The sequence below is a fragment of the Mesorhizobium sp. WSM4983 genome, from assembly GCF_029625765.1.
Taxonomy (GTDB): domain Bacteria; phylum Pseudomonadota; class Alphaproteobacteria; order Rhizobiales; family Rhizobiaceae; genus Mesorhizobium.
Map to the genome: position 1 here is coordinate 113771 of NZ_JARTVM010000007.1, position 56210 is coordinate 169980.

A 56210-nucleotide genomic window follows, 5' to 3' on the forward strand; every position below is an offset into this window, starting at 1 on the left:
AACGGCGAAGCGGTGGAGACGCTGACCGCAAGCCAGCTGATCGGCCACCGCGTGAGCGAGGATTATACGCGCAACCTGCTTCGGGCGAGCGAGGGGTTTGTGAGGGTGTAGTTTTCTCTCGCAGGTTCGCGACGGGGTGCGACCTGGCTTTTAACTCTCCGCAGCAACGATCACGTCTGCTTTGGCGCCATCCCGCACCCGACATGCAGGGCGGAGCGGCAAGGACGGCAAGGCGGACGATGTCGCGTTCCTGCTCATGGTTCCCTCGGCCCGCGGGAAGCCGCTCCCGGCAGCGGCACGTCGCGGCTGCAGCGAGGATAATCGATCGGCCGGAAAAGGAAACTGTTTCTGCCTGACGATCGACTGGCTGGTCGAGATCGATTTCGGCCTTGCGGCAGGTCCAATCGACTGGGCCAATGTGCCGACTTGAGGAAAACCTGAAATAAGGTCAGAAGAGGCTTTGACGGCATCAAAACGGAGCGGGCGCCGGCCCGATGAGGTGTGAGATGAAGAATTCAGCCATTTCCGAACGCAAGAACCAGTCGATCTCGCGCGGCGTCGGCATGACCACGCAGATCTACGCCGATCGTGCCGAGAATTCGGAAATCTGGGACGTCGAGGGCCGCCGCTACATCGACTTCTCGTCGGGCATTGCGGTGGTCAACACGGGTCACCGCCATCCGAAAGTGATCGAGGCGGTCAAGGCGCAGCTCGACCGCTTCACCCACACTTGCCATCAGGTCGTTCCTTACGAGAGCTATGTGCGCCTCGCCGAGCGCCTGAACGGCATGCTGCCCGGCAAGTTCGACAAGAGGACCGTCTTCGTCACCACTGGCGCCGAGGCGGTCGAGAACGCCATCAAGATCGCGCGCAACGCCACCGGTCGCCAGGCGGTCATCGCCTTTTCCGGCGGCTTCCACGGCCGCACCTTCATGGGCATGGCGCTGACCGGCAAGGTCGTGCCTTACAAGGTTGGCTTCGGCGCCATGCCGGCCGATGTCTTCCATGCGCCGTTCCCGGTCGCGCTGCACGGCGTGTCGGTCGCGGATTCGCTTGCAGCGCTCGACAAGCTGTTCAAGGCCGATGTCGATCCGGCCAGGGTCGCGGCCATCATCGTCGAGCCGGTGCAGGGCGAGGGCGGCTTCTACGAGGCGCCGCGCGATTTCATGACGGCACTGCGCAAGACCTGCGACCAGCACGGCATCCTTCTTGTCGCCGACGAGGTGCAGACCGGCTTTGCCCGCACCGGCAAGATGTTCGCGATGGAGCACCATGACGTGGCGCCGGATCTCACCACCATGGCCAAGAGCCTCGCCGGCGGGTTCCCGCTGTCGGCCGTCACCGGCCGCGCCGAGATCATGGACGCGCCTGGACCGGGCGGGCTCGGCGGCACCTATGGCGGCAGCCCGATCGGCGTCGCCGCGGCGCATGCCGTGCTCGACGTCATCGAGGAAGAAAAGCTGTGCGAGCGCGCCAACGCGCTCGGCGCCAGGCTGAAGCAGCGGCTGGCGTCGATCCGCGAGGACGTGCCGGAGATCGTCGACATCCGCGGCCCGGGCTTCATGAACGCCGTCGAGTTCAATGATGTGAAGAAGGGCCTGCCCTCGGCGGAATTAGCCAATGCGGTGCGGCTGAAGGCGCTCGACAAGGGCCTCATCCTGCTCACCTGCGGCGTCTACGGCAACGTCATCCGCTTCCTGTCGCCAATCACCATCCAGGACGGCGTCATGACGGAGGCGCTGGATATATTGGAGACCTCGATCCGCGAGGCGCGCGCGGCCTAAGGGGCGGACGGTGCGAATGATTCTCCTGGCGGCCCAGGCCGGTGCGGCAACTCGCCGTCAGGAGTTCGGATTCTGTAACCAGGCTGGAATATCCATTTTGGCGTGCAGGACCCGCCACACATCGATATGATCGGCCTGTTCGACATAGAAAATCAGGTACGGATAGCGCTTCAATTGCACACTGCGCAGACCGGGTAGTCCAATCGCATAGCTATATCTCAGCGAGCCCGATGCAGGATGGTTGGCTATCACTTTGTAGGCAGTTTGAAGATCCTCGACATAGGCTAGCGCCACGTGCGAACCAGCTTCGCGTGCATAATAATCGACAGTGTCTTCGATATCCCGCAAGGCAAGGGCACGAGGAATAATTGCCTTTACGGCAACCAATTATTGGCCCAGCGCTCGCTTGCGCAGCGCCGCGAAATAGTCGTCACCGACAGGAGCGCCTGGCGCGGACGAAGCGCCTTCAAGAAGCAGACCGCGCAAACGCTGACGATCCTGATCGTGGCGAATCAATTCACGCACATATTCGCTGCTCGTGCCGTAGCCGCGCTCCGTCACCTGCTGATCGACAAAATGCTTCAAGCTGTCGGGCAGTGAGATATTCATCGTGCTCATTCAACCAATGTAAGGCTGATGGCAAAAATTGGCAATCTCTACGCGCTGGCCCTTGCCGGCTCGTCTTGGCTGAAGGCGGCAAGCGCTGCCTTCAGCGCGTCGGGCCCGGCCGCAACGGTCTGCGGCGTCGGCGAGAAACCGGCGCCGAGCATCTTGCGGCCGAGCATGTGGTCGGCCGGGCGGTTGACGGATTCGATGCCCAGCAGCCGGTTGCCGGCATAGTGGTAGATCGAGAACCTGTTCTCGGCCGGCTCGCCCAGCACGACATGGCTGTCGCCGCCTTGCGTCAGGCCGACCATCTGCAGCTTCATGTCGCAGATATCCGACCAGAACCAAGGCACGGCCGCGAAGGGTTCGGCGTGGCCGACGATGGTGCGCGCGGCAAGCCGCGCCTGGTCGGTGGCGTTCTGCACCGATTCCAGCCGCACGTCGCCGCCGGTGAACCAGTGCCGGTAGGAGGCGGCATCGCCGACGGCGAGGATTTCCGGGATCGAGCTCTGCATATGCTGGTCGACGCGGATGCCGTTGGCGATCGCGATGCCGGCGGCTTCGGCCAGCTCGACATTGGGCACGACGCCGATGCCGATGATCACCAGTTGCGCCGGCAGGCGCTCGCCGCTTGACGTGATCGCGGCCGAAACGCGGCCGCCTTCGCCTTCCAGACGGGCAACCGTGGTGCCGGTGAGCAGGCGCACGCCCATAGCCTCCAGGCGCTGGCGCACATGCGCCGCGATTGCCGGCGCCACGGCGCGGCCGAGAAGCCTGTCGAGCGCCTCGACGACGGTGACCCCGCGGCCGGCGGCCCTCAGCGTCGCTGCGATTTCGAGGCCGATGAAGCCGCCGCCGAGGATGACGACCTCCTCGCTCTGCGCGCTCAACTCGCGGATCAGCCGCGCATCGGCCAGCGAGCGCAGCGACATCACGCCGGCGAGCTCCGCGCCATCGAGCTTGAGGAGGCGCGGCCGCGAGCCGGTGGCCAGCACCAGCCGGTCGAAGGCAATTGTGCCGCCGCCGGAAACGTCCAGCCTGCGCTCGCCACCATCGATCCTGTCGATCCAAACGCCCGGCCGGTAGTCGATGGCATTGCCGGAATAGAAGGCCTCGCCGCGCAAGGGCTGCGGCTTGGCGTCGGCATCCTTGATGAAGGTCTTGGACAGCGGCGGCTTGTGATAGGGCGGCTCGTTCTCGTCGCCGATCAGGATGACAGGCCCGTCATAGCCTTCCTCACGCAGGCTAGCGGCCGCCTGCACGCCCGCATGACCCGCACCGACAATGACCACCCCGTTCTTCATCGCAGCCCTTTTTGCCTTCAAATCTAGGATCTTCCGCCAAGTGGCGATTGTCTGCCGCCGCCGCAAGAGCCGTGGTCCGGGTCGCACCCAGGATGGCCGCCTGTCAATCCGGATATCCGCCGCATGCGCCGCCTTAAAGTTGATAATTCCAGTTTAGAATAATTCTAAACTGTTGTTTCAATTGAATTTTCTCTGTACCGCCAGTTGACTTCCAGCCGCTCCGCCGCTTTATGGAGGGCTGCGCCGCTGGCGCATTCCTTTGATGTCTGGGCCTTGAACCCTTTCGATTGGAGGCATTTCGGTGTCTTTTGCTGATTGGCCGCGCCATTGCGCGGCAACTTTGCCTTTCCGGGCATTCGTGCTTGCGCTGGCGCCGCGCGCCGGCGGCCGCATGCCTATGTCATTGAATTTCTGAGGAGATGGGATTGATGAAAGCGATAATCACGCCGCGAACTATTGCGCTACGTTGGGGCACCAGGCTTGCCGCGATCGGCGCCACCGCGGCGCTGACGGCGGCCGTGTTCGTGCTGCCGGCGAAGGCCGAAACCGATGCGAAGGCGGTGATCAAGACCTATGCCGACATCGCGCTCGCCAAATACGAGGATTCGCTGATCACGGCTGAGGCGCTCGACAAGGCCGTCGACGCGCTTCTCGCCAAGCCCTCGGCAGAGACGCTCAACGCTGCACGCGACGCCTGGAAGGCGGCGCGCGTGCCTTACCAGCAGACCGAGGTCTACCGCTTCGGCAACAAGATCGTGGACGACTGGGAAGGCAAGGTGAATTCCTGGCCGCTGGACGAAGGCCTGATCGACTATGTCGCCAAGAGCTACGGCACCGAGTCGGACGAGAACTCGCTCTATACGGCGAACGTCATTGCGAACAAGGAGATCGAGATCAACGGCAAGAAGGTCGACGCCTCGAAGCTGACGCCGGAGTTCCTGTCAGGCACGCTGCAGGAAGCCGGCGGCGTCGAGGCCAATGTCGCGACCGGCTATCACGCCATCGAATTCCTGCTTTGGGGCCAGGATTTGCACGGCACCGGTCCAGGCGCCGGCGAGCGCCCGTACACCGACTACGATCTCAAGAACTGCACTGGCGGCAATTGCGACCGCCGCGCGGAATATCTGAAGTCGGCAAGCGACCTTCTGGTCTCCGACCTGCAGGAGATGGTCAACAACTGGAAGGAAGACGGCGCCGCGCGCAAGACCCTCGTCGATGGCGAGCCGAATTCCGGCATCTCCACCATCCTCACCGGCATGGGATCGCTCTCCTATGGCGAACTGGCCGGCGAGCGCATGAAGCTCGGCCTTTTGCTGCACGATCCGGAGGAGGAGCAGGACTGCTTCTCCGACAACACCTACAACTCGCATCTCTATGATGCGATCGGCATCCGCGCCGCCTATCACGCCAACTATACGCGCCTCGACGGCACCGTGGTTTCCGGCCCGTCGGTGTCGGACATGGTGAAGGTGGCCGATCCGGCGATCGACAAGGAACTGTCGGACAAGCTCGATACTTCGGTCGCCAAGATGGAAGCGATCAAGGCGCGGGCGCTGGCCGGCGAGGCCTATGACCAGCAGATCGCCGAAGGCAATGCGGAAGGCAACGCCACTGTGCAGGCGGCGATCGACGCGCTGATCGACCAGACCAAGTCGATCGAACGCGCGGTCGGCTCGCTCAAGCTCAATGCCATCGCCTTCGAGGGCTCCGACAGCCTCGATGCTCCCGACAAGGTGTTCAAGTAGCACCCGAGCATGATCCCAAAAAGTGGAAGCCGGTTTTTGGACAAGATCATGCTCAATTGAGAAACAAGCCAAACGGCGCCGGAACAGCGCCGCTAGCCAGAGCAAGTGAATGCTGATCTGCCATTGCAACATCATCACCGAGAAGGAGATCGAGCAGACGATCATCGGTCTGCTGGATGAAGATCCCTGGCAGCTTATCGTGCCGGCCAAGGTCTATCATGCCATGCGCAAGCGCGGCCGCTGTTGCGGCTGCTTTCCAAATGTGGTGGAAACGATCATTCGGGTCACCGAGAACTACCACGCCCGTTCAGAGGGGAGCGGCGCGGATATCGTTTCACACCTGGACCGCGTCAGAGGACTGCGCGGCCAATTCGGGAGCAGAACCCATGAAAGGCGAACCGCAGGTCATCGAGCGGCTTAACGAAGCCCTGTTTCTGGAGCTTGGTGCCGTCAATCAGTACTGGGTCCATTATCGTCTGCTCGAAGACTGGGGCTACACCAAGCTGGCAAAGAAGGAGCGGGCGGAATCGATCGAAGAAATGCATCACGCCGACCGGCTGGTTGCCCGCATCATCTTCCTCGAAGGCCATCCGAACCTGCAGTCGGTCGCGCCGTTGCGTATCGGCCAGAATGTGAAGGAAGTGCTCGAATCCGATCTCGCCGGCGAATATGACGCGCGCACCTCCTACAAGCGCTCGCGCGAGATTTGCCAGGATGCGGGCGACTACGTGTCGATGAAACTGTTCGAGGATCTGCTGACGGACGAGGAAGGCCACATCGACTTCCTGGAGAGTCAGCTCGACCTGCTCGCCTCGATCGGCGAGGAAAAGTACGGCCAGCTCAACGCCGACTCGGCCAACGAGGCGGAGTAAGGACATGCGGGAATGCGGCGCCCGATAGATTTTTCGCGCCGCTCATGGCGGGCCGAGATAGCCGGCCTGCTGCTCCCGAGGAACCCGCGATACCGGATCTGGCGCGGTGCCACGCTCCTGCTGGCAATCACGCTTTCTGCTCCCGCCATGGCGGGCGAGCCGGCGGGTCTGCCGACGAGCCGCACAGATCTGACGCCGGAGGATCAGGCGCGGGTGTTGGCGGTCACCAAGCCTACGACCGACTTTACAAAGCCCGAACCGTTCGAGCTGATGCAGGGCGGCGCCGGCACGTCGAGGAAGGACGTCAACCGCGAGGCCTTCTCGCAGCCTTCCGCCAACATCACCTTCGAGGAGGAAGGGACCTTCAAGCTCGGCAATGCGCTGTTTCGCAAGAACTGGGTGTCGTCGCCGTCATCGACCCAAGCGTCCGACGGGCTCGGGCCGCTGTTCAACGAACGCGCATGCCAGAACTGCCATCTGAAGGATGGTCGCGGCCGTCCGCCGGGAAGCGGCACAGGCTCGACCTCGATGTTCTTGCGGCTGGCGCGCGATGCAAGCAATGCCGAGGAGAGAGCCGAACTTGCCGACCACAAGCTGCCAAATTTCCCCGATCCTGTCTATGGCTCGCAATTGCAGGATCTGGCCGTTCCCGCCCTCAAGGGTGAAGGCCACATGCGCATCGACTATTCGGAAGAGAAGGTCACGCTGGGCGACGGTGCCGTCGTTTTGCTGCGCAAGCCCCGCTACTCGGTCGAGAATCTGGGCTATGGCCCGCTCGACCCGCGCACGACGTTGTCGCCGCGCCTGACGCCGCCAATGATCGGGCTCGGACTGATCGAGGAGATCGCCCCGGCCGACATCCTCGCCCTTGCCGATCCGCATGACCGCGACAGCGACGGCATCTCCGGCCGGCCGAACATAGTTCGCGAGGAGTTGAGCGGCGCGATAACTTTGGGCCGCTTCGGCTGGAAAGCTCAGGCCGCATCGATCCGGCAGCAGGCCGCCGATGCCTTTGCCGGCGATATCGGCATCTCGACGCCTGAAGTGCCGAAGCATTGGGGCGATTGCACCGAGGGTGAGAAGGCGTGCCTTACCCTGCCGAATGGCGTCCAAGAGCGCCTGGGCGCGGCGGAAGCGCCGCCCCCGGTCATGGACCTCGTCACCTTCTATTCGCAGAACCTCGCTGTGCCGGCGCGGCGCGACCTCGACAAGCCGGAGGTTCTTTCCGGCAAGAAGCAGTTCTACGAGATGGGCTGCATTTCCTGCCACACGCCGAAATTCGTCACCATGCGCGGCACGCCCAACAAGGCGCAAGCCTTCCAACTGATCTGGCCCTATTCCGATTTCCTGCTGCACGACATGGGCGAGGGTCTCGCCGACGGGCAGCGCGTGGGGGAAGCGAGCGGCAGCGCATGGCGCACGCCGCCGCTCTGGGGCATCGGCCTGACCGCCACGGTCAATGGCAACAGCTTCTATCTGCATGACGGCCGCGCGCGGACGCTCGAAGAGGCGATCCTGTGGCATGGCGGCGAGGGCCAGAAGGCGCGCGACCGCTTCGCCGGCGCAGCTGCGGCCGACCGCGATGCGCTGATCAAATTCCTGGAGTCGCTCTGATGTTTAACCGTCGCGCCGCCGCGCTTGCCCTTCCTTTCTTGCTGGCCGTGGCCTTGCCGACCCAGGCCGCGGTCAAAGCTTCCGATCTTATCGGACGCGCGATCGACGGCTTCGTCCGCCCGGCCTACGCCAGCCTCGACGATCATGCCGGGACCCTGACCCAGGCGATGCGCCAGCTCTGCAATGCGCCGTCCCAGCAAAATCTCGACGCGGCGCGTACCGAGTTTTCCGCCACAGTCGAAGCCTGGTCGGTGGCCGAGATCATCGCCTTCGGGCCCATCAAGGAAAACAACCGGCTGGAGCGCATGCTGTACTGGCCGGACCGCAAGAGCATCGGATTGAGGCAGGTGAAGTCGACCCTCGTTGCCAAGGATCCATCCGCCGCCGATCCGGCGCAACTCGCGCGAAAGAGCGTTGCCATGCAGGGCCTCGGTGCGTTGGAATATGTGCTGTTCGGCGATGGTGCCGAAACGCTTGCCAGTAAGGACGATCCCTATCGCTGCGCCTACGGGGCGGCGGTGGCCAGCAACATGCAGGCGATCGCCGGCGAGGTCCGCGAAGCATGGAGCAAGCCCGATGGTTTTGCCTCGCTCTGGGCCAATCCGGGGCCGAAGAACCCGCTCTATCGTGATGGCACCGAAGCGGTCACGGAACTGGTCGGCGTTTTCATCAATGAGCTGGAAATGATCCGCGACGTGCGGCTCAAGGGTTTTCTTGGCGCGAAGCCCGATGCTGACAAGCCGAAGCAGGCGATCTACTGGCGCTCGCAGAACACGCTGAATTCGCTGGCCGGAAATCTGTCCGGCATCGACAAGCTGTTCCAGGCCTCTAAGCTTGGCGATGCGCTGCCCGCCGATGCGCGGTGGATGGCCGAATCCATCCACATCCAGCTGACCAACGGCGTGGCGACGGCGAAGTCCGTTAGCGGCCCGATCGACAAGGCGCTCGCCGATCCGGCGCTGCGCGACAAGCTCGAGCATCTCGCGCTGATCACCTCCAGCCTCTCGACCCTGATCGGCACCAGGATGACCGCCGAGTTTGGCCTGACCGCCGGCTTTTCGTCGCTGGATGGTGATTGACGCCGTGACGACGCCGCTCATCGATCGCCGCGACTTTCTGCGTGCCGCCGGCGCCGGCTTCGCCGCGGCGATGGCGCCGCGCGCCTGGGCGGAGACGCTTGCAACGGACGCCGTCTTCGCCACGGCCTTCGTCAGGCGCGACGGCAGCTTCGGCGCCGCCGTGCTCTCCGAGGCCGGCAAGATCCTGCACACGCTCGATCTGCCCGACCGTGGCCACGACGTCGCCTTCGATCCGGTGTCGAAACGCTCGATCGTCTTCGCCCGCCAGCCCGGCATCTTCGCGATGGTCTTCGACCACACCGGCCGCGAGAAGCCTTTGACCATCGCCAGCATCGCCGGCCGGCACTTCTTCGGTCACGGCGTGTTCTCGCCCGACGGCGCGCTGCTCTATGCAACGGAAAATGATTTCGACAACGCCACCGGCGTCGTCGGCGTCTATGACGCACGGGCGAAGTTCAGCCGCGTCGGCGAGTTCCCGACCTACGGCATGGGTCCGCACGAACTGCTGCTGCTCGCCGACGGCAGGACGCTCGCCATCGCCAATGGCGGCATCGAAACGCATCCGGATTTCGGCCGCGCCGAGCTCAACATCGCAACGATGAAGCCTTCCTACACGCTGGTCGACCGCATCACTGGCGACCTGATCGAAAAGCACGAATTGCCGCCGGCGCTGCATCAGCTGTCGATCCGTCACATGGACCGCGACCGGACGGGCACCGTCTGGTTCGGCTGTCAATATCGCGGGCCGGCGATCGACCGGCCGGCGCTGGTCGGCCGCGCCGCGCGCGGCAAGGAGCTCCAGCTTTTGGAAATGCCGCAGGACGTGCTGTCGGGCTTCCGCAACTATATCGGCTCGGTTGCCGCCAATCCCGATGCCGGCACCGTCGCCGTGACCTCGCCGGAGGGTAATTCGCTGGCCGTCATCGATGCCGCCAGCGGACGCGTTGTCGCGACGAAGTCGCTGGTCGAAGTTTGCGGTCTCGCGCCGGACGGCGCCGACTTCATGGCAACGACCGGCGCTGGCGAGATCGTCGGCGGTGCGGGCGGGTCGCGCGCCGAACCTGACTATGTCTGGGACAACCACGTGCTGCGCATCGCGGCTGCGGGCTGATCGCTGTCAAGGCCAGCTTCGCTGATGTCGCGCTAAAGCCAAGCCGCATAACATTTATGCGGCGTGGCCCTTGCGGCGGCGGGCCATGCCGGGCACAGGGAATGTGTTTTGATCCAGTTGGTTAACCGGCCCTATGAAGCTGCTCGCCATCGACTGCGCCGCCAATCTCTGCGCCGCCTGCGTACACGACGCTGACGCTGGCATCGAGCTTGGCCGCCAGGTGCTCGACCTCGGCAAAGGGCATGCCGAGCATCTGATGGCCGTCATCGAGGCGGCATTGAAGGCCAGCGGGATCGGCTACCAAGGCTTGGACGCTGTGGCCGTCTCGATCGGCCCCGGTTCTTTCACTGGCCTGCGCGTCGGCGTCTCGACCGCGCGCGGCTTGGCCCTGGCGCTGAAGATCCCGGCCATCGGCGTGACGACGCTGGAAGCGTTGGCGGCGGAGGCCGCGAATGCCTTTCCCGGCCGCGCCGTGCTGGCGGCGCTCGACGCCGGCCGCGAGGAACTCCATGCGGCACTTTTCGATGAAGCGTTAGTTATGACTTACGGACCAACGGTGGCCACGCTTTCCCAAGCGACCGGAATGGCAGTCGATGCGAAAGCGGTCCTCACCGGCACCGCCGCGCCGCTGATTGCGGCAGCGGCCGGGCCGGACTTCGACACCGGGCCGGCCGTAGCCACAGCCGACATCGCGACCTATGCCCGACTGGCCGCCGCGAAAGGGCCAGGCGCAAAGCCGAAGCCGCTCTATCTGCGCGGCGCCGACGCCAAGCCGCAGGCCGGTTTCATTCTGCCAAGGCGGAACCATGAATCCGGGAAGCCGGGTTCTGGAGAAGATCATGCACCAAAGGGAAAAAAATCCTGATGCGCATCCCTTTCTTTCAGCCGCGCCGCAGGGATTATGCGCTGGAGCCGCTGACGGTGGCCGACAGCGCCGCCGTTGCGGTGCTGCATCGCGAGGATTTCGTTCGCCCCTGGACCGATGGCGAGTTCGCGGCACTGCTCGAACAGGACACCGTGTTCGGTTACGCCGCGCGCGAGACCGGGCAGGGTGCGAAGCCGCCGGTCGGTTTCGTGCTGGCGCGGCTCGCGGCAGGCGAGGGCGAGATCCTTACGGTCGCGGTGGCTCGCGCCCATCGGCGCCAGGGGCTTGGCTGGCAATTGATCGATGCGGTGCTGCGCGAATTGCATGCGCAGCGCGCCGAGGCGCTGTTCCTCGAGGTCGACGAGACCAATACGCCGGCCATCGCGCTCTATCGCCGACTCGGCTTCCGTCAGGTCGGCCAGCGTCCGAACTACTACCGGTCGACCGAGCACGGCCCGACCGGCGCGCTTGTCATGCGCCGCGATCTTCGCTAGCCAGACCGTGGGATAGGGCCGGAGCGAATGATCAAGAAATTGCGGATTTTCCTGGCGTTCGGCCTCGTCGCCGCCGGCACGCTGGTGCTGGCGCCGCTGCAGCTCCTGTCGATGAAGACGAGGCTTTGGCCGGAGACGGTGGTCCTCAAAATCTGGCACAGCATGATCCTCAAGGCGCTCGGCATGCGTGTGCACGTCAAAGGCGCGCTCTCGAAGGAGCGCCCCTTGCTCATCGCGGCCAACCACATCTCCTGGACCGACATCATGGTGCTCGGTTCCTTTGTCGATGTGAAGTTCATCGCCAGGGCCGACATGGAAGGCTGGCCGATGATCGGCATGCTGGCCAAGCTGCAGCGCACCGTCTTCATCGAGCGCGAGCGCAAACGCACCTCCGGCGACCAGGCGAGCGAGATCGCCAAACGCATGGCCAAGGGCGATGCGATGGTGCTGTTCGCCGAGGGTTCGACCGGCGACGGCAATCTGGTGCTGCCGTTCAAGAGCACCTTGTTCGGTGCCGCCTCGATGGCGATTTCGGAAGGGGCGGCGGACCAAGTGTTTATCCAGCCGGTGGCGATCGCCTATACGCGCCTGCATGGCGTGCCGATGGGCCGCCGTCACCGGCCGATCGCCGCCTGGATCGGCGACCAGGACCTGATGCCGCATTTGAAGGGTTTGCTTGCCGAAGGCTCGCTCGATGCCGAAGTGCATTTCGGTGATCCGGTGCCCTTCTCCAAGGGTTCAAACCGCAAGGAAACGGCAAGATTGATGGAAGCCAGGGTGCGCGAGATGATGCAGGCTGCGCTCGCCGAGCCGCGTCCCAGTCGTCAGCGCATAGCTTGAAAAACCGACGCGCGGCGCCGTAGCCTGCCGGAATCGGCTGTTTTTTGTCGCGGAAAGGCGCTAGAAGCCGCCCGATGGAATTGAACACGATTGAAAGTCACGACATCGGCACCGCGCCTGAGCGCGAGCCGGTGCATGCCGGGGCGGCGAAAAAGGTCTTCGTCAAGACTTATGGCTGCCAGATGAATGTCTATGATTCCCAGCGTATGACCGATGCGCTGGCAGCCGACGGCTATGTCGCCACCGACGCCGTCGAAGACGCCGATCTGGTGCTGCTCAACACCTGCCACATCCGCGAGAAGGCAGCCGAAAAAGTCTATTCGGAGCTTGGCCGCATCCGCGACATGAAGGCCGAGCGCGCCGAGGCCGGCCGTGAGCTGCTGATCGGCGTCGCCGGCTGCGTGGCGCAGGCCGAAGGGGCGGAAATCATACGCCGTGCGCCGGCCGTCGATCTCGTCATCGGCCCTCAGACCTATCACCGGCTGCCCGACGTGCTGGCGAGGGTACGCGGCGGCGAGAAGATCGTCGAGACCGACTACGCCATTGAGGACAAATTCGAGCATCTGCCGCAGCCGAAGCGCGCCGAGCTGGCAAAGCGCGGCGTCACCGCTTTCCTTACCGTTCAGGAGGGCTGCGACAAGTTCTGCACCTTCTGCGTCGTGCCCTATACGCGCGGCTCCGAAGTCTCGCGGCCGGTGGCCCAGATCGTCGCCGAGGCCGAGCGCCTCGCCGAGGCTGGCGTGCGCGAGGTGACGCTGCTCGGTCAGAACGTCAACGCCTGGCACGGCGAGGGCGAAAACGGCGAGGAATGGGGCCTCGGCCGCCTGCTCTTCCGCCTGGCGAAAATTCCCGGCCTGGCGCGGCTGCGCTACACCACCAGCCATCCGCGCGACATGGATGATGAATTGATCGCCGCGCACCGTGACCTGCCGGCCTTGATGCCCTATCTGCATTTACCAGTGCAGTCTGGCTCCGACCGGATACTGAAGGCGATGAACCGCAGGCATACGGCACGCGATTATCTGGCCCTCATCGATCGCATCCGCACCGCCCGCGGCGATATCGCCATGTCCGGCGACTTCATCGTCGGCTTCCCCGGCGAGACGGAAGCGGATTTCGAGGCAACGCTCGAACTGGTGCGCGAGGTGAATTACGCTTCGGCCTTCACGTTCAAATATTCGCCGCGTCCCGGCACGCCGGGCGCCGAGATGGACGGCCATGTGTCGGAAGCCGTGAAGGACGAGCGGCTGCAGCGCCTGCAGGCGCTGGTCAACGAGCAGCAGAAGGCATTCATCGCCAGCCTGGTCGGCAGCACCGTCAGCACGCTGATCGAGAAGCCCGGCCGCCATGCCGGTCAGATCGTCGGCCGCTCGCCCTGGCTGCAGCCTGTTATTGTTGACGACAAGGCCGGCGGAATCGGTGACATTATCGACGTACGAATCACGAAGACAGGTCCCAACAGCCTGTTCGCCGAGTTGGCCTGATGCATGTCGCCCAAAAAGTGCTGGCGGTTTCGGGACAACGACATGCATAGCCACAAGCCTCGGCAGATGAGGAGAGACGGTTGAGCGCTGCTGAACTGAAGAATCCGCCCCAGAACCAGGCATCCGGGGCCTCCGACATGGCGCACATCGTACTGACCTTCGACAACAACAAGCTTGCCAGCGCCCTATACGGCCAGTTCGACGAGAATCTGGCCCGTCTCGAGCAGAAGCTCGGCGTCGATATCCGTTCGCGCGGTAACCAGCTTGCGATCAAGGGCACAGCTTCGGCCGCCGAGCAGGCGCGCCGCGCGCTCGACACGCTCTACGGCATTCTGCAGAAGGGCGTCGATATCGGCCAGTCCGACGTCGACGGCGCCGTGCGCATGGCGATCGCCGCCGACGACCAGCTGACGCTGCCCACCATGGAGCGCAAGGGCAAGGTTTCGGCCGCCCAGATTGCCACGCGCAAGCGCACGATCTATGCCCGCTCGCTCAACCAGGACGCCTATATGCGCGCGCTGGAGCGCTCCGAAATGGTCTTCGGCATCGGCCCGGCCGGCACCGGCAAGACCTATCTGGCGGTGGCCCATGCGGCGATGCTGCTCGAGCGCGGCATGGTCGAGCGCATCGTGCTGTCGCGCCCGGCGGTCGAAGCCGGCGAGCGGCTCGGCTTCCTGCCCGGCGACATGAAGGAGAAGGTCGACCCTTATCTGCGGCCCCTCTACGACGCGCTATACGACATGATGCCGGCCGACAAGGTCGAGCGGGCGATCGCCGCCGAGGTCATCGAGATCGCGCCTTTAGCCTTCATGCGCGGCCGCACGCTGGCGCATGCCGCGGTGATCCTCGACGAGGCGCAGAACACCACGCCGATGCAGATGAAGATGTTCCTCACCCGTCTCGGCGAGAACTCGCGCATGATCGTCACCGGCGATCCGACCCAGATCGACCTGCCGCCCAACACCAAGTCGGGCCTGGTCGAGGCGCTGCGCATCCTCGACGGCGTGCCGGGCATAGTCACGGTCCGCTTCAACGAGGGCGATGTCGTGCGCCATCCACTGGTTGCCGAGATCGTCAAGGCCTATGACCGGGACGGCAAGTTCGCCAGGGGCCTCGGCGCCGAGAGCTGATCCAAGCCCCATGGCTGAAAATCCGGGATCCAGCGGCAAGACGCCGGTCGACATCGATATTTTCGTCGAGGCCGGCGACTGGCCCCCTGAGGCCGAGCTGGCGCACCTGGTCGATCAGGCCGTCGCTGCCGCCTTTGCCGAAACCGGCGCGAGCGGCGCTTCGGAGCTCAGCGTCGTTTTTTCCGACGACGCCCATATCCGCACTCTCAACGCCGAATGGCGCGGCAAGGACAAGCCGACCAACGTGCTGTCTTTCCCAGCTTTTTCCGTTCCGAAAGGCGCCGAGCTGCCGCCGATGTTGGGCGACATCGTGCTTGCTTCCGAGACCGTTGCGCGTGAGGCCGCACTGGAAGACAAGCCGCTGGCGAACCATATCACCCATCTCGTCATCCATGGCCTGCTGCATCTTCTGGGCCATGATCACGAGACCGACGCCGAGGCCGAGGAGATGGAAGCGATCGAGCGCGCGGCGCTTGCGAGGCTTGCCATTCCCGATCCCTACGCGTAACAAAAAAGACCAATTGACCTGATGGCGATGAACGATAAACCAGAAACTGCCGCCCGTCCGGACGCCGGCAGTGCGGCCAAGCCTTCCGAAAAATCGGAAGAGGGCTCCAGTCCGAGTATTCCGACCGGCAGCGTGGCCGCCGAGCCTCCGCATGCCGGTCCTTCTCTCTTCGATCGCGTGCTAGGCCTGTTCAGGCACCGCAACGGCACCAACCTGCGCGAGGAGATCGCCGACGCGCTGGCCGAGACGGCCACCGATGCCGAATCCTTCTCGCCCGGCGAACGTGCGATGCTCAACAACATCCTGCGGCTGCGCGAAGTGCGCGTCGAGGACGTCATGGTGCCGCGTGCCGATATCGAGGCAGTCGAGATCACCACCTCGCTTGGCGATCTGCTTGGCCTCTTCGAACAGTCCGGTCATTCCCGCATGCCGGTCTATTCCGAAACGCTCGACGATCCGCGCGGCATGGTCCACATACGCGACGTTCTTGCCCACATCACCAAGGTCGCCCGCGTCAAGAAGGGCCGCGCGAACAGGAAGGCCCAGGCGCCGACCATTCTCGATCTGGCCCAGGTCGATCTCGCCCGCACCATCGGCGATCTCGACCTGATCCGGCCGGTGCTGTTCGTGCCGCCATCGATGCTTGCTTCCGACCTGATGGGGCGCATGCAGACGACGCGCACCCAGATGGCGCTGGTCATCGACGAGTATGGCGGCACCGATGGCCTCGCCTCGCTCGAGGACATCGTCGAGATGGTGGTCGGCGACATCGAGGACGAGCACGACGACGACGAGCCGATGATCACCCGGATCGGAGAGGGCGTGTTCGTGGTCGACGGCAAGGCCGAGATCGACGAGGTCGCCAAGATGATCGGCGAGGATTTCGCCGCGGGCGAGCACGGTGAATATGTCGACACCATCGGCGGCATGATCTTCAACACGCTCGGCCGGGTTCCGGCCCGTGGCGAAGTGGTGCAGGCCATACCGGGCTTCGAATTCCACGTGCTCGACGCCGATCCGCGCCGCGTCAAGCGGGTGCGCATCGTGCAGAGCCCGAAGGGCGAACGGCAGCGCCGCCGCGCGGCGCGCACCGAGCAGGCCTGATATTCGCTCATGCGATCGATGACCACACAGACCGTGCGCATTGTGCCCAAAGAGGAGGCCGAGCGACTGAGCGGCCTCAGCATTGAAGGGTGGCACCGTTAGCGCGACCGTGAATTTGGTTGCGCTTACTGTGTTTGGAGCATCCGGCTCGGCCTGTTAAATCTCTGGCTGCCTGATTCGCGCGACTTGGAAAGTTGAATGCAGCGCTTTGCCGGCCGGATAATTCTGCTGTGGGGGTGGCGGCGGTCGCTGGTAGCGTTTGTCGCGGGAGCGCTCGCGGTTCTCGCCCAGGCGCCTTACGATTTCTTCGCCGTCTGTTTCGTCTCGTTTCCGGTGCTTGTCTGGCTGCTCGACGGCGCCACCGGTGAAGCCTCCGACGGCTGGCTGCGTCGCCTTCGCCCGGCTTTCGCCATCGGATGGTGGTTCGGCTTCGGCTATTTCCTCGCCGGCCTCTGGTGGATCGGCCAGGCCCTTCTTGTCGAGGCCGACAGCTTCGCCTGGGCGCTGCCCTTCGCCGTCGTCGGCATCCCCTTTGGGCTCGCCTTCTTCTATGGTTTTGCGACGCTCGTGGCGCGGCTTTGCTGGAGCAGTGATATCGGCCGCATCGCCGCACTTGCCTTCGGCTTCGGCCTTGCGGAATGGCTGCGCGATTTCCTGTTCACCGGCTTTCCCTGGAATGCCGTCGGCTATGCCGCAATGCCGGTGCCCCTCCTGATGCAAAGCGTGTCGGTGACGGGCATGATCGGCATGAACGCGCTCGCCGTTTTTGTCTTTTCCCTGCCGGCGCTTGTCGCGGCGCGCCGGCATCTCAGGCTGGGCTTGGCCTTGTTCGTCGCTCTCGTTGCCGCTCACGTCGGCTTCGGCTATTTCAGGCTTGCCGTCCCAGCCCCGCCGGCCACCCGCTCGATCGACGTGCGCATCGTTCAGCCCGCCGTCGACCTCACCGAGAAATGGGATGCCTCGGTGCGCGACCGCATCTTCGCCACGCTGATGGGGATTTCGGCGAAGGCACCGGAGCAAGGCCATGCCAAGCCGCAACTGATCCTGTGGCCGGAAACGTCCGTGCCGTTCCTGTTCACGGAGCGTCCGGACGCGCTGACGGCCTTGGGCGATATGCTGGGCGACGGCCAGATGCTGATCGCCGGCGTGGTGCGCGAGGAGGGTGGCGCAGGCAATGCCGGCAGCCGTTATTACAACTCCGTGGTGGCGATCAACGACAAGGGCGAGATCGTCGATGCTGTCGACAAGGTGCATCTGGTGCCGTTCGGCGAATATCTGCCTTTTGCCGGCCTGTTCGAGCGTTTCGGCATAGGCCAGCTCGTTGCCGGACCGATGAATTTCGCCGCCGGCAACGAACGCCATCCGATCGCGGTGCCGAACGGCCTGCGCGCGGTTCCGTTCATCTGTTACGAGGTCATCTTTCCTGACCTCGTTGCAATCGATGCAGCGTCATCCGAGCTTATTGTGAACGTCACCAACGACGCCTGGTTTGGCGACACGCCAGGCCCTTACCAGCACTTCAGGCAGGCGCAGATTCGTGCGGTGGAGAATGGAGTGCCTTTGTTGCGTGCGGCCAACAACGGCATCTCCGCCGTTGTCGATTCGCGTGGGCGCATCGTCGATGCCCTGGCAGTCGATGCGCGCGGCGCCATCGACGCCCATGTGCCGGTTTCCGCGCGCGCCCTGCTAACCGCCGATCAGCGGCGAATTAACGGATTGCTGATCATGTTGCTGTTTGCCCTCGCGGCCCTCACATTGAATGTAAGGCAGCGGCTACGGGTGAATTGACAGTCGGCACATTAGAAACTCATACTGTAACGCCTAAAATTTTCTCGAAGTCGGTTGGAGGGGTCTGTTGGGGCAGGTGGCTCCGGTTTCGTTTGGGCGGCAAAAATAGAAAAAGCCGGAAAAATTCGGCGAGGAAAAAATGACAGAAGAGAACAAGAAGAAGCCGAATCCGATCGACATTCATGTCGGCAGTCGTATTCGGCTGCGTCGCAATATGCTTGGAATGAGCCAGGAAAAGCTGGGTGAAAATCTCGGCATCACGTTTCAGCAGATACAGAAGTACGAAAAGGGGACCAACAGGGTCGGCGCCAGCCGCCTGCAGGCAATCGCCTCCATCCTGAGCGTCCCTGTCGCCTTCTTCTTCGAGGACGCCCCCGGTCAGGAGGCGGTCACCGGCAATCGGGGATTTGCCGAGGATGCCTCGATGACTTTCGCGATCGAATTCTGCGGCAGCCCGGAAGGGCTTCAGCTCAATCGTGCCTTCGTCAAGATTCCCGACGTCAAGGTGCGGCGCCGGATTATCGATCTTGTGAAGTCCCTTTCGCCGGACGACGCCGAGTGAATCCAGGCTCATGTCGCCGGCGGTACCCTGCCGCCGGTGGCACAAGTTGATTGTGCCGATAGTCATGCCAGATCTGTCGCGCCGCTTGACGAGCGGCGCCCGGCACCGCTAACACGTGGCGCGCCAAAATCGGCAGCCTTGCCGATCCTTTTCAAGAGGGGACACCCGTGACGCGGCAGAACTATCTCTTCACCTCGGAATCCGTCTCCGAAGGCCATCCCGACAAAGTCTGTGACCGTATCTCCGACGAGATCGTCGATCTCGTCTATCGCGAGGCCAGGAAGACGGGCATGGACCCGTGGAAGGTGCGCGTTGCCTGCGAGACGCTGGCCACCACCAACCGCGTCGTCATCGCCGGCGAGGTCAGGGTTCCCGAGACGCTGCTGAAGAAGGACAAGGCAGGCAACATCCTCAAGGATGCGGCGGGCCACCCGGTCGTCAATCCGACCAAGTTCAAATCGGTCGCCCGCAAGGCCATCCGTGAGATCGGCTACGAGCAAGCCGGTTTCCATTGGAGGACGGCCAAGATCGAGGTGCTGCTGCACGGCCAGTCGCCGGACATTGGCCAGGGCGTCGACAATGCCGCCGACCGCCAGGGCGAGGAAGGCGCGGGCGACCAGGGCATCATGTTCGGCTATGCTTGCCGCGAGACGCCGGACCTGATGCCGGCGCCGATCTACTACAGTCACAAGATCCTCGAATTGCTTGCCGCCGCGCGCCACGAAGGCAACGGCGAGGCCGCCAAGCTCGGCCCGGACGCCAAGAGCCAGGTCACCGTGCGCTATGCCAACGGCAAGGCGGCGGAAGTGACGCAGATCGTGCTTTCCACCCAGCACCTCGACTCGAGCTGGGATTCGAAGAAGGTCCGCAATGTCGTCGAGCCTTACGTCCGCGAGGCGCTTGGCGAACTCAAGGTCGCCGACGACTGCAACTGGTACATCAACCCGACCGGCAAGTTCGTGATCGGCGGGCCCGACGGCGATGCCGGCCTCACCGGCCGCAAGATCATCGTGGATACCTATGGCGGTGCTGCGCCCCATGGCGGCGGCGCCTTCTCCGGCAAGGATACCACCAAGGTCGACCGTTCGGCTGCTTATGCGGCGCGCTATCTCGCCAAGAACGTGGTAGCGGCCAAGCTCGCCGACCGCTGCACCATCCAGCTTTCCTACGCCATCGGCGTCGCCCAGCCCCTGTCGGTCTATGTTGACCTGCACGGCACCGGCAGGGTCGACGAGGCCAGGCTCGAGGAGGCGCTGCGCAAGGTGATGGACCTCTCGCCTTCCGGCATCCGCCGTCATCTCGACCTCAACAAGCCGATCTACGCGAAAACCTCGTCCTATGGCCATTTCGGCCGCAAGGCCGGCCGGGACGGTTCCTTCTCCTGGGAGAAGACGGACCTTGCCAAGGCGCTCAAGGACGCGGTTGCCGATGCGATTGCCGCCTGACGGCGTCGCCAGACCTGTTCATGGAGCCAACCGACAGGCCAAGCCGCGCGACCGAAGGATTTTTCGGCCGCCGGCACGGCAAGACCATTCGTCCGCAGCAGGCCGAGGCGCTTGAACGTGGCTTGCGCGCCTATCGCCTCGACCTGACGGCGGAGGCACCCGCGTACCTTGGAACGCTGTTCAAGGCGGACGTTTCAGCCTGTCGGCTCGAGATCGGCTTCGGCGGCGGCGAACATCTTCTGCATCGCGCGACGGAGGCTCCGGCGACCGGTTTCATCGGCGTCGAGCCCTTCGTCAACGGCATGGCCAAGATGATGACGGCGCTCGACAAGCGCCCGCTCGCCAATCTGAGAGTCTATGACGACGACGCCACGCGTCTGCTCGATTGGCTGCCGCCAGCCTCGCTCGACGGCATCGACCTGCTTTATCCCGATCCCTGGCCGAAGAAGAAGCACTGGAAGCGGCGCTTTGTCAGCCCGGCCAATCTCGACCGGTTGGCCCGGGTGCTGAAGCCGGGCGGGAGATTCCGCTTCGCCTCCGATATCGACAGCTATGTGAACTGGACGCTGCTCGCCTGCAGCGCCAATAGCAGTTTCGCCTGGCAGGCAAACGAGGCTGCCGACTGGCACACGCCCTATGAGGGCTGGCCCGGCACCCGCTACGAGGCAAAGGCCCTTCGCGCGGGAAGGCGGCCCGCCTATCTGACCTTTATCCGGAAGTAGGCCGGACGCTATCGAGCACTAACTTCCCAGGGACCGGTAACCAGCCGCTCAGCAGCGGGGGGACCTGCCAAAGCGGTCGTCCGGTCGCAGAGAACTCGGCTTGCGGCCGGCTTGGACGATTGATGTATTGCAGTTCGCGCTACATGCTGCCATATTAACGGCAGGGAGATTAACTATGGCCGCCACGGTGGAACGTAAGGAATACCCGATCTCGATGCGCCTGCCGGAGGCGGACGTGGCGATCATTGATCGTGCCGCCGCTCTCCGCGGCCGGTCCCGCACGGATTTCGTGCGCGATGCTGCCGTGCGCGCGGCCGAAGATGTGTTGATGGACAGCCGCCTTATCCGCATGAGCCCGGAAGGCTTCGCGGAGTTTATCGAGGTTCTGTCAGCCCCGGTCGCTCCGGTTCCCGACATGGTGGAATTGGCAAAGCGGCCCGCGCCCTGGGAAGCCGGTTACGCAGCAAAGCGCTAGGCCGTGGCCTTATCGGCTCCCGAACCGCTTGGCGCAGCTCACGACGTTTCCGGGTTTTCCTGCGGGAAACCTACACTTGATCACTGGCTGAAAACGCGCGCGCTCTCCAATCAGGAGAAAGGCTTCACGGCCGTTCTCGTTGTCCACGAGGCCGGCCGAGTGGTCGGATATTATGCCTTGGCGCCGACGGCTGTGGTGCCGTCGATCTTGCCCCGGTCGATTCGCAAAGGGCAACCGCCCGATCCGGTGCCCTGTCTTCTCCTTGGCCAGCTTGCGACCGATACAGAATGGGCTGGGCGCGGTGTCGGCACTGGCTTGCTGAAGCACGCGCTCCAGCGCTGCGTTCAGGCTGCAGATCTGATTGGAGGACGTGCGCTCATGGTCAATGCAATCGACGGGGAGGCGGCGCAATTCTGGCAAAGACGGGGATTTCTGCCGACGAAGGACGATCCGCTTGTCTTGTTCCGTTCGATTGCTGCAATCGCTGCGTCGCTCGTAGAAGCCCAGAAGTAGGGGCGAGGGCTGCCTCTCGAAGAAGCCGCGACCGCCAACGAATTCTGCGCCTCGAGGCTTAAGCTCGAACTCAGCTATTGTCCGTTTCTTCCGTGGGCGGCCTAAAAGCGGCCGAGCTTGTCGAAAGCGGCCAGGTCGATGCCGAGTTTCTTCAGGTCGCTGCGGCGCGGCTTGCGGTTCGCCTCGACGGCCCGCGATGCGGCAGCCGCGCTGCCGAACGTGCCAAGAAAATCGCCAATCACAAAAAACAATCCACGGTCCATGACAAATACCTTCGCGCGCCAGTGCGCCCGACCTTTCTTTCTGCACCGCAACATAGATGGTTGTCGGCAGGCGAAGGTTACAGAGGCGCCGGCGCATGGCTGCCATGCTCGGCACGCAACGCTGCTACCGTCGGGGCTTCCGATGCATCGTCAGGCTTGAAACGCCGGGCGGGATCGTTTATATCAGCCTCAAATTCTTGGTCGGTATGACGAAGAGTGGGTCCACCCGGTCCCGCTCTTTTTTGTTACCTGCCGGCCGGAGCGACAAGGCGACAGGAAACTTATGACCGCAGCGGCAAGCGAGGCCGACGACCGTATCATCCGCGAAAGCGGTATCGATGCGCGCATTGCGCTGATCATACAGCCGGTGCTGAAGGCCATCGGCTTCCGCCTCGTGCGGGTGCAACTGACCGGCCAGAACGGGCTGACGCTGCAAATCATGGCCGAGCGCGACGACGGCACCATGACCGTCGAGGATTGCGAAGAGGTCAGCCGCGCGGTTTCGCCCGCGCTCGATGTCGAAGATCCGATCGAAAAGGCGTATCATCTCGAAGTCTCGTCGCCGGGCATCGACCGGCCGCTGGTGCGCAAATCGGATTTCACCACCTGGACCGGCCATCTGGTCAAGATGGAGACGTCGGTCCTCATCGGCGACCGCAAGCGCTTCAAAGGCAAGATCGCCGAGGCGGACTCCGACGGCATCTTGCTGGAGCGCGACAAGGCGGCCTATGGCGAAGAGCCGACGGTGCGCGTGCCCTATGACGCGATTGCCGAGGCGCGTCTGGTGCTGACCGACGATCTTATCCGCGAGGCCCTGTCGAAGGACAACAGGGCCCGCAAGGAAGCAAAAAAACGCCGGGGCGAAGCGGAAGAAGATGCAATCGCCGGCGAAGAAAACGAAACCGAACACGAAAGTTGATCGAGCTTCAGGGCCGATGCCCGGAGCGAAGTCGGGAGAAAGACAATGGTTGTAAGCGCCAACAGGCTCGAACTGCTGCAGATCGCCGATGCGGTCGCGCGTGAAAAGTCGATCGATAAGCAGATCGTCATCGCCGCGATGGCCGATGCGATCCAGAAGGCGGCGCGTTCGCGTTATGGGCAGGAAACCAATATCCGTGCCGACATCAATCCCAATACGGGCGAGATGAAGCTGCAGCGGCTGATGGAAGTGGTCGAGAAGGTCGAGGATTACGCGACGCAGATCGCCCTTTCCACGGCGCGCGAGCGCAATCCCGACGCCCAGCTCGGCGACTTCATCGCCGAACAGCTGCCGCCGATGGATTTCGGCCGCATCGCCGCGCAGTCGGCCAAGCAGGTCATCGTCCAGAAGGTGCGCGAGGCCGAGCGCGATCGTCAGTATGACGAGTACAAGGACCGCATCGGCGAGATCGTCAACGGCACCGTCAAGCGCGTCGAATATGGCAACGTCATCGTCGACCTCGGCCGCGGCGAGGCGATCATCCGGCGCGACGAGCTGATCCCGCGCGAGAACTACAAATATGGCGACCGCGTCCGCGCCTATGTCTACGACGTGCGCCGCGAGCAGCGCGGCCCGCAAATCTTCCTGTCGCGCACGCATCCGCAGTTCATGGCCAAGCTCTTCACCATGGAAGTGCCGGAGATCTACGACGGCATCATCGAGATCAAGTCGGTCGCCCGCGATCCGGGCTCGCGCGCCAAGATCGCCGTCATCTCGCGGGATTCCTCCATCGATCCGGTCGGCGCCTGCGTCGGCATGCGCGGCAGCCGCGTCCAGGCGGTGGTCGGCGAATTGCAGGGCGAGAAGATCGATATCATTCCGTGGTCGCCTTCGGCCGCTTCCTTCATCGTCAATGCGCTGCAGCCGGCCGAAGTCGCCAAGGTGGTGCTCGACGAGGATGCGGAGCGCATCGAGGTGGTCGTGCCGGACGACCAGCTGTCGCTGGCCATCGGCCGCCGCGGCCAGAACGTGCGTCTTGCCTCGCAGCTCACCGGCTGGGACATCGACATCCTGACCGAGCAGGAAGAGAGCGAGCGCCGCCAGAAGGAATTCGTCGAGCGTTCGGCCCTCTTCATGGAAGCCCTCGATGTCGACGAGATGGTCGGCCAGGTGCTTGCCTCGGAAGGCTTCACCAGCGTCGAGGAAGTCGCCTATGTCGATTCTGGCGAAATCTCCTCGATCGACGGCTTCGACGAGGACACCGCTTCGGAAATCCAGTCGCGCGCCCGCGAATATCTGGAGAAGATCGAGGCCGAGCACGACGAGAAGCGCAAGGCGCTCGGCGTCGAGGACGAGCTGCGCGAGATCCCCGGCATCACCACGGCCATGATGGTGACCCTCGGCGAGGACGGCGTGAAGACGATCGAGGACTTCGCCGGCTATGCCGCCGACGACCTGATCGGCTGGAAGGAACGCAAGGACGGCGAGACCAAGGTCTATCCCGGTGTGCTCGCCGATCACGGCGTCTCGCGCGCCGATGCCGAGCAGATGGTGCTGACCGCTCGCAAGAAGGCCGGCTGGATTTCCGAGGAAGAACTGGCCGCTGAGGAAGCGGCCGGTGAAACCGTCGGTGCGTGAGGTGACCACCAATCGCAAAACCCGTGGACGACATGAACGATCGCACTTGCATCGTCACGCGCAGGCAGGCCGAAGCGGATGAACTGATCCGCTTCGTCGTCGGCCCGGATTCGGCCGTCGTTCCGGACATCAAGCGAAATCTGCCCGGCCGCGGTTGCTGGGTCACCGCCGATCGCCTACATATCGACAAGGCAGCGGCGAAGAACCTGTTTGCCCGCGCTTTCAAGGCGCAGGTCACCGTTCCAGCCGAACTCGGCGACATGGTCGACGGGCTGCTTTCCAGATCCGCCCTGGGCATGTTGGGTCTTGCTCGCAAGGCCGGAGCGGTCGTACTGGGCGCCGCCAAGGTAGAGGCTGCCGTGCGCGACGGGCAGGCGCTCTTCGTGCTGCACGCGAGGGAAGCCTCGGACGACGGCGTGCGCAAGATCAGTCAGGCGCGGCGGGCAACCGTTCATCTCGGCGGCCCCGCTACACCGGCCTACAAACTTTTCCCCGAAGCCGAGTTGAGCTTGGCATTGGGGGGTACAAATGTGATACATGCTGCCGTCCTCGCGCAGGATGCGGGTAAGGCGGTTGAGAAGCGCATGGTTGCGCTCGACCGTTATCGGGGCGGAACCCCGGACGATTTGGCAATGCTTGCGGCCGTTGCTGACGATGATGATGCCGCAGAGGATATGGAATGAGCGATACGAAATCGGGCGACGACAAGACGTTGAGCGTTACGCCGAAGAAGACCTTGACGCTGAAGCGCCCTGGCCTCGAGCAGGGCACCGTGCGCCAGAATTTCTCGCACGGACGCACCAAGTCGGTCGTGGTCGAGACCAAGAAGCGCAAGTTCTCGCTGCCCGGCGACAAGCCGGAGCCGGTGGCACCGTCCGTCTTCACCCCGAAGCCCGCAGCCGCGGCACCCGCGCCTGCCGTGCCGGAAGCGCCAAAGGCGCCGCCGCAGCCGGAACGCTCCGGCATGGTGCTGAACGAATTGTCGCGCGGCGAGATGGAAGCGCGCCGCAGGGCGCTCGAAGGCTCCAAGGCACGTGAGATCGAGGATCGTCAGCGCGCCCAGGAAGAGGCCAAGCGCCGCGCCGAGGAGGAAGAGCGCCGCAAGCGCGAGCGTGAGGAGTCCGCCCGCCGTCAGGCCGAGGAAGAGGCACGTCTGCAAACCGAGGCCGAGTCCCGCCGCCGCGCCGAGGAAGAAGCGCGCCGCCGCGCCCCGCAAGCCGCCGAACTGGCCACGGCCGACGAGGAAGAGGAGGTCAAGCCGCGGCGCCCTGGTGGTGCCGGCGCCGGAGCGCCTGTGCGCCGTCTGGTCACGCCGGAAGTCGCGCGGCCGGCCAAGCCGACCAAGGGCGAGGAAGACCGTCGCCGCGGCAAGCTGACGCTGAACACCGCGCTGTCGGATGAAGATGCGCGCGGCCGCTCGCTGTCGTCGATGCGCCGCCGCCAGGAAAAATTCAAGCGCGCGATGCACAACGAGCCGCGCGAGAAAGTCATGCGCGAAGTGATCCTGCCCGAAACCATCACCATCCAGGAACTGGCGCAGCGCATGTCCGAGCGCGCCGTGGACGTGGTCAAGTTCTTCATGAAGCAGGGCCAGATCTTGAAGCCGGGCGACGTCATCGACGCCGATACGGCCGAGCTGGTCGCTTCCGAGTTCGGCCATACGGTCCGCCGCGTCGCCGAGTCCGACATCGAGGAAGGCCTGTTCAACATCGCCGACCGCCCGGAAGACCTGGTGTCGCGTCCGCCCGTGGTGACCATCATGGGCCATGTCGACCACGGCAAGACCTCGCTGCTCGACGCCATCCGCAACGCCAATGTCGTCTCAGGCGAGGCCGGCGGCATCACCCAGCATATCGGCGCCTACCAGATCGAGAAGAACGGTCAGAAGATCACCTTCATCGACACGCCCGGCCACGCCGCCTTCACGGCGATGCGCGCTCGCGGCGCCCAGGTGACCGACATCGCCGTGCTGGTGGTGGCGGCCGACGACAGCGTCATGCCCCAGACGATCGAATCGATCAATCACGCCAAGGCGGCCGGCGTGCCGATCATCGTGGCGATCAACAAGATCGACAAGCGCGACGCCGACCCGCAGAAGGTGCGCACTGAACTGCTGCGCCACGAAGTGTTCGTGGAATCGATGGGCGGTGAGGTGCTGGACGTCGAGGTTTCGGCGACCAAGGGCACCAATCTCGACAAGCTGCTGGAAGCGATTCTGCTGCAAGCCGAAGTCCTCGACCTCAAGGCCAATCCCGACCGCACCGCCGAAGGCGCGGTCATCGAGGCGCAGCTGGACAAGGGCCGCGGTCCGGTCGCCACCGTGCTGGTGCAGACCGGCACGCTGATGCCCGGCGACATCATCGTCGCCGGCAACGAATGGGGCCGTGTCCGCGCGCTGGTCAACGATCGCGGCGAGCATGTGCCGGAAGCGCCGCCGGCAATGCCGGTCGAGGTGCTCGGCCTCCAGGGCACGCCGCAGGCAGGCGACCGCTTCGCGGTCGTCAACAACGAGGCGCGTGCGCGTGAGATCACCGAGTATCGCCAGCGCCTGGCGCGCGAGAAGGCGGTGGCCAAGCATGCCGGCCAGCGCGGCTCGCTCGAGCAGATGATGTCGCAGTTGCAAGCGAGCGGGCTGAAGGAGTTTCCGCTGGTCATCAAGGGCGACGTGCAGGGCTCGATCGAGGCGATCAACGCTGCGCTCGAAAAGCTCGGCAACGACGAGGTCAGGGTACGGATCGTCCATTCGGGTGCCGGCGGCATCACAGAAACCGACGTCTCGCTTGCCGAGACCTCGGGCGCTGCGATCATCGGCTTCAACGTCCGCGCCAATGCGCAGGCGCGCACGGCTGCTGCCGCTGCCGGCATCGAGATCCGCTACTATTCGATCATCTACAACCTCGTCGATGACGTTAAGGCAGCTCTTTCCGGCATGCTCTCGCCCGAGCGGCGCGAGACCTTCATCGGCAATGCCGAGATCCTCGAGATCTTCGACATCTCGAAGGTCGGCAAGATCGCCGGCTGCCGCGTCACCGAAGGCAAGGTCGAGCGTGGCGCGGGCGTGCGCCTGATCCGCGACAACGTCGTCGTCCACGAAGGCACGCTGAAGACGCTGAAGCGCTTCAAGGACGAGGTTTCGGAAGTGCCGGGCGGTCAGGAATGCGGCATGGCCTTCCAGAACTACGAGGACATGCGCGTCGGCGACGTCATCGAGTGCTTCCGCGTCGAGATGGTGAGCCGGACGCTCTAATTTCGGATATACTTGCCGGAATTCACCGGGCGGCGGCCGCAAGGCTGCTGTCCGAGATCCTTGTTTCGTAGTTGAGACATGTGGCGCGGTCCCATCCCGCGCTTCACGATTTCAGGACTGAAGAAAAATGTCCCGTTCGACAACATCAGGCCCCTCCCAGCGCATGCTGCGCGTCGGTGAGCAGGTGCGTCACGCCCTATCCGAGACCCTGCAGCGCGGCGAAATCATCGACCCGGTGATCGAGAACAGTGTCGTCTCGGTCTCGGAAGTACGCATGTCGCCCGACCTCAAGATCGCCACCGCTTTCGTTTCTCCGCTTGGTGTCGGCGACGCCGATGCCGTGGTCGGGGCGCTCAACAGGCATGCGAAATTCATTCGCGGCCGCGTCTCGGGCGCGCTCAGGCAGATGAAGTACATGCCCGAGTTTCGCTTCCGGCTCGATACGTCTTTCGACAATTTCGCCAGGATCAACGAATTGCTGAAATCGCCCGAGGTCGCGCGCGATCTCGACCACCAGAATAAAAACAACGACAAGGACGAGGAATAGGTGGCGCGCCGCGGCAAGAAGAAGGGCCGGCCGGTCTCCGGCTGGGTGGTGCTGGACAAGCCGGTCGGCATGGGCTCGACCGAAGCCGTCTCCAAGATCAAATGGCTGTTCCAGGCGGAGAAGGCCGGCCATGCCGGCACGCTCGACCCGTTGGCTTCCGGCATGCTGCCGATCGCGCTCGGCGAGGCGACCAAGACCGTGCCTTACGTGCAGGATGGCGCCAAGGTCTACCGCTTCACCGTCGCCTGGGGCGAGGAGCGGTCGACCGACGACCTCGAAGGGCCGGTGACGAACAGCTCGGACCGCCGCCCGGCCGAGGCCGAGGTGCGGGCGCTGCTGCCGAAATACACCGGCGTCATCATGCAGACGCCGCCGCAATTCTCTGCCGTCAAGATTGCCGGCGAGCGCGCCTACGATCTTGCCCGCGACGGGGAGACGGTCGACATTCCCGCCCGCGAGATCGAAATCGGCCGTTTGGACATCGTCGAGCATGGTGTCGATAGAACCGTCTTCGAGGTCGAGTGCGGCAAGGGCACCTATGTGCGCTCGCTGGCGCGCGACATGGGTCGCGATCTGGGCTGCTTCGGCCACATCTCCGAGTTGCGCCGCGTCGAGGTCGAGCCGTTCACGGCGGACGATTTCGTCACCGTCGCCGAGCTCGAAGCGGCGCGCTTCGGCGGCAAGACGGATGAGAATGCGGACGAAGAAGCCGAGGTGTCGGTCGATTTCGGCGCCATCGATGCGCTGCTGGTCGAGACCGCCGCAGCACTTGACTGCTTGCCGCAGGTCGCCGTCAGCGACGACGCCGCGACCAAGATCCGCCTCGGCAATCCCGTCATCATTCGAGGGCGCGACGCGCCGGTCGAGGCCGAGGAGGCCTGTGCCACGGCGCGTGGCAAGCTCGTCGCCATCGGCGCCATAGAACAGGGCATGTTCAAGCCCAAGCGGGTCTTTGCCGGTTGACGGCACTCGGCTAGTTTCGGCTCGCAGTTCCAGGAAAACGTGTAACGGTTCCGTCGGAATTGCATGAAAACCGACGGTTAGAGCAGCGATCTGCTATGACGTCGCGCCCCAGGGGAGCTCATGGCCCAGAGGAATCATGGCCCAGAGGAATCATGGCCCAGAGGATTATGGCCCAGAGGATTGTGGCAATGGCTGAGACCGTCGGAAGGCGGGCGCCGCTGAAAATCCGCCGGCCGCCGGTCGGCGCTTCGCCCGGCACCTTGATCGCCGATCCGGCGGCGCGGCGCAGCGAGCTTCGGCTGACGTTGATCTCGCCGGAGAAATACAAAACCATCGACAATGCCAGCATCGACGAGCTCAACACCCATTGCGACCGCTGGCCGGTCGTCTGGCTTGATTGCACGGGGCTCGCGAACATCCCGCTGATCGAAGAGATCGGCCGGATTTTCGACCTTCATCCGCTGGCGCTCGAGGATGTCGTCAACACCGGCCAGCGGCCGAAGGTGGATTTCTTCGAGGACCACGCCTTCGTCGTCATGCGCATGATCGACGATGTCGCCGCGCATCGCTACGAGCAGATCGCGGTGTTCTTCGGCGAGAATTTCGTCGTCACCTTTCAGGAGCGCGAGGGCGACCCGTTCGATCCAGTGCGCAAGCGCATCGCGGCTCCCATGCCCAACCGGCTGCGCTCGCGCGGCGCCGACTATCTCGCCTATGCGCTGATCGACGCCATCGTCGACAGCTATTTCCCGCCGATCGAGACGGTGAGCGAATTGGTCGACGGCATCGAAGACCAGATGCTCAACACGCCCCACAAGCACCAGATGCGGCAGTTGCACGAATTGCGGCGCGACGCCAATGTGCTGAAGGGCGTTCTGTGGCCGATGCGCGACGCGCTGGCGACGCTGATCCGCAACGACGTGCCCTTCGTGCAGGCCGAGACCAAGATATTCTTCAACGATACGCTCGACCATGCGCTGCGGCTAATCGAACTGGTCGAGACCCAGCGCGACATGCTGACCGGCTTGATCGAAATGCATCTGTCGCTGACCCAGGCACGCACCAACGACGTCATCTCCTATCTGACCATCGTCTCGGTGATCTTCATGCCGCTCACCTTCCTCGTCGGTGTCTGGGGCATGAACTTCGACCCGGATAGCTCGCCCTGGAACATGCCGGAGCTCAAGGCCTACTACGGCTACCCGGCGGCACTTTTGTTCATGCTGGTCGTTGCTGTCGGGCTCGTCGCCTTCTTCAAATGGAAGAAGTGGCTGTAGCAGCAGAACCCTCTGTTTTTGCGGCAGGACATGCGACAAGCCGGCTTGACAATTAGTCTGGTGTTTTGCGGGAAATTGCACTATATGCGCGGCAGCTTCGCGCCCTGACGCGCTGCTTGCACCGGCCCCTGCTGGACGACATCCCGGCTGAGGGCGTCCCGTTTCCTCGAACAGATAAGGAAAAACACGATGTCGATTACTGCCGATCGCAAAAAAGAACTGATGGCCGAATTCGCGACCGCGAAGGGCGATACCGGGTCCCCGGAAGTCCAGGTTGCCATCCTTTCCGAGCGCATCAAGAACCTGACGGAGCACTTCAAGGACCACAAGAAGGATAACCATTCCCGCCGTGGTTTGCTTGCTCTCGTTTCCCAGCGCCGCAGCCTGCTTGATTACCTCAAGCGCAAGGATGACACGCGCTATCAGACGCTGATCGACAAGCTCGGTCTCCGTCGCTGACGAATTGACCGGCGGGCTCTCTGCGGAGAGCCCGCCGGTCGCGCATTGGCGGACCGGTCGCTCCGGTGCCCGATGCTGGAGTGGAGCGCGCCGCGCTCTCGAAATTCGCATTCGCGCATGGCGCGTCTCGGAAACAGGGGTTTCCGGCGTCGTGCGCAAAGGACCGGCCGACCGGTCGGCCAGACCCGGTTCCGGAAGCGCAAAGGGCCGTTCGGAACCGCCCATGGACGGTCATGGGGCAGGATTGCAGGATGCTCGCTCGGCAATCGCCACCTGTCGAGCTTCCCGTTGTCTTGCCCGTGGCTGCCCGAAGGAAGCCAGGGAAGGGATGCTCCGCGACCGTTGAGACGGCGCGGCCCTTTCCGCACATGAAGGACAAGATATGTTCAATCAACACAAAGTGGAAATCGAATGGGGCGGCCGTCCGCTCATCCTGGAAACCGGCAAGATCGCTCGCCAGGCTGACGGCGCGGTGCTCGCCACCTACGGCGAGACCGTGGTTCTCGCCACCGTCGTTTCGATGAAGGAGCCGAAGCCCGGCCTCGATTTCTTCCCGCTCACCGTCAATTACCAGGAAAAGACCTATGCCGCCGGCAAGATTCCGGGCGGCTACTTCAAGCGCGAGGGCCGTCCGAGCGAGAAGGAAACGTTGGTTTCCCGCCTGATCGACCGCCCGATCCGCCCGCTGTTTGCTGACGGCTACAAGAACGACACCCAGATCGTCGTCACCGTCGTCCAGCACGATCTCGAGAACGATCCGGACATCCTGTCGATCGTCGCTACCTCGGCCGCGCTCACCCTGTCCGGCGTGCCCTTCATGGGTCCGATCGGCGGCGCCCGCGTCGGCTACATCAACGGCGAGTATGTGCTCAATCCGCATATCGACGAGATGGAGGAATCGAAGCTCGACCTCGTCGTCGCCGGCACCGCCGACGCCGTGCTGATGGTCGAATCCGAGGCCAAGGAGCTCAGCGAGGAGCTCATGCTCGGCGCCGTCGTGTTCGGTCACAAGAGCTTCCAGCCGGTGATCGACGCCATCATCAAGCTGGCCGAGGTCGCCGCCAAGGATCCGCGCGACTTCACCGCGCCGGACCATTCGCAGCTCGAAGGCGAGATGCTGAAGGTTGTCGGCGACGAGCTTCGCGACGCCTACAAGATCATCGAGAAGCAGTCCCGCTACGCGGCCGTCGACGCCGTCAAGGCGAAGGTCAAGGCCGCGTTCACGCCGGCCGAAGGCGAGGATCCGAAATATTCGTCCGAGCAGATCGCAAGCGTCTTCAAGGAGCTCCAGGCCAAGGTCGTACGCTGGAACATCCTGGACACCGGCTCGCGCATCGACGGCCGCGACCTGAAGACCGTGCGCAAGATCGTCGCCGAAGTCGGCGTCCTGCCGCGTACCCATGGTTCGGCGCTGTTCACCCGCGGCGAGACTCAGGCGCTGGTCATTGCCACGCTCGGCACCGGCGAGGATGAGCAGTTCGTCGATTCGCTGACCGGCATGTACAAGGAGAAGTTCCTCCTCCACTACAACTTCCCGCCCTATTCGGTTGGCGAAACCGGCCGCATGGGCTCGCCGGGCCGCCGCGAGATCGGCCACGGCAAGCTTGCCTGGCGCGCGATCCACCCGATGCTGCCTTCGGCGGACCAGTTCCCGTACACGCTGCGCGTCGTCTCGGAGATCACCGAGTCGAACGGCTCGTCCTCGATGGCGACGGTCTGCGGCACCTCGCTGGCGCTGATGGATGCCGGCGTGCCGATCGCCAAGCCCGTGGCCGGCATCGCCATGGGCCTGATCAAGGAAGGCGAGCGCTTCGCGGTGCTCTCCGACATCCTTGGCGACGAGGATCATCTCGGCGACATGGACTTCAAGGTCGCCGGCACCGCCAACGGCGTCACCTCGCTGCAGATGGACATCAAGATCGATGGCATCACCGAGGAGATCATGGGCATCGCGCTCGGCCAGGCCAAGGAAGGCCGGCTGCACATCCTGGGCGAGATGGCGCATGCCATATCTTCCTCGCGCGCCGAGCTCGGCGAATTCGCGCCGCGCATCGAGGTCATGCACATCCCGACCGACAAGATCCGCGACGTCATCGGCTCCGGCGGCAAGGTGATCCGCGAGATCGTCGAGAAGACCGGCGCCAAGATCAACATCGAGGATGACGGCACGGTCAAGATCGCGTCGGCCAACGCCAAGGAGATCGAGGCGGCGAAGAAGTGGATCCACACCATCGTCGCCGAGCCGGAAGTCGGCGAGATCTACGAAGGTACCGTCGTTAAGACGGCCGACTTCGGCGCCTTCGTCAACTTCTTCGGCCCGCGCGACGGCCTCGTCCACATCTCGCAACTCGCCAATGAGCGCGTCGCCAAGACCTCCGACGTCGTCAAGGAAGGCGACAAGGTTTGGGTCAAGCTGATGGGCTTCGACGAGCGCGGCAAGGTGCGCCTGTCGATGAAGGTCGTCGACCAGGCGACCGGCAAGGAAATCGTTCAGGAAAAGAAGAAGCCGGAAGGCGAGGAAGACGCCGCCTGATCGGCCTGACCGCATGATTGAAACGGGCGCGCTGCAAGGTCGCGCCCGTTTCTATTTCAAGCGCCCTTCAAGGGTAGGTGAATGGCCGCTGAGCCGCTGAAGACGCTGTTCTATCCGTTTGAGGCCGAAGCGCTGCCTTGGCCGCGAAGCGATGCCCGGATCCTCTTTCTTGGCGCTGAGCCTGGTTTCCGTTTGCCCGGCGGCGTCGCTGCGGCGCTGCATCTCGTGCAAGGTTTTCGGCCGCATTTTCGTGCTCTGCAGGCAGCCGGCTATTCGGTCACGCCGCAGGCGGAAGGCTCGGCCTTCGATGCTGCCCTTGTGCTGGCCGGCCGGCATCGCGGCCAGAACGAGCTGCGCATCGCCGAAGCCATCGAGCGCGTCGCGCCCGGCGGGTTGATCGTCGTCGCCGGCGGCAAGGAAGACGGCATCGATAGCCTGCGCAAGCGCGTGGGCGCGCTGGCGCCGCTCGAAGCCCACCTGCCGAAGCATCACGGCGTCGCCTTCTGGTTCCGCCGGGCCGGCATGGATGCGGCCCGGGCGCTTCGCGCCGCCAATCCCGATCTGGTCGTCGAAGGCCGCTTCCGCACCGCGCCCGGCATGTTCTCCTTCGATCGGGTCGACGCGGGGTCGAAGCTTCTGCTGGACAGCCTGCCGCAGGAACTTGCGGGCAATGTAGCCGATTTCTGTGCCGGCTGGGGCTATCTGGCGGCCGGAGTGATGGAACGCTCGACAGGGCTTTCCGGTCTCGACCTCTACGAAGCGGATTTCGAGGCCCTGGAGGCGGCAAAGGTCAATATCCGCGCAACCGCAGTCGAGCCCCGCTTCTTCTGGACCGATCTGCTGACCGAAACGGTCGAGCGAGGTTACGACGCGATCGTCATGAACCCGCCCTTCCACAGCGGCAGGGCTGCCGACCCGGGCATCGGCGCTGGCATGATCCGTGCGGCGTCGAAGGCACTGAAACCAGGCGGACGCCTGTTCATGGTGGCGAACCGGCAGTTGCCCTACGAACAGGTGCTGGCGGGAGCCTTCTCCAGTCACGCCGAGGTCGCGCGCGATGGCATGTTCAAGGTGTTTTCGGCGCGGCGTTAAAAGCAATTCCAGGTAAAGCGTGAGACGGTTTTCCGTCCCCGTGATTGCTCCAGGAAATGGACGCAGCGCCCTACTGCAGGCTGACGAGGCGTGCCGGCTCGCGCCTGGCATGAACAGGGCGCAACGCGCCGAGCTCGATCTCGAGCGGCGCGGGGCGGCCGAACAGATAACCCTGCACGACCTCGCAACCGGCGGCTCTCAGCAGCGTCGCCTGGTTCTCGGTCTCGACGCCTTCGGCGATGATGCCGACGCCGAGCGCCCGCGATAGCCCGACGATGGTCGAGACGACAGCGCCCGAGCTGGAATCATTATCGATGCGGCTGACGAAGGAGCGGTCGATCTTCAGCTTGCCGAACGAGAAGTCGATCAGATAGCTCAGGTTGGAATAGCCGGTGCCGAAATCGTCGACGGCGACCGAGATGCCCATCTCGGCGAGTTGCCGCAGGATGACGGCCGCGCGGTCGCGGTCCTGCATCATCGCCGTTTCGGTGACTTCGAGTTCCAGCCGCGACGGCTTGATGCCGGTCGATGCCATGGTCTGGCGCACGATGCCGACGAAGTCCCTGGTCATGAACTGGACCGGCGAGATGTTGACGGCGACGAAGCAATCCTCCGGCAGGTACTGGGCGTCGCTGCAAGCCTTGCGCAGCACCCATTCGCCGATCGGGTTGATCATGCCGGTTTCCTCGGCGATCGGAATGAATTCCATCGGCGGGATCATGCCGCGTTCCGGATGCTTCCACCGGATCAGCGCTTCATAGCCGACGACACGGCCGCCCTGCAGGTCGAATTGCGGCTGGTAGTGGAGGCTGAAGTCGCCGCGGTCGAAGGCGGTTTTGAGCTCCGATTCAATCCATTGCCGGTGGTCCGCAACGCGGCCCATGTCGGCGTGGAAGACCGACCAGTTGCCGATGCCGCTTGCGCGCGCATTCTGCAGCGCCAGGTTCGAACGGCGAAGGATGAGCACCGGATCGACGCCGTCCTTCGGCATCGCCACGATGCCGACGGACATGCTGACCGACTGCAGATGCGTCTGGAGCTGGTAGGGCTCCATCATGCGGTTGATGAATGTTTCGAGGAACCGTTCGAGATATCCCCGGATCTCACGGTCCGGCAAGAGCACGGCGAATTCGCCGGCGCCGAGCCGTCCGATCACGACATCCTCCGGCATGCTCTCCTTCAGCCTTTTGGTGAAGGCGCGGATCAGCTCGTCGCCATGACTGTAGCCGATGGCGTCGTTGATCTGCTTGAAGCGGTCGATGTCGATATCGATCAAGTAGACCGGTTCGCCGGTCTCCAGCGTTTCCGCTGCCGCCGCCGCGACCTTTCCGACGATCGCCTGGCGCGTCAGCAGGCCGGTCATCTTGTCGAAATGGGTTTCCTTGAAGACGTATTCGGCCGATTCATCGATGCCTGCGAAGAAGGACATCGCGGCGCCGCCGGCGGAAAGGGCACAGAGCGCGGCGATGATAGCCGCCATCGTCCCGGCAGACATGCCGGCCAGGCCGTCGCCGAAGCCGAAGCGCAACCCCCAGAGTCCGAGGATAAAACTGCCCATGGCCGAGCTGGCGATGGTGATCAGCCGGAACAGCGGTGTTCGCTTCGGGTTGCTGACTGCAGACATGCAAGGTCCCTGAACTACAGGGCCGTTTAGCGGATACCTCCTTAAAATGGGTTTCCGCCAATGCCTCCAATTTTACTGGAAGGTGCTTTTTTCGTTAGCGAATTATTCGCGGGGGCCGTCGTTCTGCTTCAGTTCCTCTAGCGTCGGCATGGAGACGATGTGATAGCCGGAATCGACATAGTGGATCTCGCCTGTGACTCCCGAAGACAGATCGGACAGCAGGTAGAGCGCCGAGCCGCCAACCTCGTCGATGGTGACGGTGCGCCGTAGCGGCGAATTGCGCTGCTGATAAGAGAACATGTGGCGTGCGTCGGATACGCCTGAGCCGGCGAGCGTCCGCACCGGTCCTGCCGAGATGCCGTTCACCCGAATGCCGCGCGGGCCGTAATCGTTGGCGAGATAGCGCACGCTCGCCTCGAGTCCGGCCTTGGCGACGCCCATGACGTTGTAGTTCGGCATGACCCGCACCGACCCGGCATAGGTCAGCGTGATCATCGAGCCGCCGTTCGTCATCAGCGCGGCGGCATTGCGGGCGATCTCGGTAAAGGAATAGCAGGAGATCACCATGGTGCGGACGAAGTTGTCGCGGCTGGTGTCGGCGTAGAGGCCCTTGAGCTCGTTCTTGTCGGAGAAGCCGATGGCGTGAACGACGAAATCCAGGCCGTCCCAGGCTTCGCGAAGCGTCTGGAAGGTTGCGGTGACCGAGGCGCTGTCCTCGACGTCGCAAGGCACGACCAGCGAGGCACCGAGCTTCTCGGCCAGCGGCTTGACCCGCCGCCCGAAGGCGTCGCCCTGATAGGTGAAGGCGAGTTCCGCCCCGTGTTCGGACAATTTCCTGGCGATGCCCCAGGCGATCGAATGATCGTTGGCGACCCCCATGACAAGCCCGCGCTTGCCCTTCATCAACCCTTCCATAAAAGGCAATCCTTATGCGGAATAGCGCTGGAAAATCAGCGTTGCGTTGGTGCCACCGAAACCGAAGGAGTTGGACAGGACGGTGTCGATCTTGGCGTTGTCGATGCGCTTGCGCACGATCGGCATGCCCTCGAATTCGGGATCGAGCTCCTCGATATGGGCGCTCTCGCCGATGAAGCCGCCCTGCATCATCAGGATGGAGTAGATCGATTCCTGGACGCCTGCGGCGCCGAGCGAATGGCCGGTCAGCGACTTGGTCGAGGTGATATACGGCATGTGGTCGCCGAACACCTCGCGGATGGCGCCCATTTCCTTGGAATCGCCGACCGGCGTCGATGTGCCGTGCGTGTTGATGTAGTCGACCGGCGTCGAGACGGTTGCAAGCGCCTGCCGCATGCAGCGCACGGCGCCTTCGCCGGACGGCGCCACCATGTCGTAGCCGTCGGAGGTCGCGCCGTAGCCGACGATCTCGGCATAGATCTTGGCGCCGCGCGCCTTGGCGTGCTCCAGCTCTTCCAGCACCAGAACGCCCGCGCCGCCGGCGATGACGAAGCCGTCGCGGTTGACATCATAGGCGCGCGAAGCGGCCGATGCCTTGTCGTTGAATTTCGACGACATGGCGCCCATGGCGTCGAACAGGTCCGACATCGTCCAGTCGAGATCCTCGTGGCCGCCGGCGAACATCATATCCTGCTTGCCCCACTGGATCAGCTCACAGGCATTGCCGATGCAGTGCGCGGAGGTCGAGCAGGCGGACGAGATCGAGTAATTCACGCCGTGGATCTTGAACCAGGTGGCCAAGGTGGCCGAAGCGGTCGACGACATCGCCTTCGGCACCGCGAACGGACCGATCCGCTTCGGGCTGCCGTTCTTGAGCGTCGTTTCGGCGGCTTCCACGATGGTCCTGGTAGACGGTCCGCCGGAGCCCATCACGATGCCGGTCCGCTCATTGGTGATGTCGCTCTCGCCGAGCCCGGCGTCCGCGATCGCCTGATCCATGGCGACATGGTTCCAGGCAGCGCCTTGGCTCAGGAAACGCATTGCGCGGCGGTCGATCATCGCCGACGGGTCGAGCGTCGGCGCGCCCCATACCTGGCAGCGAAAACCGTGCTCGGCGAAGGAATTGGAAAAGCTGATGCCGGACTTGGCATCGTAAAGCGAGGCCTGCACCTCATTGGCGTTGTTGCCGATCGACGACACAATGCCGAGGCCTGTCACTACGACGCGTCTCATTCGCAACTCCTTCCGGCGTAGTTTGACGAAAAACCTAATTGGTTTCCGCCTTCGATCATACGCAAAATAAAACCGCGGCGTCCTTGCGCATCCGCCGGACACGCCAGGGCCCGTGGCGATGGCGATCAGGCGGCGGACTGCTTGGACAGGCCCACCTTCAGATCCGTTGCCGCGTATATGGGTTCGCCATCCGCCTTGAGCCAGCCGTCGGCGATGCCGAGCACGAGGCGGCCACGCATCACGCGCTTGAAGTCGACGCCATATTCGACCTTCTTGACCGATGGCGTCACCATGCCCTTGAACTTCACCTCGCCGGTCGACAGCGCCATGCCTTTGCCGGGTTCGCCGAGCCAGCCGAGATAGAAGCCGGTCAATTGCCACATGGCGTCGAGGCCGAGGCAACCCGGCATGATCGGATTGCCGATGAAATGGCAGGCGAAGAACCAAAGATCCGGCTTGATGTCGAACTCGGCACGGATGAAGCCCTTGTCGAAGGCGCCGCCGGTCTCGCTGATCTCGGTGATGCGGTCGAACATCAGCATCGGCGGGTAGGGCAGCTGGGCGTTTCCCGGTCCGAACAGCTCGCCGCGGGCGCAGGCAAGCAGTTCCTCGTAGTCGTAGCTGGACTTTTGACCCGCCATTAATTCCGTCCCCGTTCTCGTTCCGGGCGGCAGGGCGCCCATGTCGTTGGTTTCCTAACACACTCTGTTTGTGGCCGGAAACCGGCGTTTGCGCTTAACCCGTGCGCCTGCCTGGGTCAATGCGCGCTATTGATCGCATTTGGGCGACAGAATATATGTCGGGTGGTGTCCAGTTTTTGGCATTGACCTCTTTTTGCCATTCTGGACCGGTCTATGGGGCTTGCAAGCTTAGACGGGATAGATGGATTCGCGCTGCCGGAAGGAAAATGTCGCTGTGGACAAGCGGGTTCGCGAAGCCGGCCTGAGGCCGACGCGCCAGCGCATTGCGCTGGCCGACCTGCTTTTCGCCAAGGGCGACCGTCACCTTTCGGCCGAAGAATTGCATGAAGAGGCGATCGCCGCCGGTGTGCCGGTTTCGCTGGCCACCGTCTACAATGCCCTTCATCAATTCACCCAGGCCGGCATGCTGCGCATCCTCGCCGTCGAAGGGTCGAAGACGTATTTCGACACCAACACTTCCGATCACCACCACTTCTATGTCGAGGGCGAGAACCGGATCTTCGATATCGCCAGCGGCCCGGTGAGCGTCTCCAACCTGCCGCAGCCTCCGGAAGGCATGGAGATCGCCAACGTCGATATCGTGGTGAGGCTGCGCCCCAAGCGCCGCGACTGATCTGCCCGCGATGAGGCCTGTCGATCTGGCGATGCGGCTCGAAGACCATGATCGCGAAAAGTCGGAACCGGTTTGCTACGCTGACCTACGGTTTGGATCAGATCATGGTCCAGATCAGTTCTTGACCTTTTCTCCCGGGTAGGCGCCCCAGACCTGCGACTGGGCGACCCAGCCGGTATGGCCGTCGAAGGTCATCTCGCACCACTGACCGTCGCACTTCTTGATCGAGCCCATCACGCCTGGCTCGAGGATGGCGACAACGCCGGCGTCCTTGTCGGGATCGTCGAGCAGATTGATTCGGCCGCCCTTGCCGCGCTGCCAGGGGGCGACGATCGCGGTGCGGCGGCCCGAAAGCAGCGACTGGTTGATCCAGCCTTCGGAGCCGTCGGCGTCACGCACGCGGCGCCAGGTGTCGAATTCCTGGATGATTTCCATCGGCAGTCCGGGCTTCATATACATCCAGTCGACGGAATAGTTGGCGCCCGGACCGACGCGCGAGTTGACGCGTCCGGATTTCAGGCTGACGAAGCGCGGCAGCGGCAGGCCGCTCGGCCCTAGCGTCACGGTCTGCGCCGACGTGGCCGCGCCTTGCGCGGATGTCTGCGGCGCCCAAAGCAGAGTGCCGAGAACGGCTGCGCTGAAAGCCAGGCGGAGCGAGGCGAAACCAGACACGTTCATTCCTTTCGGCGCCGGTCCGTGGGAGGAGCGCCCCTTTTTCTTTGTCTTCGGCGGCACCGCTTGTTACAGGAGTGGGCTGATACCGCGACTGGCTTCAAGTTTCGCTTGTCTTGGTTAAAGAGGTCTCAACGAGATCGGTTTCGAGGAAGCTTCGGGGAAACAATGGCAGGTAAAAAACGGCCCCTCGTCGTCATCACGCGCAAGCTGCCCGATCCGGTGGAGACCCGCATGCGCGAACTGTTCGACGCGCGCCTCAACGTCGAGGACCGGCCGATGACCCAGCCTGAGCTGGTTGCGGCGGTCAAGGAAGCCGACGTGCTGGTCCCGACCATCACCGACCACATCGATGCCGCGCTGATCGCCCAGGCCGGCGAGAACCTCAAGCTGATTGCCAATTTCGGCAACGGCGTCGACAAGATTGACGTCTCGGCGGCTGCCAAGAAAGGCATCACCGTCACCAACACGCCGAACGTGCTCACCGAAGACACCGCCGACATGACCATGGCGCTGATGCTCGCCGTGCCGCGCAGGCTGGCCGAAGGCGCCAACGTGCTCACCGGCGAGAAGAAATGGGCCGGCTGGTCCCCGACCTGGATGCTCGGCCGCCGCATCTGGGGCAAGCGCCTGGGCATTGTCGGCATGGGCCGTATCGGCACGGCGGTCGCCAGGCGCGCCAAGGCGTTCGGCCTGTCCATCCACTACCACAACCGCCACCGCGTGCTGCCGGCGGTCGAGGACGAATTGGAAGCGACGTATTGGGAAAGCCTCGACCAGATGCTCGCCCGGATGGATATCATCTCGGTCAACTGCCCGTCGACGCCGGCGACCTTTCATCTGCTGTCGGCCCGGCGGCTGGCGCTGATGCAGCCGGCGGCCTACATCGTCAACACAGCGCGGGGCGACATCATCGACGAAGAGTCGATGATCAAACTCATCCAGGACGGCAAGATCGCCGGCGCCGGCCTCGACGTCTACGAGCACGAGCCGGCGCTGAACAGCAAGCTGTTGAAGCTCGCCCACAAGGGCAAGGTCGTTCTGTTGCCGCATATGGGCTCGGCGACGCTCGAAGGCCGCATCGACATGGGCGAGAAGGTGATCATCAACATTCGCGCCTTCTTCGACGGCCATCGCCCGCCGGACCGTGTGTTGCCGCTCAGGACCTGAAAAACCACGGGTTGTTCAAGCGGCGACGCTCACGGCGCCGTCGTCGTCGACTTTGACGGTGCTTCCGCGATAGGCGTCGAACACACCGCGTCCGAGCCGCACCGCCATAGGTGTTTCCCAGCCCATTTCGCGCGCGACGATCAGGCCGAGCAGAAGAATGGCGTCCGGCTCGTGCAGCACAAGGGCTGCCGGCCCGCGGCCGTTGTGGACCAGTTCCATCAGCACTGCCGAAGCCGACGACGAGCCGATGGTGCCCGGCAGGAACAGCACCCGGCCGGAAATCACCTCGCCATGCTGCGGGTGGCGGACATCGGCGATGCGGCCTGTCTGCGGGTCGACGCCGCCCCAGAAGCTGATCGGCGCCGTCAGCACCAGCGCTTCGCCTTTACCGGCCTTGCCCCGTACCAATATCTCCGTGGCGGCGCTCATGCGGCGAGGTCCGTGAAGCGCGGCTTGCCGGCGACCGCGCTTTCGACGCAATCGGCGAGCGAGGCATAGAGCACCGCATAGCCGGTGTTGCCCGGAGCGTAATGCGCGAACTTGCCCGAATTGGTCATAAGCACGCCGCCGGCAAGTTCCGGCATGATCGGCGTCACCACCACGCATGTGTCGGCAACGATGACGACCCCGCTCGCTTCGAGCCTCTTCCGCCGGCCGTCCTGCTCCAGGAAGGCAAGCACATGACGGCCGGTGCAGGCATAGATCGGCACGGCGAGCCGTCTTCCGGCAATCAGCCGCTCCAGCATCTCGAACTCGGCAAAGGACAGATGCGGGCTGCCAATGGCGACCGCATCGATGGTTTTCGGCACCGCCGCCGTCGACAGGCCGGCGCGAGCCTTCGCCGCCATCTGCGGCGTGACGTGGATCACCGCCTCCGGTTTCGGCTCGGCCAGAATGGTTTCGACGTTCGGCGCCTCTGGCGTGACACCTGCAATGTGGAACAGCCCGACCGCGCCGGAGGAGGCGGCAGCGGCGCCGAAGGCCTTTAGCGCGTCGTCGCCGGGATGATTGGCGATGCCGACGACGACGCCGATCGTATCCCCGACCTCGCGGCCATAGAGGCTGCCCAGCACCGGCCAGGCGATCTCGGAAGCGAGGAAGGAAGGCAATAGGCCCGAGACGTCGAACACCAGCCGCGCCCGGCGGTTCTCGGCCCGGTGCAGGCCATAATCCGGTGCGCGGCCGGTGATGGCGCAGGCGATGTCGAGGAAATCGCCGTAGCGGTTGGTGCGGGCGCCCAGCACCGAATTGCAGAACACCACCGCATTGGACTCGCCCCAGGCGACATCGCTGCCCTGTGCCGGCCTGTGCCCGGCCTGATAGGGCGCGCAGGTCCAGCTTTGTTCGCAGCCGAGCTTGCGATAGGCATCCATCATCCGCCGCGCCATGCCGCGCTGCGGCTCTTCCAGGCGGATGCGCGAGCAGCCCGTCAGGTCGAGCGCCCCGACATTGAGCGTCGAGCGCACGGCAACACTGGCGCCGCCTTCGACCAGCCGCTCGGCGAACAGCGTGCCGGAATCGCCATGATAGAGCGCGCCGTCGATATGCGCCGAACAGATCGGGATCAGCCCCGGCGCGCCGAGCAGGCGCGCGCTCTCGGCGACGATGCGCATCGCCATTCCCGCGCCGTCCTTACCGGCGGCGGTTGCCTGTTCCTCCGGGCTGAGCGCGAGGCTCAAGACAGCACCTTGCGCATGGTGATCGAGGTCGGCCTGTCGTAGCCCGCATGCGCGGTGCGCCCGGTCTCGCGAAAGCCGAGCCGGGCGAAGGCCGCGTGGTTCGCCGTAAGCTCGATACGCGTCTGCAGCTCGAGGGCCTGCTTGCCGCGCCGGTGGGCAAGATCGTCGACGGCCTGCATCAGCCGTCCGCCTATGCCTCGCCCCTGAAGGCCAGGCTCGACGGCAAGCTTGCCGACATAGAAATCGTCTGCCCTCTCCATCGCAAAGACGCAGCCGACGATCCGGCCGTTCTCCATGGCCAGGAACGGCGTTTCTTGCCCGGCCTTGCTCTTGAGGTTTTCGGGTGTGAGATGATGCGCCGAGGACGGCGGGTCGATGACGCCGTCCATATAGGCGAAGGCGCGCCGGATCAGCGCCAGCAATTCGTCCCACTGCGCAAAGTCCGGCGGAAGCTCGCTGACGAGGAGAGTGGCCGTCTGATCCATGCGCTCAGACTGCCTTGTAGCGGACGGTGTCGAAACGGGCGGTCAGCCCGTCGTAAAGCAGCAGCCGGCCGACCAGCGGCTCGCCGATGCCGGCGATCAGCTTAATCGCTTCCATTGCCTCCAGCGTGCCGATGACGCCCGTCAGCGCGCCGACGATGCCGGCAACGGCGCAGGATGGCACCAGCCCTTCGGGCGGCGCTTCCGGAAAAAGGTCGCGGTAGCCTGGATTGCGCTGGCCATTGGCCCCCGTTTCAAATGGCTTCAGCACCGTCACCGAGCCGTCGAAGCGGCCAACGGCGGCAGTGACCAGGGGCTTCTTTTCCTGCGCGCAGGCATCGGCCAGAGCATAGCGTGTCTCGAAATTGTCGGAGCCGTCGACCACGATATCGTATTGGGCGACGAGGGCAGGGGCATTTTGCTCGGTCAGTCTGAGGCGATGCAGTTCCGCCCTGACATTGGGGTTGATGCGCATGATCGCCGCCGAAGCGCTGTCGGTCTTCGCCATGCCGATCGTATCGCTGCCATGGATCACCTGCCGCTGCAGGTTGGACAAGGAGACATCATCGTCGTCGACGATGCCGAGCGTGCCGACGCCGGCCGCCGCGAGATATTCGAGCACAGGGGCCCCAAGCCCGCCGGCGCCGATCACCAGCACCCGCGCCCGCTTCAGCTTCTGCTGGCCGGGGCCGCCGATTTCGGGCAGCACGATGTGGCGGGCATAGCGCTCAAGCTCTTCGTCGGTGAGTGCAGCATTCGTCATGGCCGGACCATATAGCGGGCAGGAAACCTTGTCATGCACATGCAAGGCGAAGCCTTGTCACTGACATGCAAGGCGAAGCCTTGTCACTGACATGCAAGGCGAAGCCTTGTCATGCATATGCAAAGCGAAGCTTTGTCACTCACATGCAAGGCGAAGCCTTGTCCCGCAGGACAAATCGTCGTGCAAGGGGCTTTCAACTCTTCGACAGTTCAGCCGGTCGGGCCGACGCTGCCGTGATCGACCGTCAGGAATTGCGCCCGCCCGGCAAGGCTGGAAAACAGCGCCGCGTCGGTGCCGGTCATGAAGGCCTGGCAGTTGAGCTCTTCGAGGATGGAAAACAGCGCAGTGCGCCGGCCGCTGTCGAGATGCGCGGCGATCTCGTCGAGCAACAGGATCGGCGTCAGGCCCGACATCTCGCCGGTCAGCCGCGCATGCGACAGCACGATGCCGACAAGCAGCGCCTTCTGCTCGCCGGTCGAGCACAATTCGGCCGGCATCGACTTCGGCCGGTGGCGGACCGCGAGGTCGGAGCGGTGCGGACCGTCGAGCGTGCGGCCGGCGGCGCGGTCGCGCTCGCGGCCATTGGCGAGTATGGCGCGAAATCGCTCCTCGACGTCGACTGCCGGTGTGACCGCGATTTCGCTTTCCAATTCGCCGGCGAGGCTGATGTCGGCCTGCGGAAACGGGCCGCTGCCCGGCAGCTTGTCGATCATGGCCGCAAGCAGCCGCACCAGCTCGGCCCTGGCCGCCGCGATCGCCACCCCGGTTTCGGCCATCTGCATCTCGATCGCGTCGAACCAGCCGGTGTCGCGCGAGCCTTCCGTAAGCAAACGGTTACGGCCACGCATCGCCTTCTCGTAATCGAGCGCGCGCTGCCCGTGGCCGGGGTCGATCGCCAGCACCAGTCGGTCGAGGAAGCGGCGGCGGTCGGCGGCCGGCCCTGGAAACAGCCCGTCCATCGCCGGCGTCAGCCAGACGACCCGCAGCCATTCGAGCATATCCTCGGCCGATTTTGCCGGCGCGCCGTTGATGCGCACGCGCCTGCCGCCTTCCGCGGCACCATCGCCGCCGGCAATGCCGGTGCCGATTTCGACCTGACCTTCCGGTCCTTCGATGCGCGCATGCAAGGCAAAGCCGCCATCGCCGCCCTCGCGGGCGACGTCGGCGTAAGGCGCGCGGCGCAGCCCGCGCCCCGGCGTCAGCAGCGAAACGGCTTCGAGCAGATTGGTCTTGCCGGCGCCATTGTCGCCGGACAGCACGACAGCGCCGGGGCCGAGATCAAGCGAAAGTCCCGCATAGTTGCGAAAATTTGTAAGTGTAAGCTTACTTATATAGCTCTGCTGCCGAAGCTGTTTGGCGTCCGAGGTCACGGCGACATGTGAGGCCTGCTAGAGCAATTCCAGGAAAAGTGCATAGCGGTTTTCCGTCTGGAATTGCGTCAACAAAAGAGACAAAGCCTAGACCCGCATCGGCATCAGCACGTAGAGCGCGGTCTCGTCGGCCATGTCGTGGATCAGCGTCGGAGACCCGGCATCCGCCAGCATGAACTTGGCTTCCGAACCGGTGAGCTGGGCGGCGACGTCGAGCAGATATTTGGCGTTGAAGCCGATCTCGATCGGGTCGGACGAGTAGTCGGCCGCCAGCTCCTCGGTTGCGCTGCCGGAATCCGGATTGTTGACGGCGAGCGTGAGCTGGCCGTCATTGATCGACAGTTTCACGGCTCGGCCGCGCTCGGACGAAATGGTCGAGACGCGGTCGACGGCGGCGGCAAAGCTCTGGCGGTCGATAACCAGCTTCTTGTCATTGCCGGTCGGGATGACGCGCTGATAATCGGGGAAGGTGCCGTCGATCAGCTTCGAGGTCAGGATGACGCTGCCGATGGTGAAGCGGATCTTGGTATCCGACAGCTCCGTCGTCACCGCGATATCCGGGTCGTCGACCAGCTTCTGCAGCTCGCTCACCGTCTTGCGCGGGATGATGATGCCGGGCATGCCTTCCGAGCCTGCCGGCGCGTCGATCTCGGCGCGCGCCAGTCGGTGCCCGTCGGTCGCGACCGAGCGCAGCTTCAGCTTGCCGCCCGCCTCATGCGTGTGCAGGAAGATGCCGTTGAGATAGTAGCGCGTCTCTTCGGTCGAGATCGCGAACTGCGTCTTCTCGATCAGGCCCTTGAGCGCTACCGAATCGAGCCGGAAGATGTGCGAGAAGGAGCCGGCCGAAAGCTCCGGGAAATCGGACTGCGGCAAGCACTGCAGGCGGAAGCTGGAGCGCCCGGACGTGACGGTCATAGCGTTGCCATCCTCGTCGGTCTTCAGCATCACCTCGGCGCCGTCGGCCAGCTTGCGCACGATGTCGTAGAGCAGATGCGCCGGAACCGTCGTCGCGCCGCCGCGCTCGACCTTGGCCGGCGTGGCTTCGGTCACTTCAAGGTCGAGGTCGGTGGCCTTCATTTCCAGGCTGGCGCCCTCGGCGCTGAGCAGCACATTCGACAGGATCGGTATGGTGTTGCGCCGCTCCACCACGCGATGGACGTGGTTGAGGGACTTCAGGAGATTGGATCGTTCCAGGATAACACGCATGACGAAACAGGCTCGCTTCAATGAATGAGCGGGTCACCGGGCGGCGGCGCCCCGCAAAAGCTCCGAAAAGCTCAGAATCTATGTAAGCTGACAGTAAAAACCCTGCAAACGCAAGCCCGCGCCACCGGTTCCAGCCGGTTGCGCGGGCTTTCTGGGGATAAAGCGGGCGAAGCGCTCAGGCCTGCTCGTTGATCAGCCTTCTGAGCAGTTCGAGTTCCTGCGCCAGCGTGTTGTCGGCGCCGGAAAGATCCTCGATCTTGCGCACGGCGTGTAGGACCGTCGTGTGATCGCGGCCGCCGAAACGGCGTCCGATCTCCGGCAGCGAGCGCGGCGTCATCACCTTGGACAGATACATCGCTACCTGCCGCGGTTTGACGATGGTGCGCGTGCGGCGGTTTGAGAGCAGTTCCGTCTTCGAAACGTTATAGTGGCGCGCCACGATGCGCTGGATGTCCTCGATACGCACCCGCTTCGGCTCGCCCGAGCGGTAAATATGACCGAGGATCTCGTCGATGCGGTCGATAGTGATCTGCGGCTCGAAGGACTGGCGAAACAGAAGCTGGTTGAAGGCGCCTTCGAGCTCGCGCCCGCTGCCCGTCACCGTTCTGGCGACGTGATCGAGGATCTCATCCGAAATGTCGAGCGAGGTATCGTCGATCTTGGCAGTGGCAAGGCGCAGCTTCAGCATGCCGAGGCGCATGCCGAAATCCGGCGCCGACATTTCGAGCGCCACGCCGCCGTTGAGGCGCGAGCGCACCCGCGGCTCCAGCGACTCCAGTTCAGACGGCGGCCGGTCGGCGGCGACCACCACCTGCTTGGCGCTGTCGAGCAGCATGTTGATGAGATGGCAGAACTCGTGCTGGATCGACTTGCCCTGCAGGAACTGCATGTCGTCGATGATTAGCAGATCGATGTCGCGCAGCTGCTCCTTGAGCGTCAGCGCATTGTTGTCACGGATCGCGGTGGCGAAGCGCCACATGAAATATTCCGCCGTCAGGTAGACCACGCGCGATTTCGGATTGTGCCGCAGCGATTCCGCCGCGATCGCCTGCAACAGATGCGTCTTGCCCAGGCCGACGGTCGCATGGAGAAAGAGCGGGTTGAAGCGCACCGCGCTCGACTGCGATTCCGCCACCGCCTTGGCCGCCGCGAAAGCAACACGGTTCGAAGGGCCTTCGATGAACGAAGTGAAAGTGTAGCGCGGGTCGAGCGGCGACCCCAGCACATTGTGGCGGAACTCGGTCTCCACTGGCACGCCGTGGCGGGGCGCCGGCGTCCGTTCCACCCGACCGGCGCTCGCGGTGCCGGCGGCAAGCGCGGTCTGGGCCTGCTTGGTCATCTTGCGCGCCGGCGCGATCTCCGGCTCGACATTGTTGCGGCCCTGCCGCGTGGCGGTCCGCACGACGATCTCGATCTTGAGAAGGTCGGGATCCTCGTGCCTCCACAGTTCGGCGATAAGATCAAGGTAATGGCCGTTGATCCACGACCGCAGGAAGGCGGTCGGTACGGAGATGCGGACCATGCCGCGCGACGCCTCGGCAACCTTCATGCGGCCGAACCAGCTCGAATAGACCTCGGCTCCCAGACGCGCCTTCAATTGGGCCTTGACCCGCTCGAACTTCTGTTCAGCGTCGCTGGATGCCGCCATGTCGTCCCCTCCGACGATAGTTGCTGGGAATGGGAGTTCGCCCGCAATCTCCCCCTCGATGCCGCTCTGCATGATCAAGTTCCTTGTCTCTCGTACCCTTTTTCCGCCGGGAGTGCGCCTCCTGCACCCTGGGTCCGGCGACGTTTTTCGCTGCGCCTCTATCGCCGCCGCCGGCGATATCGTTGCAACGTTGCGCAAGGGACCTCTGCCGGCTCTCGCAAGCCGGCTTGATCATGCCAAGACAATACAACACCGCCCGGCGAAAATGCCGGCCCAACGTCGACTGCCATGTACAATTACGCCAGTCCCCTACCCGCACCGAAGAGACAAACCAAGCCGCACGCGGAATTGCTCCGCGTCATGAATTCCGCCATTTTTTGCTGGCCGATTCAGGCTGGGTTAAGGGCAGGTGCCCGTCCCTTCGATGGATGGACATTACCGAAATCGCTGTGGATAGGGCAAGGCCACGTCTAACGGATTTTTAACGAATCTGGTTACCGGAGACGTGTTCAAAGCAGGTGCCACTGCGGCCCATTTTCATAAAGCCATTGTGATTCAAACCCTTTTCCGTGGAATGTGAAAAAGGCCACACCTTCGGAAATTTTCTGAAATAATTCTCTTGACAGCTACTTGTCCCCCGCCGCTCCTCCGCGAGTTGAACAAGCTGTGGATGACCGTCTGTAAGATTTTGAAAAATATATGGATTTTGTGGCAGGCTCATCTATGGCCGTGCCCGCATCCAGCGGTCGTCGACATGAGCGATTATGTATATGCCGGCAAAACATTGGCTACTTTGAAATTCGGCCCAAGCGTCGTTGTCCGACCGTTCTTTTTAAGTACTTGCCGGCAAACGAAAAAACCCGGCCTGTGCGGCCGGGTTCAAGGATAACGGTTCTAAAGGGAAGTCGGTCAGGCCGACAGCACCTTGACCCGCTGGGCCAGCCGCGAAACCTTGCGGGAAGCCGTGTTCTTGTGGAGGACACCCTTGGTTGCGGCGCGCATCAATTCCGGCTCCGCGGCCTTGAACGCCTCCAGCGCAGCAGCCTTGTCGCCGGCGGCGAGCGCCTCTTCGACCTGGCGAACATAGGTGCGGACGCGGGACCGACGGTTCTTGTTGATCGCCGCCCGGCGGGCGATCTTGCGCGTTGCCTTTTTGGCCGAGGACGTATTGGCCATGATGCCTCTCTTCTGATCTGGTGGGCGCCAGCGGGTCGCAGGGCGCAAAAAACAAACGGGCAGCCACGGGCCGCCTCGGTTGGTGCGGCTTATAGTTCAGCTTTTCCGGCGCGTCAACGCCGCTTCGCGGTCTTTTTGGGCTTGAAGCCGCGCCTCGCTGAAACGGGTCTGCGCGCCTAAAGCCGTTGTCTTTGTGCATGCCCGGCTTCTTGCCAAAATCGCGGCACGCATTAGGCCGACAAGCCCTAGTGGTTGCTGAAATTCGGCTTCCGCTTCTCGACGAAGGCGGCCATACCCTCCTTCTGGTCATCGAGCGCAAACAGCGAGTGGAAAAGGCGGCGCTCGAAGCGCAGCCCCTCGGCAAGCGTCGTCTCGAAAGCGCGGTTGACGGCTTCCTTCGTCATCATCACCGACGGCAGGGAAAACTCGGCGATCTTCGCTGCCGCTTTCAGCGCCTCCTCGACCAGCTCGGCCGCCGGCACCACTCGCGACACCAGTCCGCAGCGCTCGGCCTCGGCAGCGTCCATCATCCGCCCGGTCAGGCACATGTCCATCGCCTTCGACTTGCCGACGAAGCGGGTCAATCGCTGCGATCCTCCCATGCCCGGCATGACGCCGAGCGTGATCTCGGGTTGGCCGAACTTTGCGTTGTCGGCTGCGATGATGAAATCGCACATCATGGCCAGCTCGCAGCCGCCGCCAAGCGCATAGCCGGCGACCGCGGCGATGATCGGCTTGCGCGCCCGGGTGAGCTCCTCCCACCCGACAAAGAAGTCTCCAGTATAGGCGTCGACAAAGGAGATCGCCTGCATTTCCTTGATGTCGGCGCCGGCCGCGAAGGCTTTTTCCGAACCCGTGAGCACCATTGCGCCGATGCCGGCATCGGCGCCGAACGTGTTCACCGCCGCCACGATCTCGGCCAGCACCTGCGAATTCAGGGCATTGAGCGCCTTCGGCCGGTTCAGCGTGATCAGCCCGACCTTGCCGCGTGTCTCCACGAGAATGGTTTCATAGGCCATGGCATCGTCTCCTCGCTTCGATTGAGGAGACCGGTCTAGCTCACCGCTGACAGGTCCGGCAATAGAAGGTCGATCGGCCGCTCTGCACGATGCGTTCGATATGGCCGCTGCAGCCCGGTTTCGGACATGGCTCGTCTTCGCGGTCATAGACCGCGAAGGAATGCTGGAAATAGCCAAGCGACCCGTCTGCCTGGACATAGTCGCGCAGCGAGGAACCGCCGGCGGCGATCGCGTCGGCGATGACCGAGCGGATGGCGGCGGCCAGGCGTTCGCATTGCTCTTTCGCTCTCTTGCCGGAGCCGGCTATGGTGCCGGCTTCGCGCAGCGGCGACAGGCCGGCGCGCCACAGCGCTTCCGACACATATATGTTGCCGAGCCCGGCGATCAGCCGCTGGTCGAGCAACGCGGCCTTGAGCGGCGATCTGCGGCCTTCGAGCAGCGAGGCGAGCAGGGGACCGTCGAGCGCGTTGCCGGTCGGCTCGATGCCCAGCCCAGCCAGCATTGGATGCGTGTCCGGCGCGCCTTCGGCAAACAGCATGAAGCCGAAACGGCGCGGATCGTTGAAGATGACGCGGGACCGCTCGCCCTTCGGGGAGTCGACATCGAATACGACGTGGTCATGCGCCTCGCTCTTCGAGCGCTCGTGATGGAAGCTGCCGGGAATGCGGCCGTTGCCAGCGGTTTCGACGCGGAACGATCCCGACATGCCGAGATGGCAGATCAGCACCGGACCGTTTTCGATGTGCATCGTCAGATATTTGGCGCGCCTGCCAAGCGCCGTCACGGTCTTGCCGGCAAGCCGCTCCGAGAACCGTTCGGGAAAGGGAAAGCGAAGGTCTGGCCGTCGCGCCTCGACATTGACGAGCCGCGCCCCTTCCAGGACCGGCTGCAGCCCCCGCCGCACCGTTTCGACTTCAGGCAGTTCCGGCATGGCCGCCTATCGTCGCGAGGAAAGCGGTGCCGTGGCGGCCACGCGCAAGCCCGAGATGATCCGCGATGGTTTCGCCGATATCGGCGAAGGTCGGCCTGAGCCCGATGTCGCCGCCCTTCAGTCCCGGCCCTATCCCGATCACCGGAACGCGTTCGCGGGTATGATCGGTGCCGCGCCAGGTCGGATCGTTGCCGTGGTCGGCGGTGAGGATGAGAAGGTCACCCGACTTGATGCGCGACAGCGCTTCCGGCAGCCGGCGATCGAAGGCCTCGAGCGCTCCGGCATAGCCGGCGACATCGCGCCGATGGCCGAACTCGGTATCGAAATCGACGAAATTGGCAAAGACTAGATCGCCTTCGCCGGCGTCGTCCATGGCGGAGAGCGCCTTGTCGAACATCGCCATGTTGCCGCCCGCCTTGCGCACCTCCGCGATGCCGCGATGGGCGAAGATGTCGCCGATCTTGCCGACGGCGATGACGTTGCTGCCGCGCTCCGTCAGCCGGTCGAGCAAGGTCGGCTCCGGCGGCGGCACGGCATAGTCGCGGCGGTTGTGGGTGCGCTGGAAGGTGGCGCTTGTCTCGCCGACAAAGGGCCGCGCGATCACCCGCCCGATGTTGAGCGGATCGACCAGCCGGCGCACCGTCAGGCAAAGCTCGTAGAGCCGCTCCAGGCCGAAATGCGTCTCGTGCGCGGCGATTTGCAATACGGAGTCGACCGATGTGTAACAGATGGGCTTGCCGGTCCGGATGTGTTCCTCGCCGAAGCGCTCGATGATCTCGGTTCCTGGCGCATGGCAATCGCCGAGGATGCCCGGCACCTTGCCTTCGCGGATGATCGCGCCGGTCAGCTCGGCCGGGAAGGCGGGCACAGTGTCGGGAAAATAACCCCAGTCGAAACGCACGGGCAGGCCGGCAATCTCCCAATGGCCCGACGGCGTGTCCTTGCCGCTCGAGACCTCCTGGGCAGCGCCATGGAACGACGCGGCAAGCAGCGGCGCGTCGAGGTCGACCGTCAGCCCGGTTGCCGTCTTGGCCGCGCGGGCAAGCCCGAGCGAGATCATGTTGGGGACGGCGAGCGGTCCGCTGCGCAGGCCTTCACGATCCGCGCGGCCCTCGGCGCAAGCTTGTGCGATGTGTCCGAATGTGTCGGCGCCGGCATCGCCGTAGCGTTCGGCATCGGCCGCTCCGCCGATGCCGAAAGAATCGAGAACGAATAGGAAAGCCCGCGCCATAGGGGTGCCATCGTGCCAGTCTAACCAGCCAGACATAGAGTTCCGCAGCGGCGTTGGCAAATCGGATACCAGACCGCAACGGCTTGGTGCAAAGTGGTGCGGATCGAGGGAATGCGGCAAGGATGGGCATGGGCGCAAGATCGGCGGCAAGCCAGGCATTGAGGACCTGCGCGGCGGCTCTCGCGGTGCTCTTCGCTGCCCCGCCGGCGCATGCCGACTGGCGCGCCGACATCGGCACGTTTCGCATAGGAATCGTCGCCGAGCCCGGAGGAGGCAACACGGTACCTGGTCTGGCCCGCTTGACGGATGCCTATACGAACGCTCTCGGCATGAAGGTCGAGTTCGTCGTTGCTCGCGACTATGCGGCGTTGATCGAGGCTCAGGCGAGCGGCCGCATACAGTACGCGGTCTATTCGGCGCTCGCCTATGCTACGGCTTCGGAGCGCTGCGGCTGTGTCGAGCCGCTGGTGGCGCCGGTCGATGCCGATGGAGCCGCCGGCGTCCGTTCCGTGCTGGTGACGCGCGACGGCAAAGTGCCGGGCCTCACAGCGATCGCCTCGCATCGGATCGCCATCGCGCCCGCCGACAATGTCGCCGGTTCTCTCCTGCCGCTGACCGGACTGGCCGGCGAAGGCGTGCCGATCGCGCAGGATTCACCTTTCCTGGCGCGCGCCCCGTCGGCCACCGCGGCCGAGGCGATGCTCGGCGACGGCGAAGCCGACGGCCTGTTCGGCTGGGAGCCTGTCGGCGCCGACGGCCAGCCTACCGACACGGGCGGCACCATCCTGCGGCTTGCGGCCGCCGGCGTCCCGAAGACGTCGCTTCGGGTGCTGTGGAGCTCGGCTCCGCTGCGATATGGGCCTCATGCGGTGCGCAGCGATCTCGACGCCGAAGCCAAGCGACGGCTGGCCGTGTTTCTGACCAATCTCAAGTCGCTGACCCCGGATGTCTACGATCTTCTGGAGCCGACGCACTCCGGCGGCTTCGAACTGGCCGTATCAAAGGACTACGCAACGGCCCTGGCCATCGTGCGGCGGGAAACTCGCGGGGATTAGTCCGTCAGCAGTCGGTGCAAGGAACCGTAGGACCGCGGCGCGGCCTCAGATAGTACGTTTCGCCCATCGATATGTTGTTGAAGGCCGAGGTCAATCCAAGCGTCGACGAACTGTCGGCTGACCAGGTGATGATCGGCTTATAGCCGAGGTCGCTTTCCACCCGGACAAGGAAGGTGTTGCGGATATTCAGCGTTGGCGGAACGGTGGTGGGACTGGTCTTCGCCGCGTCGGCGCTATAGGTGGTGCCCACGAGCTTGCGCGACCAGGCCACCGTCGCCTTGGGCGATGCCTCGTCGGAGATCTGGATCCCGGTGATGATGATCGTCGGCGTAGAGCGATTGTAGGGCTGCAGCGTCGAGGTACCGATCTTCATGATCGCGTCGAGATCGGCCTTCGTGACGCTAGTCTGCTGCGTGACGAGATCCGCCACCATGCTGCCGATGCGGCTGACCTTCTTGCTGGTCTCGATGGCCTGCGAGGCTTCCATCGTGATGAAGTACATGATGAGCAGCACCGGCACGATGAAAGCGAACTCGATTGCCGCGACGCCGCGGCGATCGCGGCAAAACCGTGCCGCCTTGGCCACGAAAGCCGAAATTCGTCGCTGTGCCCCCGCACGGTACATATCCTGCCCCCACACCGCCTCAAGTCTCGGCCGGCCGCAATCTTGAAGCATGTCTCCCGAAGTGGACCCGGTTTCGGGAGACATGCCGACAATCAAAAAGCTGAAGCAGGTCGCGTCACGCGACCTGCCTTAGTCGTCGAATGGTTCGTTCTGCCAGGTCACCGATGCGAAGTGCAGCGTCTTGCCGCCATTCAGATTGGCCATTTGTTTGGCCAGGAAATCGGTGATCACCGGCCATTTGTAGAAAACCCGCAGCATGTTCTTCGATTCCGCCAGCCCCGGCGACACCGTGAAAGTCGTCGAGCTCGTGCCTGTCAGCACGATTTCGCCGTTCTGGATTTTGAAGCCCGCCGCCGCGGCGTCGGCGAAGGTCGGATATTCGCGCAGGTCCACCAGAAGTGAAGCATCTGACCCCGACCCGGGGCAGTTCGTGGCGACCATGATCTCCAGCCTGTCGCAGATCAGCGTCTTGATCGAGGCGTCGGTGACGTTGGCCTTCTTGAGCTGGCCGGTTCGCAACTGGCGCGCGATATCGTCGGTGGCGTTGGCCATCACTTCCTGGCCGGCGAACGAGATGCAGCTCTCCAGGATGGCGAAAACGAGCAAGGCGAACGGCATGGCCAGCATTGCGAATTCCAATGCCGTGCTGCCGCGCCTGTCGCTGAAGAAACCGGGGCGTGGCTTTGCCTCGGCCTTGCCGTCCATGCCACCCTTGGGCGCCCTGCTCATGTTCCGTTCCTGCCGATCCCTTGCAATGTCGGCTGCAACCTATCGACCACCCATTGAGGTCCGGTTTGGATCAGCGTTAAACTCGGTGGGCGGCCCTTAACCCGCTGTTAACCTGCGGGCGCTTGCGTCCTTAAGCTCAGCGGGCTGCGTTCATTTCCGTTTCGGACGTTTTCTCAGCCTCGCTCTTGTACGAGCTTTCGCAATAGGGCGTGCAGGACATGGTCTGGACTTCGGCGCGTCGATAGATGCGCACCGAGGACGCGGCTTGTCGGACGACCGTCACCTGCTCATCTATGATCGGGCTGCCATCGGAATCGAGCACGACCAGATTGGTCACGCCGAAACCTTTGCCGGTGAGAACGACCGTCGAGGCGTCCTGCACGGC

General features: G+C 63.9%; 57 protein-coding genes (2 of these 57 running past the window's edge). 34 read left to right on the forward strand and 23 right to left on the reverse strand.

Going from position 1 to position 56210, the window contains the following annotated elements:
• A protein-coding gene (locus P9254_RS19725) for an ABC transporter ATP-binding protein (RefSeq protein ID WP_067324757.1) crosses the window boundary here: on the forward strand, positions 1 to 111 show its 3' portion. The gene continues 636 nt to the left of window position 1, outside the view; 111 of the gene's 747 nt are visible here — the last part of the coding sequence; its start codon lies beyond the left edge, outside the window; its stop codon occupies positions 109 to 111.
• A 395-nt stretch (positions 112 to 506) separates the two neighbouring features.
• Positions 507 to 1784, forward strand: a complete 1278-nt coding sequence (locus tag P9254_RS19730) for a 4-aminobutyrate--2-oxoglutarate transaminase (protein ID WP_067324759.1) — start codon at positions 507 to 509, stop codon at positions 1782 to 1784.
• A 57-nt stretch (positions 1785 to 1841) separates the two neighbouring features.
• Here P9254_RS19730 and P9254_RS19735 read toward each other — a convergent pair whose 3' ends face one another.
• Genes P9254_RS19735 through P9254_RS19745 form a run of 3 tightly spaced genes read right to left on the reverse strand, consistent with a single transcriptional unit; the run spans position 1842 to position 3694 of the window.
• On the reverse strand, positions 1842 to 2171 hold the full coding sequence (locus tag P9254_RS19735; RefSeq protein WP_067324496.1) for a type II toxin-antitoxin system RelE/ParE family toxin: 330 nt from the start codon (positions 2169 to 2171) through the stop codon (positions 1842 to 1844).
• Positions 2172 to 2402, reverse strand: a complete 231-nt coding sequence (locus P9254_RS19740; RefSeq protein WP_067324498.1) for a type II toxin-antitoxin system ParD family antitoxin — start codon at positions 2400 to 2402, stop codon at positions 2172 to 2174.
• A gap of 38 nt (positions 2403 to 2440) precedes the next feature.
• Positions 2441 to 3694 (reverse strand): NAD(P)/FAD-dependent oxidoreductase, encoded by a 1254-nt coding sequence (locus P9254_RS19745; protein WP_278057272.1) that lies wholly within the window; start codon positions 3692 to 3694, stop codon positions 2441 to 2443.
• A gap of 428 nt (positions 3695 to 4122) precedes the next feature.
• Between P9254_RS19745 and P9254_RS19750 the strand changes: the two genes are divergently transcribed.
• The 19 genes from P9254_RS19750 (at position 4123) to P9254_RS19840 (ending at position 22045) form a co-directional block, all read left to right on the forward strand.
• Positions 4123 to 5439, forward strand: a complete 1317-nt coding sequence (locus tag P9254_RS19750) for an imelysin family protein (RefSeq protein WP_278057273.1) — start codon at positions 4123 to 4125, stop codon at positions 5437 to 5439.
• 109 nt (positions 5440 to 5548) lie between these two features.
• On the forward strand, positions 5549 to 5860 hold the full coding sequence (locus P9254_RS19755; RefSeq protein ID WP_066996295.1) for a (2Fe-2S)-binding protein: 312 nt from the start codon (positions 5549 to 5551) through the stop codon (positions 5858 to 5860).
• Positions 5826 to 6311 carry a bacterioferritin gene (gene bfr, locus P9254_RS19760; protein WP_067324504.1) on the forward strand — a complete coding sequence of 162 codons (486 nt, stop codon included), beginning with the start codon at positions 5826 to 5828 and terminating at the stop codon, positions 6309 to 6311. The genes P9254_RS19755 and bfr overlap by 35 nt, the downstream gene beginning before the upstream one ends.
• Positions 6312 to 6323: 12 nt before the next feature.
• Positions 6324 to 7925, forward strand: a complete 1602-nt coding sequence (locus P9254_RS19765; protein ID WP_278057274.1) for a di-heme oxidoreductase family protein — start codon at positions 6324 to 6326, stop codon at positions 7923 to 7925.
• The gene (locus P9254_RS19770; RefSeq protein WP_278057275.1) at positions 7925 to 9004 is read left to right on the forward strand and encodes an imelysin family protein; all 1080 of its coding nucleotides are present in this window, start codon (positions 7925 to 7927) and stop codon (positions 9002 to 9004) included. The genes P9254_RS19765 and P9254_RS19770 overlap by 1 nt, the downstream gene beginning before the upstream one ends.
• A 4-nt stretch (positions 9005 to 9008) precedes the next feature.
• On the forward strand, positions 9009 to 10115 hold the full coding sequence (locus P9254_RS19775; protein WP_278057276.1) for a DUF1513 domain-containing protein: 1107 nt from the start codon (positions 9009 to 9011) through the stop codon (positions 10113 to 10115).
• Between the two features lie 133 nt (positions 10116 to 10248).
• The gene (gene tsaB / locus P9254_RS19780; RefSeq protein WP_278057277.1) at positions 10249 to 10980 is read left to right on the forward strand and encodes a tRNA (adenosine(37)-N6)-threonylcarbamoyltransferase complex dimerization subunit type 1 TsaB; all 732 of its coding nucleotides are present in this window, start codon (positions 10249 to 10251) and stop codon (positions 10978 to 10980) included.
• Positions 10980 to 11474, forward strand: a complete 495-nt coding sequence (gene rimI, locus P9254_RS19785; RefSeq protein ID WP_095777510.1) for a ribosomal protein S18-alanine N-acetyltransferase — start codon at positions 10980 to 10982, stop codon at positions 11472 to 11474. Before tsaB ends, rimI begins: the two co-directional genes overlap by 1 nt.
• A gap of 27 nt (positions 11475 to 11501) precedes the next feature.
• Positions 11502 to 12314: a lysophospholipid acyltransferase family protein gene (locus P9254_RS19790; RefSeq protein ID WP_278057278.1), complete on the forward strand. Its 813-nt coding sequence runs from the start codon at positions 11502 to 11504 to the stop codon at positions 12312 to 12314.
• Between the two features lie 74 nt (positions 12315 to 12388).
• The gene (gene miaB, locus P9254_RS19795) at positions 12389 to 13798 is read left to right on the forward strand and encodes a tRNA (N6-isopentenyl adenosine(37)-C2)-methylthiotransferase MiaB (RefSeq protein ID WP_278057279.1); all 1410 of its coding nucleotides are present in this window, start codon (positions 12389 to 12391) and stop codon (positions 13796 to 13798) included.
• Positions 13799 to 13935: 137 nt separating this feature from the next.
• Positions 13936 to 14928: a PhoH family protein gene (locus P9254_RS19800; RefSeq protein WP_245299624.1), complete on the forward strand. Its 993-nt coding sequence runs from the start codon at positions 13936 to 13938 to the stop codon at positions 14926 to 14928.
• Between the two features lie 10 nt (positions 14929 to 14938).
• On the forward strand, positions 14939 to 15436 hold the full coding sequence (gene ybeY / locus P9254_RS19805; protein ID WP_066996319.1) for an rRNA maturation RNase YbeY: 498 nt from the start codon (positions 14939 to 14941) through the stop codon (positions 15434 to 15436).
• Between the two features lie 27 nt (positions 15437 to 15463).
• A complete protein-coding gene (locus P9254_RS19810; RefSeq protein ID WP_127239964.1) occupies positions 15464 to 16540 on the forward strand; it encodes a hemolysin family protein in 1077 nt (358 codons plus the stop codon).
• A 198-nt stretch (positions 16541 to 16738) separates the two neighbouring features.
• Complete coding sequence (gene lnt / locus P9254_RS19815; RefSeq protein ID WP_278057280.1) at positions 16739 to 18328, forward strand: apolipoprotein N-acyltransferase; 1590 nt, start codon at positions 16739 to 16741, stop codon at positions 18326 to 18328.
• 139 nt (positions 18329 to 18467) lie between these two features.
• A complete protein-coding gene (locus tag P9254_RS19820; protein ID WP_095777507.1) occupies positions 18468 to 18890 on the forward strand; it encodes a helix-turn-helix domain-containing protein in 423 nt (140 codons plus the stop codon).
• A gap of 167 nt (positions 18891 to 19057) precedes the next feature.
• The gene (gene metK / locus P9254_RS19825) at positions 19058 to 20335 is read left to right on the forward strand and encodes a methionine adenosyltransferase (protein ID WP_066996328.1); all 1278 of its coding nucleotides are present in this window, start codon (positions 19058 to 19060) and stop codon (positions 20333 to 20335) included.
• Between the two features lie 20 nt (positions 20336 to 20355).
• Positions 20356 to 21057, forward strand: coding sequence for a tRNA (guanine(46)-N(7))-methyltransferase TrmB (trmB, locus tag P9254_RS19830; RefSeq protein WP_278057281.1), 702 nt, complete (start codon positions 20356 to 20358; stop codon positions 21055 to 21057).
• Positions 21058 to 21232: 175 nt separating this feature from the next.
• Positions 21233 to 21532: a type II toxin-antitoxin system TacA family antitoxin gene (locus P9254_RS19835; protein WP_067324525.1), complete on the forward strand. Its 300-nt coding sequence runs from the start codon at positions 21233 to 21235 to the stop codon at positions 21530 to 21532.
• Positions 21533 to 21535: 3 nt separating this feature from the next.
• Entirely contained in the window at positions 21536 to 22045 is a 510-nt protein-coding gene (locus P9254_RS19840) for a GNAT family N-acetyltransferase (RefSeq protein ID WP_278057282.1), read from the forward strand.
• A gap of 101 nt (positions 22046 to 22146) precedes the next feature.
• On the opposite strand, the gene P9254_RS19845 is transcribed toward P9254_RS19840, so the two are convergent.
• Positions 22147 to 22308 carry a hypothetical protein gene (locus P9254_RS19845; RefSeq protein WP_278057283.1) on the reverse strand — a complete coding sequence of 54 codons (162 nt, stop codon included), beginning with the start codon at positions 22306 to 22308 and terminating at the stop codon, positions 22147 to 22149.
• A 283-nt stretch (positions 22309 to 22591) separates the two neighbouring features.
• On the opposite strand from P9254_RS19845, the gene rimP reads away from it, so the two are divergent.
• The 10 genes from rimP (at position 22592) to P9254_RS19895 (ending at position 34983) form a co-directional block, all read left to right on the forward strand.
• On the forward strand, positions 22592 to 23227 hold the full coding sequence (gene rimP / locus P9254_RS19850) for a ribosome maturation factor RimP (RefSeq protein ID WP_278057284.1): 636 nt from the start codon (positions 22592 to 22594) through the stop codon (positions 23225 to 23227).
• Positions 23228 to 23272: 45 nt separating this feature from the next.
• On the forward strand, positions 23273 to 24865 hold the full coding sequence (gene nusA, locus P9254_RS19855; RefSeq protein WP_066996346.1) for a transcription termination factor NusA: 1593 nt from the start codon (positions 23273 to 23275) through the stop codon (positions 24863 to 24865).
• Between the two features lie 32 nt (positions 24866 to 24897).
• Complete coding sequence (locus P9254_RS19860) at positions 24898 to 25548, forward strand: RNA-binding protein (protein WP_095777502.1); 651 nt, start codon at positions 24898 to 24900, stop codon at positions 25546 to 25548.
• Positions 25545 to 28112 carry a translation initiation factor IF-2 gene (infB, locus tag P9254_RS19865; protein WP_066996352.1) on the forward strand — a complete coding sequence of 856 codons (2568 nt, stop codon included), beginning with the start codon at positions 25545 to 25547 and terminating at the stop codon, positions 28110 to 28112. Before P9254_RS19860 ends, infB begins: the two co-directional genes overlap by 4 nt.
• A gap of 127 nt (positions 28113 to 28239) precedes the next feature.
• Entirely contained in the window at positions 28240 to 28659 is a 420-nt protein-coding gene (gene rbfA, locus P9254_RS19870; RefSeq protein WP_067324535.1) for a 30S ribosome-binding factor RbfA, read from the forward strand.
• A complete protein-coding gene (truB, locus tag P9254_RS19875) occupies positions 28660 to 29622 on the forward strand; it encodes a tRNA pseudouridine(55) synthase TruB (RefSeq protein WP_067324537.1) in 963 nt (320 codons plus the stop codon). It abuts the gene before it with no gap.
• A gap of 182 nt (positions 29623 to 29804) precedes the next feature.
• A complete protein-coding gene (gene corA / locus P9254_RS19880) occupies positions 29805 to 30899 on the forward strand; it encodes a magnesium/cobalt transporter CorA (RefSeq protein WP_127241625.1) in 1095 nt (364 codons plus the stop codon).
• 147 nt (positions 30900 to 31046) lie between these two features.
• Positions 31047 to 31358, forward strand: a complete 312-nt coding sequence (gene rpsO, locus P9254_RS19885) for a 30S ribosomal protein S15 (RefSeq protein WP_275955123.1) — start codon at positions 31047 to 31049, stop codon at positions 31356 to 31358.
• A 382-nt stretch (positions 31359 to 31740) separates the two neighbouring features.
• The gene (gene pnp, locus P9254_RS19890) at positions 31741 to 33891 is read left to right on the forward strand and encodes a polyribonucleotide nucleotidyltransferase (RefSeq protein ID WP_095824224.1); all 2151 of its coding nucleotides are present in this window, start codon (positions 31741 to 31743) and stop codon (positions 33889 to 33891) included.
• An 81-nt stretch (positions 33892 to 33972) separates the two neighbouring features.
• Positions 33973 to 34983 carry a class I SAM-dependent methyltransferase gene (locus P9254_RS19895; RefSeq protein ID WP_095799330.1) on the forward strand — a complete coding sequence of 337 codons (1011 nt, stop codon included), beginning with the start codon at positions 33973 to 33975 and terminating at the stop codon, positions 34981 to 34983.
• A gap of 70 nt (positions 34984 to 35053) precedes the next feature.
• On the opposite strand, the gene P9254_RS19900 is transcribed toward P9254_RS19895, so the two are convergent.
• From P9254_RS19900 to fabA, 4 genes are all read right to left on the reverse strand, one after another.
• Positions 35054 to 36607, reverse strand: a complete 1554-nt coding sequence (locus tag P9254_RS19900; RefSeq protein WP_278057285.1) for a putative bifunctional diguanylate cyclase/phosphodiesterase — start codon at positions 36605 to 36607, stop codon at positions 35054 to 35056.
• Between the two features lie 102 nt (positions 36608 to 36709).
• Entirely contained in the window at positions 36710 to 37522 is an 813-nt protein-coding gene (fabI, locus tag P9254_RS19905) for an enoyl-ACP reductase FabI (protein WP_095777496.1), read from the reverse strand.
• 12 nt (positions 37523 to 37534) lie between these two features.
• Positions 37535 to 38755: a beta-ketoacyl-ACP synthase I gene (gene fabB, locus P9254_RS19910; RefSeq protein WP_127215722.1), complete on the reverse strand. Its 1221-nt coding sequence runs from the start codon at positions 38753 to 38755 to the stop codon at positions 37535 to 37537.
• A 125-nt stretch (positions 38756 to 38880) separates the two neighbouring features.
• Positions 38881 to 39396, reverse strand: coding sequence for a 3-hydroxyacyl-[acyl-carrier-protein] dehydratase FabA (fabA, locus tag P9254_RS19915; protein ID WP_027165888.1), 516 nt, complete (start codon positions 39394 to 39396; stop codon positions 38881 to 38883).
• A gap of 241 nt (positions 39397 to 39637) precedes the next feature.
• Here fabA and irrA point away from each other — a divergent pair, with 241 nt between their 5' ends.
• On the forward strand, positions 39638 to 40069 hold the full coding sequence (irrA, locus tag P9254_RS19920; RefSeq protein ID WP_278057286.1) for an iron response transcriptional regulator IrrA: 432 nt from the start codon (positions 39638 to 39640) through the stop codon (positions 40067 to 40069).
• A 114-nt stretch (positions 40070 to 40183) separates the two neighbouring features.
• Here irrA and P9254_RS19925 read toward each other — a convergent pair whose 3' ends face one another.
• Positions 40184 to 40741, reverse strand: coding sequence for an SH3 domain-containing protein (locus P9254_RS19925; RefSeq protein WP_278057287.1), 558 nt, complete (start codon positions 40739 to 40741; stop codon positions 40184 to 40186).
• 168 nt (positions 40742 to 40909) lie between these two features.
• On the opposite strand from P9254_RS19925, the gene P9254_RS19930 reads away from it, so the two are divergent.
• Complete coding sequence (locus P9254_RS19930; RefSeq protein WP_066996380.1) at positions 40910 to 41911, forward strand: 2-hydroxyacid dehydrogenase; 1002 nt, start codon at positions 40910 to 40912, stop codon at positions 41909 to 41911.
• 15 nt (positions 41912 to 41926) lie between these two features.
• On the opposite strand, the gene P9254_RS19935 is transcribed toward P9254_RS19930, so the two are convergent.
• The 11 genes from P9254_RS19935 to P9254_RS19985 all read right to left on the reverse strand — a co-directional run bounded on the left by P9254_RS19935 (position 41927) and on the right by P9254_RS19985 (position 53416).
• On the reverse strand, positions 41927 to 42340 hold the full coding sequence (locus P9254_RS19935; protein ID WP_067324544.1) for an aconitase X swivel domain-containing protein: 414 nt from the start codon (positions 42338 to 42340) through the stop codon (positions 41927 to 41929).
• Complete coding sequence (locus tag P9254_RS19940; RefSeq protein ID WP_082953864.1) at positions 42337 to 43590, reverse strand: aconitase X; 1254 nt, start codon at positions 43588 to 43590, stop codon at positions 42337 to 42339. The genes P9254_RS19935 and P9254_RS19940 overlap by 4 nt, the downstream gene beginning before the upstream one ends.
• Entirely contained in the window at positions 43587 to 44075 is a 489-nt protein-coding gene (locus tag P9254_RS19945; RefSeq protein WP_095824219.1) for a GNAT family N-acetyltransferase, read from the reverse strand. The genes P9254_RS19940 and P9254_RS19945 overlap by 4 nt, the downstream gene beginning before the upstream one ends.
• A 4-nt stretch (positions 44076 to 44079) precedes the next feature.
• On the reverse strand, positions 44080 to 44835 hold the full coding sequence (locus tag P9254_RS19950; protein WP_127247642.1) for a molybdopterin-synthase adenylyltransferase MoeB: 756 nt from the start codon (positions 44833 to 44835) through the stop codon (positions 44080 to 44082).
• 209 nt (positions 44836 to 45044) lie between these two features.
• Positions 45045 to 46205, reverse strand: a complete 1161-nt coding sequence (gene recF / locus P9254_RS19955) for a DNA replication/repair protein RecF (protein ID WP_095824218.1) — start codon at positions 46203 to 46205, stop codon at positions 45045 to 45047.
• An 87-nt stretch (positions 46206 to 46292) separates the two neighbouring features.
• Complete coding sequence (gene dnaN / locus P9254_RS19960) at positions 46293 to 47411, reverse strand: DNA polymerase III subunit beta (protein ID WP_067324552.1); 1119 nt, start codon at positions 47409 to 47411, stop codon at positions 46293 to 46295.
• 175 nt (positions 47412 to 47586) lie between these two features.
• Positions 47587 to 49059: a chromosomal replication initiator protein DnaA gene (dnaA, locus tag P9254_RS19965; protein WP_278057288.1), complete on the reverse strand. Its 1473-nt coding sequence runs from the start codon at positions 49057 to 49059 to the stop codon at positions 47587 to 47589.
• 909 nt (positions 49060 to 49968) lie between these two features.
• The gene (rpsT, locus tag P9254_RS19970) at positions 49969 to 50235 is read right to left on the reverse strand and encodes a 30S ribosomal protein S20 (protein WP_066996401.1); all 267 of its coding nucleotides are present in this window, start codon (positions 50233 to 50235) and stop codon (positions 49969 to 49971) included.
• Between the two features lie 245 nt (positions 50236 to 50480).
• Positions 50481 to 51254, reverse strand: coding sequence for an enoyl-CoA hydratase (locus tag P9254_RS19975; protein WP_095824215.1), 774 nt, complete (start codon positions 51252 to 51254; stop codon positions 50481 to 50483).
• Positions 51255 to 51294: 40 nt separating this feature from the next.
• Complete coding sequence (gene mutM / locus P9254_RS19980) at positions 51295 to 52185, reverse strand: bifunctional DNA-formamidopyrimidine glycosylase/DNA-(apurinic or apyrimidinic site) lyase (RefSeq protein ID WP_095782898.1); 891 nt, start codon at positions 52183 to 52185, stop codon at positions 51295 to 51297.
• The gene (locus P9254_RS19985) at positions 52169 to 53416 is read right to left on the reverse strand and encodes a phosphopentomutase (RefSeq protein ID WP_278057289.1); all 1248 of its coding nucleotides are present in this window, start codon (positions 53414 to 53416) and stop codon (positions 52169 to 52171) included. Before P9254_RS19985 ends, mutM begins: the two co-directional genes overlap by 17 nt.
• A gap of 128 nt (positions 53417 to 53544) precedes the next feature.
• Here P9254_RS19985 and P9254_RS19990 point away from each other — a divergent pair, with 128 nt between their 5' ends.
• Positions 53545 to 54471, forward strand: a complete 927-nt coding sequence (locus P9254_RS19990) for a phosphate/phosphite/phosphonate ABC transporter substrate-binding protein (RefSeq protein ID WP_095824399.1) — start codon at positions 53545 to 53547, stop codon at positions 54469 to 54471.
• Positions 54472 to 54475: 4 nt separating this feature from the next.
• Here P9254_RS19990 and P9254_RS19995 read toward each other — a convergent pair whose 3' ends face one another.
• The 3 genes from P9254_RS19995 to P9254_RS20005 form a co-directional block, all read right to left on the reverse strand.
• Positions 54476 to 55096 carry a TadE/TadG family type IV pilus assembly protein gene (locus tag P9254_RS19995; protein WP_095832747.1) on the reverse strand — a complete coding sequence of 207 codons (621 nt, stop codon included), beginning with the start codon at positions 55094 to 55096 and terminating at the stop codon, positions 54476 to 54478.
• A gap of 129 nt (positions 55097 to 55225) precedes the next feature.
• Entirely contained in the window at positions 55226 to 55825 is a 600-nt protein-coding gene (locus tag P9254_RS20000; RefSeq protein ID WP_095832746.1) for a TadE/TadG family type IV pilus assembly protein, read from the reverse strand.
• A 136-nt stretch (positions 55826 to 55961) separates the two neighbouring features.
• Positions 55962 to 56210, reverse strand: the 3' portion of a protein-coding gene (locus tag P9254_RS20005; RefSeq protein WP_066996418.1) for a pilus assembly protein N-terminal domain-containing protein. The gene runs 174 nt beyond the window's last position; the window shows 249 of its 423 coding nt (coding positions 175–423); its start codon lies beyond the right edge, outside the window — the gene reads right to left on this strand; its stop codon occupies positions 55962 to 55964.

Coding starts and splice junctions, on each gene's coding strand:
- P9254_RS19730 (WP_067324759.1), top strand. CDS start 507: ATGAAGAATTCAGCCATTTCCGAACGCAAGAACCAGTCGATCTCGCGC.
- P9254_RS19740 (WP_067324498.1), bottom strand. CDS start 2,402: ATGAGCACGATGAATATCTCACTGCCCGACAGCTTGAAGCATTTTGTC.
- P9254_RS19745 (WP_278057272.1), bottom strand. CDS start 3,694: ATGAAGAACGGGGTGGTCATTGTCGGTGCGGGTCATGCGGGCGTGCAG.
- P9254_RS19750 (WP_278057273.1), top strand. CDS start 4,123: ATGAAAGCGATAATCACGCCGCGAACTATTGCGCTACGTTGGGGCACC.
- P9254_RS19755 (WP_066996295.1), top strand. CDS start 5,549: ATGCTGATCTGCCATTGCAACATCATCACCGAGAAGGAGATCGAGCAG.
- bfr (WP_067324504.1), top strand. CDS start 5,826: ATGAAAGGCGAACCGCAGGTCATCGAGCGGCTTAACGAAGCCCTGTTT.
- P9254_RS19765 (WP_278057274.1), top strand. CDS start 6,324: ATGCGGCGCCCGATAGATTTTTCGCGCCGCTCATGGCGGGCCGAGATA.
- P9254_RS19770 (WP_278057275.1), top strand. CDS start 7,925: ATGTTTAACCGTCGCGCCGCCGCGCTTGCCCTTCCTTTCTTGCTGGCC.
- tsaB (WP_278057277.1), top strand. CDS start 10,249: ATGAAGCTGCTCGCCATCGACTGCGCCGCCAATCTCTGCGCCGCCTGC.
- rimI (WP_095777510.1), top strand. CDS start 10,980: ATGCGCATCCCTTTCTTTCAGCCGCGCCGCAGGGATTATGCGCTGGAG.
- P9254_RS19790 (WP_278057278.1), top strand. CDS start 11,502: ATGATCAAGAAATTGCGGATTTTCCTGGCGTTCGGCCTCGTCGCCGCC.
- miaB (WP_278057279.1), top strand. CDS start 12,389: ATGGAATTGAACACGATTGAAAGTCACGACATCGGCACCGCGCCTGAG.
- P9254_RS19800 (WP_245299624.1), top strand. CDS start 13,936: ATGGCGCACATCGTACTGACCTTCGACAACAACAAGCTTGCCAGCGCC.
- ybeY (WP_066996319.1), top strand. CDS start 14,939: ATGGCTGAAAATCCGGGATCCAGCGGCAAGACGCCGGTCGACATCGAT.
- P9254_RS19810 (WP_127239964.1), top strand. CDS start 15,464: ATGAACGATAAACCAGAAACTGCCGCCCGTCCGGACGCCGGCAGTGCG.
- lnt (WP_278057280.1), top strand. CDS start 16,739: ATGCAGCGCTTTGCCGGCCGGATAATTCTGCTGTGGGGGTGGCGGCGG.
- P9254_RS19820 (WP_095777507.1), top strand. CDS start 18,468: ATGACAGAAGAGAACAAGAAGAAGCCGAATCCGATCGACATTCATGTC.
- trmB (WP_278057281.1), top strand. CDS start 20,356: ATGGAGCCAACCGACAGGCCAAGCCGCGCGACCGAAGGATTTTTCGGC.
- P9254_RS19835 (WP_067324525.1), top strand. CDS start 21,233: ATGGCCGCCACGGTGGAACGTAAGGAATACCCGATCTCGATGCGCCTG.
- P9254_RS19845 (WP_278057283.1), bottom strand. CDS start 22,308: ATGGACCGTGGATTGTTTTTTGTGATTGGCGATTTTCTTGGCACGTTC.
- rimP (WP_278057284.1), top strand. CDS start 22,592: ATGACCGCAGCGGCAAGCGAGGCCGACGACCGTATCATCCGCGAAAGC.
- nusA (WP_066996346.1), top strand. CDS start 23,273: ATGGTTGTAAGCGCCAACAGGCTCGAACTGCTGCAGATCGCCGATGCG.
- P9254_RS19860 (WP_095777502.1), top strand. CDS start 24,898: ATGAACGATCGCACTTGCATCGTCACGCGCAGGCAGGCCGAAGCGGAT.
- infB (WP_066996352.1), top strand. CDS start 25,545: ATGAGCGATACGAAATCGGGCGACGACAAGACGTTGAGCGTTACGCCG.
- rbfA (WP_067324535.1), top strand. CDS start 28,240: ATGTCCCGTTCGACAACATCAGGCCCCTCCCAGCGCATGCTGCGCGTC.
- pnp (WP_095824224.1), top strand. CDS start 31,741: ATGTTCAATCAACACAAAGTGGAAATCGAATGGGGCGGCCGTCCGCTC.
- P9254_RS19895 (WP_095799330.1), top strand. CDS start 33,973: ATGGCCGCTGAGCCGCTGAAGACGCTGTTCTATCCGTTTGAGGCCGAA.
- P9254_RS19900 (WP_278057285.1), bottom strand. CDS start 36,607: ATGTCTGCAGTCAGCAACCCGAAGCGAACACCGCTGTTCCGGCTGATC.
- fabI (WP_095777496.1), bottom strand. CDS start 37,522: ATGGAAGGGTTGATGAAGGGCAAGCGCGGGCTTGTCATGGGGGTCGCC.
- fabB (WP_127215722.1), bottom strand. CDS start 38,755: ATGAGACGCGTCGTAGTGACAGGCCTCGGCATTGTGTCGTCGATCGGC.
- fabA (WP_027165888.1), bottom strand. CDS start 39,396: ATGGCGGGTCAAAAGTCCAGCTACGACTACGAGGAACTGCTTGCCTGC.
- irrA (WP_278057286.1), top strand. CDS start 39,638: ATGGATTCGCGCTGCCGGAAGGAAAATGTCGCTGTGGACAAGCGGGTT.
- P9254_RS19930 (WP_066996380.1), top strand. CDS start 40,910: ATGGCAGGTAAAAAACGGCCCCTCGTCGTCATCACGCGCAAGCTGCCC.
- P9254_RS19935 (WP_067324544.1), bottom strand. CDS start 42,340: ATGAGCGCCGCCACGGAGATATTGGTACGGGGCAAGGCCGGTAAAGGC.
- P9254_RS19945 (WP_095824219.1), bottom strand. CDS start 44,075: ATGGATCAGACGGCCACTCTCCTCGTCAGCGAGCTTCCGCCGGACTTT.
- P9254_RS19950 (WP_127247642.1), bottom strand. CDS start 44,835: ATGACGAATGCTGCACTCACCGACGAAGAGCTTGAGCGCTATGCCCGC.
- dnaN (WP_067324552.1), bottom strand. CDS start 47,411: ATGCGTGTTATCCTGGAACGATCCAATCTCCTGAAGTCCCTCAACCAC.
- dnaA (WP_278057288.1), bottom strand. CDS start 49,059: ATGGCGGCATCCAGCGACGCTGAACAGAAGTTCGAGCGGGTCAAGGCC.
- rpsT (WP_066996401.1), bottom strand. CDS start 50,235: ATGGCCAATACGTCCTCGGCCAAAAAGGCAACGCGCAAGATCGCCCGC.
- P9254_RS19975 (WP_095824215.1), bottom strand. CDS start 51,254: ATGGCCTATGAAACCATTCTCGTGGAGACACGCGGCAAGGTCGGGCTG.
- mutM (WP_095782898.1), bottom strand. CDS start 52,185: ATGCCGGAACTGCCTGAAGTCGAAACGGTGCGGCGGGGGCTGCAGCCG.
- P9254_RS19985 (WP_278057289.1), bottom strand. CDS start 53,416: ATGGCGCGGGCTTTCCTATTCGTTCTCGATTCTTTCGGCATCGGCGGA.
- P9254_RS19990 (WP_095824399.1), top strand. CDS start 53,545: ATGGGCGCAAGATCGGCGGCAAGCCAGGCATTGAGGACCTGCGCGGCG.
- P9254_RS19995 (WP_095832747.1), bottom strand. CDS start 55,096: ATGTACCGTGCGGGGGCACAGCGACGAATTTCGGCTTTCGTGGCCAAG.
- P9254_RS20000 (WP_095832746.1), bottom strand. CDS start 55,825: ATGAGCAGGGCGCCCAAGGGTGGCATGGACGGCAAGGCCGAGGCAAAG.